Origin of the sequence: Bacillus sp. FSL H8-0516 (genome assembly GCF_038635285.1) — a bacterium.
In the GTDB taxonomy this organism is placed as follows: Bacteria; Bacillota; Bacilli; order Bacillales; family Bacillaceae; genus Bacillus; species Bacillus safensis.
Map to the genome: position 1 here is coordinate 1,608,667 of NZ_CP152051.1, position 57,671 is coordinate 1,666,337.

52 protein-coding genes (2 of these 52 only partly in view) are annotated in these 57,671 nt (G+C 40.2%); 51 read left to right on the top strand and 1 reads right to left on the bottom strand.

What is annotated here, in order from left to right; genetic code table 11:
* The 10 genes from MHB67_RS07975 to MHB67_RS08020 form a co-directional block, all read left to right on the top strand.
* A protein-coding gene (locus MHB67_RS07975) for a PolC-type DNA polymerase III (RefSeq protein WP_239500383.1) crosses the window boundary here: on the top strand, positions 1-1,760 show its final stretch. Its footprint begins 2,494 nt before the window's first position; the window shows 1,760 of its 4,254 coding nt (coding positions 2,495-4,254); its start codon lies beyond the left edge, outside the window; its stop codon occupies positions 1,758-1,760.
* Between the two features lie 425 nt (positions 1,761-2,185).
* Complete coding sequence (locus tag MHB67_RS07980; RefSeq protein WP_342492878.1) at positions 2,186-4,036, top strand: glycoside hydrolase family 9 protein; 1,851 nt, start codon at positions 2,186-2,188, stop codon at positions 4,034-4,036.
* Between the two features lie 32 nt (positions 4,037-4,068).
* Entirely contained in the window at positions 4,069-6,174 is a 2,106-nt protein-coding gene (locus tag MHB67_RS07985) for a glycoside hydrolase family 48 protein (protein WP_044330586.1), read from the top strand.
* 80 nt (positions 6,175-6,254) lie between these two features.
* Positions 6,255-7,484 (top strand): endo-1,4-beta-xylanase, encoded by a 1,230-nt coding sequence (locus tag MHB67_RS07990; RefSeq protein ID WP_149126655.1) that lies wholly within the window; start codon positions 6,255-6,257, stop codon positions 7,482-7,484.
* Between the two features lie 24 nt (positions 7,485-7,508).
* Positions 7,509-8,642 (top strand): cellulase family glycosylhydrolase, encoded by a 1,134-nt coding sequence (locus tag MHB67_RS07995; protein WP_342492879.1) that lies wholly within the window; start codon positions 7,509-7,511, stop codon positions 8,640-8,642.
* Positions 8,643-8,967: 325 nt separating this feature from the next.
* Positions 8,968-9,561: a hypothetical protein gene (locus MHB67_RS08000; protein WP_234107804.1), complete on the top strand. Its 594-nt coding sequence runs from the start codon at positions 8,968-8,970 to the stop codon at positions 9,559-9,561.
* Positions 9,554-9,847: a transcriptional regulator gene (locus MHB67_RS08005; protein ID WP_234107805.1), complete on the top strand. Its 294-nt coding sequence runs from the start codon at positions 9,554-9,556 to the stop codon at positions 9,845-9,847. The genes MHB67_RS08000 and MHB67_RS08005 overlap by 8 nt, the downstream gene beginning before the upstream one ends.
* A gap of 21 nt (positions 9,848-9,868) precedes the next feature.
* The gene (locus MHB67_RS08010; protein WP_133743808.1) at positions 9,869-10,762 is read left to right on the top strand and encodes an ABC transporter ATP-binding protein; all 894 of its coding nucleotides are present in this window, start codon (positions 9,869-9,871) and stop codon (positions 10,760-10,762) included.
* A 251-nt stretch (positions 10,763-11,013) separates the two neighbouring features.
* The gene (locus MHB67_RS08015) at positions 11,014-11,760 is read left to right on the top strand and encodes an ABC transporter permease (RefSeq protein WP_024427002.1); all 747 of its coding nucleotides are present in this window, start codon (positions 11,014-11,016) and stop codon (positions 11,758-11,760) included.
* 77 nt (positions 11,761-11,837) lie between these two features.
* Positions 11,838-12,557, top strand: coding sequence for a pentapeptide repeat-containing protein (locus tag MHB67_RS08020; RefSeq protein WP_234107807.1), 720 nt, complete (start codon positions 11,838-11,840; stop codon positions 12,555-12,557).
* A gap of 221 nt (positions 12,558-12,778) precedes the next feature.
* Here MHB67_RS08020 and MHB67_RS08025 read toward each other — a convergent pair whose 3' ends face one another.
* Positions 12,779-12,904, bottom strand: a complete 126-nt coding sequence (locus MHB67_RS08025; protein ID WP_080701195.1) for a plantazolicin family TOMM peptide — start codon at positions 12,902-12,904, stop codon at positions 12,779-12,781.
* Between the two features lie 427 nt (positions 12,905-13,331).
* On the opposite strand from MHB67_RS08025, the gene MHB67_RS08030 reads away from it, so the two are divergent.
* From MHB67_RS08030 to MHB67_RS08230, 41 genes are all read left to right on the top strand, one after another.
* Entirely contained in the window at positions 13,332-14,039 is a 708-nt protein-coding gene (locus tag MHB67_RS08030) for a hypothetical protein (protein WP_234107809.1), read from the top strand.
* Between the two features lie 14 nt (positions 14,040-14,053).
* Positions 14,054-15,034 (top strand): TOMM precursor leader peptide-binding protein, encoded by a 981-nt coding sequence (locus tag MHB67_RS08035; protein WP_234107810.1) that lies wholly within the window; start codon positions 14,054-14,056, stop codon positions 15,032-15,034.
* 2 nt (positions 15,035-15,036) lie between these two features.
* The gene (locus MHB67_RS08040) at positions 15,037-16,383 is read left to right on the top strand and encodes a YcaO-like family protein (protein ID WP_206533855.1); all 1,347 of its coding nucleotides are present in this window, start codon (positions 15,037-15,039) and stop codon (positions 16,381-16,383) included.
* A gap of 24 nt (positions 16,384-16,407) precedes the next feature.
* On the top strand, positions 16,408-17,217 hold the full coding sequence (locus MHB67_RS08045; RefSeq protein ID WP_206533854.1) for a SagB/ThcOx family dehydrogenase: 810 nt from the start codon (positions 16,408-16,410) through the stop codon (positions 17,215-17,217).
* Positions 17,218-17,230: 13 nt separating this feature from the next.
* Positions 17,231-17,896 carry a CPBP family intramembrane glutamic endopeptidase gene (locus tag MHB67_RS08050; protein ID WP_248351306.1) on the top strand — a complete coding sequence of 222 codons (666 nt, stop codon included), beginning with the start codon at positions 17,231-17,233 and terminating at the stop codon, positions 17,894-17,896.
* 26 nt (positions 17,897-17,922) lie between these two features.
* Positions 17,923-18,729, top strand: coding sequence for a class I SAM-dependent methyltransferase (locus tag MHB67_RS08055; protein WP_248351307.1), 807 nt, complete (start codon positions 17,923-17,925; stop codon positions 18,727-18,729).
* Between the two features lie 704 nt (positions 18,730-19,433).
* A complete protein-coding gene (gene rimP, locus MHB67_RS08060) occupies positions 19,434-19,907 on the top strand; it encodes a ribosome maturation factor RimP (protein WP_003211398.1) in 474 nt (157 codons plus the stop codon).
* A 32-nt stretch (positions 19,908-19,939) separates the two neighbouring features.
* Positions 19,940-21,055 (top strand): transcription termination factor NusA, encoded by a 1,116-nt coding sequence (gene nusA / locus MHB67_RS08065; RefSeq protein WP_024424140.1) that lies wholly within the window; start codon positions 19,940-19,942, stop codon positions 21,053-21,055.
* A gap of 15 nt (positions 21,056-21,070) precedes the next feature.
* On the top strand, positions 21,071-21,355 hold the full coding sequence (locus tag MHB67_RS08070) for a YlxR family protein (RefSeq protein WP_024424139.1): 285 nt from the start codon (positions 21,071-21,073) through the stop codon (positions 21,353-21,355).
* Positions 21,348-21,650 (top strand): YlxQ family RNA-binding protein, encoded by a 303-nt coding sequence (locus MHB67_RS08075; RefSeq protein WP_024424138.1) that lies wholly within the window; start codon positions 21,348-21,350, stop codon positions 21,648-21,650. Before MHB67_RS08070 ends, MHB67_RS08075 begins: the two co-directional genes overlap by 8 nt.
* Before the next feature lie 19 nt (positions 21,651-21,669).
* Positions 21,670-23,790, top strand: a complete 2,121-nt coding sequence (gene infB / locus MHB67_RS08080; RefSeq protein ID WP_024427003.1) for a translation initiation factor IF-2 — start codon at positions 21,670-21,672, stop codon at positions 23,788-23,790.
* Positions 23,787-24,065: a DUF503 domain-containing protein gene (locus MHB67_RS08085; protein ID WP_024424137.1), complete on the top strand. Its 279-nt coding sequence runs from the start codon at positions 23,787-23,789 to the stop codon at positions 24,063-24,065. Before infB ends, MHB67_RS08085 begins: the two co-directional genes overlap by 4 nt.
* A 17-nt stretch (positions 24,066-24,082) precedes the next feature.
* Positions 24,083-24,433 carry a 30S ribosome-binding factor RbfA gene (gene rbfA / locus MHB67_RS08090; RefSeq protein WP_007499525.1) on the top strand — a complete coding sequence of 117 codons (351 nt, stop codon included), beginning with the start codon at positions 24,083-24,085 and terminating at the stop codon, positions 24,431-24,433.
* A gap of 68 nt (positions 24,434-24,501) precedes the next feature.
* Entirely contained in the window at positions 24,502-25,431 is a 930-nt protein-coding gene (gene truB, locus MHB67_RS08095; protein ID WP_342492880.1) for a tRNA pseudouridine(55) synthase TruB, read from the top strand.
* A gap of 17 nt (positions 25,432-25,448) precedes the next feature.
* Positions 25,449-26,414 carry a bifunctional riboflavin kinase/FAD synthetase gene (ribF, locus tag MHB67_RS08100; protein WP_133743805.1) on the top strand — a complete coding sequence of 322 codons (966 nt, stop codon included), beginning with the start codon at positions 25,449-25,451 and terminating at the stop codon, positions 26,412-26,414.
* A 140-nt stretch (positions 26,415-26,554) separates the two neighbouring features.
* Positions 26,555-26,824 (top strand): 30S ribosomal protein S15, encoded by a 270-nt coding sequence (gene rpsO, locus MHB67_RS08105; protein ID WP_008354438.1) that lies wholly within the window; start codon positions 26,555-26,557, stop codon positions 26,822-26,824.
* Between the two features lie 181 nt (positions 26,825-27,005).
* Positions 27,006-29,123: a polyribonucleotide nucleotidyltransferase gene (gene pnp / locus MHB67_RS08110; protein WP_024424134.1), complete on the top strand. Its 2,118-nt coding sequence runs from the start codon at positions 27,006-27,008 to the stop codon at positions 29,121-29,123.
* 125 nt (positions 29,124-29,248) lie between these two features.
* Positions 29,249-30,202 (top strand): polysaccharide deacetylase family protein, encoded by a 954-nt coding sequence (locus MHB67_RS08115; protein ID WP_024424133.1) that lies wholly within the window; start codon positions 29,249-29,251, stop codon positions 30,200-30,202.
* A 33-nt stretch (positions 30,203-30,235) separates the two neighbouring features.
* The gene (locus MHB67_RS08120; RefSeq protein WP_024424132.1) at positions 30,236-31,465 is read left to right on the top strand and encodes a pitrilysin family protein; all 1,230 of its coding nucleotides are present in this window, start codon (positions 30,236-30,238) and stop codon (positions 31,463-31,465) included.
* Positions 31,466-31,537: 72 nt separating this feature from the next.
* Positions 31,538-32,461 (top strand): aminoglycoside phosphotransferase family protein, encoded by a 924-nt coding sequence (locus MHB67_RS08125; RefSeq protein WP_024424131.1) that lies wholly within the window; start codon positions 31,538-31,540, stop codon positions 32,459-32,461.
* Positions 32,462-32,532: 71 nt separating this feature from the next.
* Positions 32,533-32,805 (top strand): YlmC/YmxH family sporulation protein, encoded by a 273-nt coding sequence (locus MHB67_RS08130; protein ID WP_024424130.1) that lies wholly within the window; start codon positions 32,533-32,535, stop codon positions 32,803-32,805.
* 122 nt (positions 32,806-32,927) lie between these two features.
* On the top strand, positions 32,928-33,830 hold the full coding sequence (gene dpaA / locus MHB67_RS08135; protein WP_024424129.1) for a dipicolinic acid synthetase subunit A: 903 nt from the start codon (positions 32,928-32,930) through the stop codon (positions 33,828-33,830).
* On the top strand, positions 33,827-34,420 hold the full coding sequence (gene dpaB / locus MHB67_RS08140) for a dipicolinate synthase subunit B (RefSeq protein WP_025092602.1): 594 nt from the start codon (positions 33,827-33,829) through the stop codon (positions 34,418-34,420). The genes dpaA and dpaB overlap by 4 nt, the downstream gene beginning before the upstream one ends.
* Before the next feature lie 139 nt (positions 34,421-34,559).
* Complete coding sequence (asd, locus tag MHB67_RS08145) at positions 34,560-35,579, top strand: aspartate-semialdehyde dehydrogenase (RefSeq protein ID WP_024427010.1); 1,020 nt, start codon at positions 34,560-34,562, stop codon at positions 35,577-35,579.
* A gap of 92 nt (positions 35,580-35,671) precedes the next feature.
* A complete protein-coding gene (gene dapG, locus MHB67_RS08150) occupies positions 35,672-36,886 on the top strand; it encodes an aspartate kinase (RefSeq protein WP_034281880.1) in 1,215 nt (404 codons plus the stop codon).
* Positions 36,887-36,916: 30 nt separating this feature from the next.
* Positions 36,917-37,783 carry a 4-hydroxy-tetrahydrodipicolinate synthase gene (dapA, locus tag MHB67_RS08155; RefSeq protein WP_024427012.1) on the top strand — a complete coding sequence of 289 codons (867 nt, stop codon included), beginning with the start codon at positions 36,917-36,919 and terminating at the stop codon, positions 37,781-37,783.
* 171 nt (positions 37,784-37,954) lie between these two features.
* The gene (gene rnjB, locus MHB67_RS08160) at positions 37,955-39,622 is read left to right on the top strand and encodes a ribonuclease J2 (protein WP_012010007.1); all 1,668 of its coding nucleotides are present in this window, start codon (positions 37,955-37,957) and stop codon (positions 39,620-39,622) included.
* A gap of 120 nt (positions 39,623-39,742) precedes the next feature.
* The gene (locus MHB67_RS08165; RefSeq protein ID WP_024424124.1) at positions 39,743-40,471 is read left to right on the top strand and encodes a ClpP family protease; all 729 of its coding nucleotides are present in this window, start codon (positions 39,743-39,745) and stop codon (positions 40,469-40,471) included.
* On the top strand, positions 40,468-40,704 hold the full coding sequence (locus MHB67_RS08170) for a YlzJ-like family protein (RefSeq protein ID WP_008344712.1): 237 nt from the start codon (positions 40,468-40,470) through the stop codon (positions 40,702-40,704). The genes MHB67_RS08165 and MHB67_RS08170 overlap by 4 nt, the downstream gene beginning before the upstream one ends.
* Before the next feature lie 110 nt (positions 40,705-40,814).
* On the top strand, positions 40,815-43,187 hold the full coding sequence (locus MHB67_RS08175; RefSeq protein ID WP_342492881.1) for a DNA translocase FtsK: 2,373 nt from the start codon (positions 40,815-40,817) through the stop codon (positions 43,185-43,187).
* Between the two features lie 164 nt (positions 43,188-43,351).
* Complete coding sequence (locus MHB67_RS08180; protein ID WP_024424122.1) at positions 43,352-44,077, top strand: GntR family transcriptional regulator; 726 nt, start codon at positions 43,352-43,354, stop codon at positions 44,075-44,077.
* A gap of 99 nt (positions 44,078-44,176) precedes the next feature.
* Positions 44,177-45,409 (top strand): MFS transporter, encoded by a 1,233-nt coding sequence (locus tag MHB67_RS08185; protein ID WP_206533846.1) that lies wholly within the window; start codon positions 44,177-44,179, stop codon positions 45,407-45,409.
* Positions 45,410-45,720: 311 nt separating this feature from the next.
* Entirely contained in the window at positions 45,721-48,837 is a 3,117-nt protein-coding gene (locus tag MHB67_RS08190; protein WP_044330517.1) for an MMPL family transporter, read from the top strand.
* Positions 48,838-48,982: 145 nt separating this feature from the next.
* Positions 48,983-50,263: a pitrilysin family protein gene (locus tag MHB67_RS08195; RefSeq protein WP_342492882.1), complete on the top strand. Its 1,281-nt coding sequence runs from the start codon at positions 48,983-48,985 to the stop codon at positions 50,261-50,263.
* Positions 50,260-51,552: a pitrilysin family protein gene (locus MHB67_RS08200; RefSeq protein WP_342492883.1), complete on the top strand. Its 1,293-nt coding sequence runs from the start codon at positions 50,260-50,262 to the stop codon at positions 51,550-51,552. Before MHB67_RS08195 ends, MHB67_RS08200 begins: the two co-directional genes overlap by 4 nt.
* A 151-nt stretch (positions 51,553-51,703) precedes the next feature.
* On the top strand, positions 51,704-52,180 hold the full coding sequence (locus MHB67_RS08205) for a MarR family transcriptional regulator (protein ID WP_342492884.1): 477 nt from the start codon (positions 51,704-51,706) through the stop codon (positions 52,178-52,180).
* Positions 52,158-55,277, top strand: coding sequence for an MMPL family transporter (locus MHB67_RS08210; RefSeq protein ID WP_342492885.1), 3,120 nt, complete (start codon positions 52,158-52,160; stop codon positions 55,275-55,277). The genes MHB67_RS08205 and MHB67_RS08210 overlap by 23 nt, the downstream gene beginning before the upstream one ends.
* A 31-nt stretch (positions 55,278-55,308) precedes the next feature.
* The gene (locus tag MHB67_RS08215; protein WP_163115337.1) at positions 55,309-56,037 is read left to right on the top strand and encodes an SDR family oxidoreductase; all 729 of its coding nucleotides are present in this window, start codon (positions 55,309-55,311) and stop codon (positions 56,035-56,037) included.
* 73 nt (positions 56,038-56,110) lie between these two features.
* Positions 56,111-56,368, top strand: a complete 258-nt coding sequence (locus tag MHB67_RS08220; RefSeq protein WP_024424114.1) for a DUF3243 domain-containing protein — start codon at positions 56,111-56,113, stop codon at positions 56,366-56,368.
* A gap of 131 nt (positions 56,369-56,499) precedes the next feature.
* Positions 56,500-57,291, top strand: coding sequence for a DUF3388 domain-containing protein (locus MHB67_RS08225; RefSeq protein WP_003211480.1), 792 nt, complete (start codon positions 56,500-56,502; stop codon positions 57,289-57,291).
* Positions 57,292-57,314: 23 nt separating this feature from the next.
* Positions 57,315-57,671 carry the beginning of a helix-turn-helix domain-containing protein gene (locus MHB67_RS08230; protein ID WP_024424113.1) on the top strand. The gene runs 543 nt beyond the window's last position, so only the first 357 of its 900 coding nucleotides appear in the window; its start codon is at positions 57,315-57,317; its stop codon lies off the right edge, out of view.

Here is a 57,671-nt window from a genome sequence, read left to right on the forward strand (position 1 = left end):
AAGAATTAAAAAGTATTATCGGTCATGGCTTTGCCGTTATTTACTTAATCTCTCATAAGCTCGTAAAAAAATCACTTGATGATGGATATCTCGTTGGTTCAAGGGGATCTGTCGGCTCATCTCTTGTTGCGACATTAACAGAGATTACTGAAGTGAATCCACTTGCACCTCATTATGTATGCCCAAGCTGTAAGCACTCTGAGTTCTTTAATGACGGATCTGTTGGTTCAGGCTTTGACCTTCCCGATAAGGACTGTCCAGAATGTGGAGCGCCGTATAAAAAAGATGGACATGATATTCCGTTTGAAACGTTCTTAGGTTTTAAAGGAGACAAAGTCCCTGATATTGATTTGAACTTCTCAGGTGAATATCAGCCGATCGCACATAACTATACGAAAGAGTTGTTCGGTGAAGATTATGTATACCGAGCAGGTACGATTGGTACCGTTGCAGAAAAAACAGCATATGGTTACGTAAAAGGCTATGCAGGAGATCATAACCTTCATATGAGAGGCGCTGAAATCGACCGGCTTGTACAAGGCTGTACAGGAGTAAAACGGACAACAGGCCAGCATCCAGGCGGGATTATCGTTGTGCCTGATTATATGGACATTTACGATTTCTCACCTATTCAATACCCAGCAGATGCGACAGGTTCCGATTGGAAGACGACACATTTTGATTTCCATTCGATCCACGATAACTTGTTGAAGCTGGATATTCTTGGGCACGATGATCCAACGGTCATTCGTATGCTTCAAGATTTAAGCGGAATCGATCCAAAAACGATTCCAACAGATGACCCTGAAGTCATGAAGATTTTCCAAGGGACAGAGCCACTAGGTGTCACAGAAGAGCAAATTGGCTGTAAAACAGGCACACTCGGTATCCCAGAATTTGGGACAAGGTTTGTTCGGCAAATGCTAGAGGATACAAAACCAACGACCTTCTCAGAGCTTGTTCAGATTTCTGGACTATCACACGGTACGGATGTTTGGCTTGGAAATGCGCAAGAGCTCATTCACAATAAAACGTGTGAACTAAGTGAAGTAATTGGGTGCCGTGATGATATTATGGTCTATCTCATCTATCAAGGCTTAGAGCCGTCACTTGCCTTTAAAATCATGGAATCTGTTCGTAAAGGAAAAGGACTTCCTCCTGAATGGGAAGAAGAAATGAAGAATAATAATGTACCAAACTGGTATATTGATTCTTGTAAAAAAATCAAATACATGTTCCCTAAAGCCCACGCGGCTGCTTATGTGTTAATGGCTGTTCGTATTGCTTATTTCAAGGTGCATCATGCACTCCTGTACTATGCGGCTTACTTTACCGTTCGTGCGGATGACTTTGATATTGAAACGATGACAAAAGGATCGAATGCGATTCGAGCTGTTATGGACGATATTAATTCAAAAGGTTTAGATGCATCACCGAAAGAAAAGAACCTATTAACTGTACTAGAGCTTGCCCTTGAAATGTGTGAAAGAGGCTACCACTTCAAAAAAGTGGACCTTTACCGCTCAAGTGCAACAGAGTTTATCATTGATGGAGACGGATTAATACCGCCATTCAACTCCATCCCCGGCCTCGGTACAAACGTTGCGTTAAATATTGTCCGCGCGCGGCAAGATGGGGAATTCCTCTCAAAAGAAGATTTACAAAAACGCGGAAAAGTGTCGAAGACCATCCTTGAATATTTAGATCGTCAAGGCTGTTTAGAAGCACTTCCTGATCAAAACCAGCTTTCTTTATTTTAATGTGATAAATAAGAGCGCCCTAAAAGGGCGTTCTTTTCTCTATATACAATAATTTTATTATGTTAACTAATAAAGATTTCTTATCAATTGGAATTATTTTCTTATCCGTTCATATATCTTGATTTAGCGTGATGTTTTAAGAGAAGAGATTGTATGTCATTCTTTCTACCCAAATAGAGCTCAAAAGAGAATTTCGCCGTCTGAAATGTTCTCAAGCGACATATGATCATTCTGGGTACAGTCAGAAGGAGAATCAAGAGAAAACCTTCGATGAGCGTAAAGCTGATTGCTGTTTACTATGCTTATTTTTGAAACATATTTGATTCTTTTCAAAACTGTACAGATCACGAAACGAAGGATAGAAAGGAGGCGGTTGCGTCTATTGATCAATGTTTCACTAAAAAGAAGGGGTGAGCAATAGAGAAATGGCATCTTACAACTATGTAGAGGTTTTACAAAAATCCATGCTGTTTTATGAAGCGCAGCGGTCAGGCCGGCTTCCAGAAAGCAATCGTCTTAACTGGCGGGGAGATTCTGGACTAGAGGACGGGAAGGATGTTGGGCATGACTTAACTGGCGGCTGGTATGATGCAGGAGATCATGTGAAATTTGGACTTCCGATGGCTTACTCAGCAGCCGTGCTTGCATGGACAGTATATGAATACCGGGAAGCTTATGAAGAAGCAGAATTGCTTGATGAGATCTTAGATCAAATCAAGTGGGCAACAGATTATTTTTTGAAAGCACATACAGGACCGAATGAATTTTGGGCGCAAGTAGGTGATGGAAACGCCGATCATGCTTGGTGGGGGCCAGCAGAAGTGATGCCGATGAACCGGCCAGCTTTTAAAATTGATGAACATTGTCCTGGAACAGAAGTAGCTGCACAAACTGCGGCGGCTTTAGCAGCAGGTTCTATCATTTTTAAAGAAACAGATGCGTCCTATGCAGCAAAGCTTTTAACACACGCCAAACAGCTATATGCATTTGCTGACAGGTATCGCGGCAAATATACAGATTGTGTCACCAATGCTCAGCCATTTTACAACTCCTGGAGCGGCTATGTTGACGAACTTATTTGGGGTGGAATCTGGCTGTACTTGGCGACAAATGAAGAAACCTATTTAAACAAAGCATTAAAAGCGGTAGAGGAATGGCCGAAGGATTGGGATTATACGTTTACCATGTCATGGGACAATACTTTTTTTGCTTCACAAATCTTACTAGCAAGAATCACGAAAGAAAACAGATTTATAGAATCGACAGAGCGCAATCTTGATTACTGGACCACAGGTCTTGTTCAAAATGGAAAAGTAGAAAGAATCACCTATACGCCTGGCGGATTGGCATGGCTGGATCAATGGGGTTCACTTCGTTATGCCGCCAATGCAGCATTTTTAGCCTTTGTCTATGCTGATTGGGTATCTGATCAAGAAAAGAAAAATCGATACCAATCGTTTGCGATTAAGCAAACTCACTATATGTTAGGTGATAATCCGCGGAATAGAAGCTACGTCGTTGGGTTTGGCCAGAATCCGCCGAAGCACCCGCACCACCGTACTGCACATGGCTCATGGTCTAACCAGCTGACAAATCCTCCATCTCACCGGCACATTCTTTATGGAGCGCTTGTAGGGGGTCCTAATGCACAGGATCAATATGATGATGACATCTCTGATTATATATCTAACGAGGTGGCGACCGATTATAATGCCGCCTTTACTGGAAATATCGCCAAAATGGTGCAGCTGTTTGGTCAAGGGCAATCAAAGCTGCCAAATTTCCCGCCTAAAGAACAAGTGGAGGATGAGTTTTTTGTAGAGGCAGCTGTCATGCATAACGATACAACATCTACTCAAGTGAAAGCAGTGTTGTACAACAGGTCCGGCTGGCCGGCAAGAAGCAGTCAAACACTATCTTTTAGATATTACGTCAATCTGAGCGAGGTCTTTGCAAAGGGATTCACTGAAAAGGATATTCAAGTGACAGCAGCCTACAATGAAGGCGCTTCCTTATCGCCTTTAAAAGTATATGACGCATCAAGCCGCGTCTATTTTGCAGAAATCGATTTTACGGGCGTTGCTATTTCTCCTAGAGGAGAATCTGAGCATAAGAAGGAAATACAATTTCGATTATCTGCTCCAAATGGATCGAATATATGGGATGCCTCAAATGATTATTCCTATCAAGGATTAACATCCAATATGCAAAAAACAACAAAGATTCCTGTCTTTGACGATGGTGTTTTAGTATTTGGCACACTTCCAGACAAATAAAAATCAACGATTTTATTGAAAGGGTGAAGGACTTGTCAAACAAAGAACGGTTTTTAACGCTTTATCATCAAATCAAAAGCGATGCGAATGGATATTTTTCACCAGAAGGAATTCCGTATCATTCAATCGAGACACTCATTTGCGAAGCACCTGATTACGGGCATATGACAACTTCAGAAGCATATAGCTATTGGCTGTGGCTTGAGGTGCTGTACGGACATTACACAGGGGACTGGAGCAAATTAGAGGCAGCTTGGGACAATATGGAGAAGTACATCATCCCAGTCAATGAAGATGGAAATGATGAGCAGCCGCATATGAACGCTTATAATCCGTCCAGCCCAGCCACATACGCAGCAGAGAAACCATTTCCGGATCAATACCCAAGCCAGCTGACCGGTGCTCGTCCTGCTGGTCAAGATCCAATTGATAGTGAATTAAAATCAACCTATGGGACGAATGAAACGTATTTAATGCACTGGCTCCTTGACGTAGATAACTGGTATGGCTATGGCAACTTGCTCAACCCATCACATACAGCCGCCTATGTGAACACATTCCAGCGTGGTCCGCAAGAATCTGTATGGGAGTCCATCCCTCATCCATCACAGGACGATAAATCTTTTGGTAAGCCGAATGAAGGCTTTATGAGCTTGTTCACAAAAGAAAATCAAGCTCCAGCTGCCCAGTGGCGCTATACGAATGCGACGGATGCTGATGCGCGCGCGATACAAGCGATGTATTGGGCAAAGGAGCTCGGCTATAATCGGTCAGCTTATCTTGATAAAGCGAAAAAAATGGGGGATTTCCTCCGTTACGGTATGTACGATAAATATTTTCAAACGATTGGAAGCGGGAAGCAGGGGAATCCGTATCCTGGAAACGGAAAGGGTGCCTGTCATTACTTAATGGCATGGTATACCTCTTGGGGCGGAGGACTTGGGGAGTATGCAAACTGGTCATGGCGTATCGGAGCGAGCCATTGTCATCAAGGATATCAAAATCCTGTCGCTGCTTATGCTTTATCCTCAGATAAAGGAGGCTTAAAGCCATCTTCAGCAACAGGGGCAAGCGATTGGGAAAAAACACTAAAGAGACAGCTTGAATTTTACGTATGGCTTCAATCGAAAGAAGGAGCCATAGCAGGAGGCGCAACCAATAGCTGGAATGGAGACTATAGCGCTTATCCAGCAGGAAGAAGTACTTTTTATGATATGGCATATGAAGATGCACCTGTTTACCTTGACCCGCCTTCAAATAACTGGTTTGGAATGCAGGCGTGGCCAATGGAGCGCGTAGCAGAGCTTTATTATATTTTTGTAAAAGATGGCGACAAAACATCTGAAAATGTCCAAATGGCCAAATCTGTCATAACAAAATGGGTCAGCTATGCTTTAGATTACATTTTTATCGGCAGCCGTCCTGTGTCAGATGAAGAGGGTTATTTCTTAGATGAACAAGGACAGAGAATTCTAGGAGGAACGAATGTTTCGGTTGCTACAACAAGTGCGCCTGGAGAGTTTTGGCTTCCTGGAAATATTGCTTGGAGCGGACAGCCTGATACTTGGAACGGGTTCCAGTCTGCAACAGGAAATCCAAATTTAACAGCTGTAACTAAAGATCCGACTCAGGATACGGGCGTATTAGGAAGTCTAGCCAAAGCTTTGATATTCTTTGCTGCAGCCACAAAGCAGGAAGCAGGTGATTATACAGCGCTTGGTGCAAGAGCGAAAGATGCAGCCGCGCAGCTCCTAGAGGTTGCATGGAATTACAATGATGGCGTCGGCATAGTGACAGAGGAAGATAGAGAAGACTATGACCGTTTCTTTAGAAAAGAAGTGTATTTCCCAAATGGATGGAACGGGACATTTGGTCAAGGAAATCAGATTCCTGGAGCCAGCACCATTCCTTCTGACCCGCAACGAGGAGGGAATGGGGTCTATACGAGTTTTGCTGATCTTCGTCCGAAGATTAAACAAGATCCAGCATGGTCTTCACTCGAAAGTAAATATCAGTCTTCATTTAATGAAGCTACAGGCAAATGGGAGAATGGTGCACCAGTTTTCACTTATCACCGCTTCTGGTCTCAAGTGGATATGGCCACTGCCTATGCTGAATACCATCGTCTGATCAACTAAGAGGTTAAAAGCAAGCTGCCGGCTTCTAGCCGGCAGTTTGAATAGGTAATATGAATCCAATGAAGATAAGGGTGATTTACATGGTCAAAGAAAGAAGCTTTCTTCATCATTCATTCAATAGAGGCGAAAATGGGCAGGAAAATCTGATGTGGAAAAAAGAGGCGGATGATCGAATCTCAGAGCATAGACAAAGAGATCTTGTGATCAACGTGACAAACGGCGAAAAAAAGCCAATAGCAGGAATAGAGGTTGAAATAAAGCAAATCAGACATGAATTCGCCTTTGGTTCAGCGATGAATGATCAAGTGTTATTTAATCAACAATATGCTGATTTTTTCGTGAAGCATTTTAATTGGGCTGTTTTTGAAAATGAAGCAAAATGGTATGCGAATGAGCCAGAAAGAGGGAAAATCACCTACGAAAAAGCAGATGCGATGTTGAATTTTGCAGATCGACATCAGCTTCCAGTGAGGGGGCACGCTTTATTTTGGGAGGTAGAGGATGCGAATCCAAGCTGGCTAAGGTCACTGCCGAATCACGAAGTATATGAAGCCATGAAAAACCGGCTTGAGCATGCGGGCAATCACTTTAAGGGAAGGTTCCGGCATTGGGATGTAAACAATGAAATGATGCATGGTTCATTTTTTAAAGATCGCTTTGGGAAAAATATTTGGAAGTGGATGTATGAAGAAACGAAAAAAATTGACCCTCAAGCACTATTGTTTGTGAATGATTATAATGTGATCTCTTATGGTGAACACCATGCCTATAAAGCGCATATCAATGAACTGCGTCAGTTAGGCGCACCTATTGAGGCGATTGGGGTTCAAGGCCATTTTGAAGAACGGGTCGATCCAGTCATTGTCAAAGAGAGGCTCGATGTGCTGGCTGAGCTTGGTCTTCCAATATGGGTCACAGAGTACGACTCTGTTCACCCTGACCCTAATAGAAGAGCGGATAACCTGGAAGCTTTATATCGCGTCGCATTTAGTCATCCAGCCGTAAAAGGAGTGCTGATGTGGGGATTTTGGGCAGGTGCCCATTGGAGAGGTGAACATGCAGCCATCGTGAATTATGATTGGTCTTTAAATGAAGCAGGACGACGTTATGAAAAGCTTCTAAATGAGTGGACGACCCAAAGAGTTGAAAAAACAGATGCTAATGGCCATGTGAAATGTCCAGCATTTCACGGAACATATGAGATTCGAATCGGTAAAGAAAATAAAATGCTCAAACAAGAGACGATTGAACTTGATTCAAATGAACAAACACCGTTTCAACTAGACGTAATCCTGCCTCAAGAAGGATAGAGATAGATTGTGAGGAGAATGTAAATGAAAAAGTGGGCTCAAAGAGTGTCTTGCTTCATACTTATAGCCGCTATATGGTCTGGCTGGTTTTCGCTTACGATGAAGGCAGCCGCTTATGTGCAGACGTCTGGTACACAATTTACGCTGAACAATCAACCATTTTACTTCGCCGGCACAAATAATTACTATTTCCATTACAAATCTAAAAAAATGGTAGATGCTGTGTTCGATGATATGAAAGCAATGAATTTAAAGGTCATACGGATTTGGGGCTTTCACGACGGGGCTCCTCAAGAAAACTCAGTCTTACAATCTAGTCCAGGCGTCTATGAAGAATCTGGTTTTCAAAAACTAGATTATGCGATTTATAAAGCAGGACAGGAAGGAATAAAGCTTGTGATCCCACTAGTGAACAATTGGGATGACTTTGGCGGTATGAATCAATATGTGAAGTGGTTCGGGGCAGGATCGCATGATGCCTTCTATACAGATCCTCGTATTCAAAAAGCTTACAAAAATTATGTGCGCTATGTATTAGAAAGAACCAATACGTATACAGGTGTTCAATATAAAGACGATCCAGCTATTATGACTTGGGAATTAGCCAACGAGCCGCGGATGCAGTCAGATCCAACGGGAAATGTACTAGTCAAATGGGCAGATGAAATGAGTACATGGATCAAATCGCTGGATCGTCACCATCTTGTTGCAGTAGGAGATGAAGGATTCTTTCGCATACCAGGACATGAAGATTGGTTTTACGGAGGAGGAGAAGGCGTCGATTGGGACCGTTTAACATCTCTTCCTAATATCGATTATGGAACCTATCATCTGTACCCAGATCACTGGAGCAAGTCTGCTACCTGGGGAGTGAAATGGATTGAAGACCATATCACCCGCGGGAAGTCAATCGGAAAGCCAGTTGTGCTAGAAGAGTTTGGCTATCAAAATCAATCAGCTCGTCCTGACGTATATCAGAGCTGGCTGTCAGCGGTAGAGCAGCTCGGAGGGGCTGGTAGTCAATTTTGGATTTTAACAAGCATTCAGGACGATGACTCGCTCTATCCGAATTATGACGGTTTCCGCATTATAAAAGGAAGCAGGGAGGCAGCACTAATTAGTGAACATGCGAAAAGAGTGAATGAAAAGAATCGATGACGAATGCCTGCTGAATAAGGAACTGTTTATTTAGCTCACTCCAATTAGTAGTTCTTACTTTCCAAATAGAAAATTAAAATGCCTGTTTATCACTTTTTCTATATTTAAATTTCTTGAAATATGAATCGGTTATGCGACAACCCTTGAATAAGGTTTTCAGAAACGATCAAGAAGCAGAAGGTATTTGGAGATTCGTTAGGAAGGAGGTGGTTATATCTATTTTTTATTTTAATTCATAAAAAAGGTATTTCCAATAACTTGACTAAATGGAAATTTCATTCTATACTCTGTAGTACAGAGTTCTTTGTGGAAGAGGAGTTTATTTATGTCTAATGAAAAATTCAATAATTCAGAAATATTAGAGAATTTATCTCATATCAAGACGATTACAAACTATAAAACAGAGTATTGTAAACAAACCAGTATTTATTTTATCATTTGGGGCCTCATTTGGATAATGGGATATTCAATACCTTTACTTTTTGCTCATTCAATAACTGCAGGTGTCTTTTGGTTTATTTTAGGCATTGCGGGCTGGGTTATCACTTTAACTACATATTTTAAACAAAAGAAAATGATCCCAATGCCCTTGTTTTTAAGAACTCAATTACAATACACATGGCTTGGTCTTGGAATTATTTTAGGTATCTTTATTTTTTTAATATGTGTTGGTTTATTACCATATACATTAAATAATTTACCCTTTTATGTTGTTTTATTGGTTTCTATCATGTATTTACTCTTAGGTATTGTTCTAGCTAAAGAAATCTTTATTATGGGGTTCTGGCTAAGTGTTTTAGGTGTAACTACATTTTTATTATTTCCTAGTTTAATGAACATTATCTTCGCTTTTATTGGTGGAGGAAGTTTGTTATTAACTGGTGTGATTTTAAAAAGAAAAGGACAAGGAAATGAGTAATGTCAATAGTTTAAATGATTTAATCCATCCAAAAGTTCGGTTAGGGATTATGAGTTTATTAATGATTTATGAAAAATGTGATTTTAGCTTCTTAAAAGCCTCTTTATCTGTAACAGACGGTAATTTGGGCTCGCATTTAAAAAAATTAGAGGATGCAGGCTATGTGCTAATTACAAAGACATTTGTGGATAAAAAACCAAAAACAATCGTTAGTGTAACAGATTTAGGAGAGCACGCCTACAAAGAATATTTGAGTGTTATTGAAGCCATTTTAAAAAATAAATGACATGGAAGGAAAGGGTGCCGGATGTTGAAAATAGAAAACGTCAGTAAAAAATACGGGACTACCCAAGCGTTAAAAAGTATTACATTAACGATTCCAGAAGGAGTTTGTTATGGATTAATAGGTCCAAATGGTTCTGGTAAATCAACCTTGATGAAAATTATATCTCACATCATTAAATCTTATGAAGGCAGAGTTGAGCATGTTGGTGAGTCTAAGAGTGCGCTCGGCTACATCCCGCAAGACATCAGCTTAGAGGAAAAATTAACAGCTAAAGTAAATATGGAGTTTTTTGGACAAATTTATGGTTTGAAAGGGAAAACATTAGAAGAAAGAGTAGAAAAAACACTAAAAGATGTAGGATTGTGGGAAAGAGCAAATGATATAGTTGAAAGCTTTTCAGGAGGAATGAAACGTCGTTTGAATATTGGCTGCGCTCTAATGCATGCTCCTAAGTTAATTCTTTTAGATGAACCGACAGTGGGGGTAGATCCTCAATCAAGACGTTATATTTTCGACATCATTAACAAATTGAAGGAAGAGGGAAGAACTATTATCTATGTTAGTCATTATATGGAGGAAATAGAGAGTTTATGTGATTATGTGGCTTTCATTGATAAAGGGAACATTGTTGAAGAAGGCAAAATAGATGAGCTTTTGAATCGTTACGCAGAAACATCTGTCTTTTTTGAATCTATGATTCCTAATAAAACATTAACTAGTCTCGGGTATGATTTTGTTACTCATCAAGGTGGAGTGTTAGTTAAAACTACAAAACCATTAGATACTTTAGAAGATTTGGCTAAACTGAGTAAAAAGGAATCATTGGTTCCCCAACAATTATCTTTGTACAGACCGAGACTTGAAGATGTCTTTTTTCAATTAACAGGAACAGATTTACGTGATCAATTACAATAAAATGTCTTTATGAATGAAAAGCACTCTCGTAAATCAAAATAACTTAAAAGAGTAACTGATGTAGAAAGAGCATAAATCTAACGAACAGAATTAATTTGTGTGTACCGTAGATTTAAAATCATACGTAATTAGTCAACATTATGTGACTAATTCTAATTCGTCACATCCGAAAATGGTAAAATAAATAAAAAATGTGATTATTTAAGAGTTATATAGAAGGGAATCAAATGAATATAACGGGAGTGATGTTTATGTGGCCATTAGTCCGCATCGAATCTATAAAACAGGTGAAAGATCGATCATTGTTGTTCTGGACCATTTTATTACCAGTTGCTTCAATTATTCTTTTAATAGAATTATTTACATCAGGTAGTTCTCAAGCACAAAAAACATTAGTTGCTTCTCAATCAGTGACAGGGATGAGCGTGTTTTTCTCCACATTTGTCATTATTTCAATTGTCATTAGTTTTGTAAAAGATCGTGAGAAAGGAATTGTGGCAAGGCTAGCAAGTACTCCTTTACAGCCGCATCATTTTTTTCTTGGAAAGTGCGTTCCATTTTTTATCATTATCTTATTTCAAGTTTTGTTGTTAACCATTTTAGGGGTTTATTTATATGGTATTGAAATAACACAATACAGCTCGTATTTCTTAGTAGTTGTCCTATTATCAATGCAAGTGACTTCATGGGGAGTTGCCATCGCCGCATTTGCTAAAACTGAGAATACAGGCTTAGTAATGACGAACATGATTGCTTTAGGGACAGCAGTTGCTTGTGGTTTATGGACTCCATTTGATCAATTACCTAGTTATCTCAAAATAATTGGTATGCTCTTCCCGCAATATTGGGCACATCAAGGTTTAGTGCAATCAGTATCAACACTACCAGGGGGAGAGAATTTGATCTTAGTTACAGCAGTCCTTATAGGCTATACACTGTTAGGGTTTATTCTTTCGTTGGTTGGCTATAAAAAATATATAAAGCGAGCAAGAGGCTAGTCTCTAAAAATTTCAGCTAAATGTTATGCACCGCAAAATCAATGCTTGTATGCTGTCTGAAAAAAAGGAGTGAGTCAATGTTAAGTGAAGAGTTAGAACTGTATGTTGAAAGTTGTTTTCGGCCATATAAAAAAGACAAAACATATGAAGAAAAGAAAAAAGAATTATTAGAGCTGCTTGGAAATGTTAAATTAAAACTCGAAAATGATGGATTAAAAGATGCAGAGGTTCAGGATATGCTTATTGAAAAGCTGAAATCAGGCGAAATAAGCATTGATAATCATACATTAGTAATTGATGAACATAACCGCGTAGAGCATGTGAAAAAAATATTTGTTAATGCTGATTTAGATTGGTTAACGTTTATAAATGTTAAATATAAGTTATGCGATTTTAAGGGGCTATCGATTGTACAAAAAGTAATGAGCCATTCAGATTTTAATGGGTGCTATCTGAGAAAAGTTAATATTAGCCATTCTAAAATTTCCTCATCTACCTTTGAAAAGAGTGATTTGACTCAATCTCATTTTGAACATTGTGAGATAACGAATTCATCCTTATATGGCTGTCATTTACCCAACATTAGTATTGATGAATCATCTTTAATAAATGTTTTATTTGAAAATTGTTATTTTAAAAACATTTCTTTTGAGAATTCTAAATTAATAAATGTTAATTTTAAATCATGTACGATTAAAAAATTAAACTTTATTGGAGTGACAATGGATAAAATGACTTATCATATTTTAGAAGGAGAAGGGGCAGATTTAAGCGGTGTGGAAGTAATCGATATTTAATACAGTGGGGGCTATTGAGAAAAATCTCAATAGCCTTTTTTTTGTTTTATTCACTATCTCTTGCTGTCCCATTAACATGATATGGATGCAAGGTTTTCGTTAAGCAAAATAAATGTGGAAACTTTATTTTCAAATAAAAAATGCCCACCCACCTAGCTAAGTCTGCTTCGCTAGGTGGGCGAGCGATCTTTTCAATGATATGTCGAAAAAACTAAAGTTGATTAGAAAGTTGAAGAACTTGAGATGATTGTTGTGCAAGTGCAGCGCGCAGCCATTGGTTCGAATAAATGTTGACCTTCCCCATGTACCTTAGCAGCCAAAGCAGTTGGGATTGTAATTTTAGTCATCTTTAGACCTCCTTAGTTAAAATTTATCAACATAGATATGTAGTTGATATATTACATATGATGGTTCATAAGTCTTTATTTGTCAATATCCAAGTGTGAAAGTTTTATATTTTCTGAAAAGTCCGTTGATACCACCGAAAAAATGTGGTTTAATATGACTATGGAAAATAATACTATATTTAAAATTTAATGTATTTTAAGGTTGTATATGGTCTTTATGTTATTTTTGGATTAAAGGTTGGTGTTAATTTCGATCAAATATTTTGGGTATTTAGATATTAAGTTAATTAAATGTATGAAAAAAGTTGAGGTTACTATGTTATGAAGAACTCAAATAGAAGATTACTATTTCTATTATAAGTTTGATTAATTTAGATTTTCACCATTCACTGATAATCAGGAAAGAGAAAAGAGGGAGGGAATCTTTATGAGTATTCATTATGTCGGGATTAGAGAACCAATAAAAGCCTATTTAGAGAAGATGAAAGTTGAGTATGAAGACTATCCTGTTCAAATAATCGATTTGGGCGGGGCTGTTAGTTATGACAAAGAATACTTTATAAATAATACTGATTTTCAAACGGAAACGATTATTTTATCTAATAGAAGGCATACTGTCGAGGATGAACTAGGTTCTCTTGAAAGTGAATTATTGAAAATCTATCAGAATAGCATACTTTATAGGACTTCACCGCTTGATATTAATATAGAACTTTATAGAGGATGGGCAGGTGCTACTGGTAAATTAATAACTGCATTTTCTCCCGAGGGAGTTAATTGGATCAATACAAAAGATGTTGTAAAGGCATGTTTGATCCCTAAACAGGATGTTAGGAATCGCGCTGGAAAGGCATATGATTTAACAGGACCAGAGTTAGTAAGTATGAGTAGGCTGAAGGATATATTTGAAGAGGATTTAAACATGAAAATTGAATTGTATTGTAAAAGTAAAGAAGAGGTCATATCAATTTTGTCCCAGAACAATATGCCTTTAGACGTATTAGAATGGTTAGCCGAATTTCAAGAAGCTTCTTCTTCAAAACATTTACAGCCATTTACGAACACGCTGGAACAAATAATTGGTCACCCCCCAAATCAGGCACAATTATCTAAAATACAAATTAATTATTCTTAAAGGAGGAATAATATATGTTTGTCAAAGATCAAGAAATGACGAGGTATAAATTAGCACCACACATTACGCTAGGTAAACTAGAAGACAGTTTGATTGGTTTAAAAGCGCAAACTGTCACCAAAATTGAAGGTGACGGAATTATTGAATTTATTCAAGAAATTTCTAATTATCTTACGGAAGATAATGGGGTTTCCATTAAAGAGCTGGAGGAGAATTTCGAAGTAGAGAGTGATCAATTAAAACATGTCCTCGAATTTTTAGTTGCGAACGGAATGTGTGTTAAGACGGATATGACCTTTGATTTAACTGCGCTTTTGTCTTATGAAAGAGCCGGTGGACAAGTATTGGTTGAAGATATACTAGATCGTTTAAAAACAGGGATTGTTGAAGTTATTACGCGAGATCATAACCCAATTGCTACTGAATTCATTCGTCATTTGCAAGCGGCAGGGCTACAAGTAGTGCTTAAAGGAGAATTAAATAAGCAGCCAGATATCAGGGTTGCTATTGGCAACTCTCATTTAGATCCGATTTTTGAAGAAATAAATGATCTGGCATTAGAAGACCATGTCCCTTGGTTAAGCATTGTGCCATATGATGGACAGACATCTTGGGTAGGTCCATTTTTCTTGCCACATCAATCAGCTTGTTTACATTGCTATAACCTTCGAAAATCAGCAAATTTTTCTGACGAAGTATTGCGATCAGACTTAATGAAAATAAAACCTATAAATCCTGAAAAGAAACCGGTTTATCATATGCCGATTAATTTAGTTCAAATCGGAATTGCAAGTAATTTAATTTTAGAATGGCTCACACTAAAAGATTACGCACCAAGTGCAACACCAGGTGGATTTACAACAATTAATTTAGATGATAAAGGTGTCTCATGTAATCATCATCGTGTTTATCGAGTTCCTAGATGCCCAAAGTGTTCCCCAGCTGCAGATACAGGTTTTCCTCAAGTTTGGTTTCATGGTGAGGTGAATAATTAATTATGGCTAATAAATGGACAACGTTAGAAGAGTCATGGGAAATACTCGACCAATTGGCAGATCCTTATGTTGGGATAGTCCGTAGAGAGTATAGAAAACTCAGAGACGTTGATGATATATGGGGTCATTCATATGGAGCGCATGGTACAGACAGCAATATTTTATTTGGAATACCATCTAATTCATATAATGGGGGAGGATCTGCTAATCCAGCTGCAGCCAGATTAGCAGCTATAGGTGAAACGGTGGAAAGATATAGTGCCGCTTATTTACCTTTAAACTCTGATGTTGTATGTTTTGGTACTCAAAAGGACTTAATCAATGAAGGCAAATCAGTAATTGGCTTTGATAAGTGGGAGATGTATGCTGTCACTCAATATGAAGACCCGAATTTTCCTCATGATAGATGGAATGAAGATACAAAATTATGGTGGAGAAAAGGTCATATTGCTGAAAATAATGAAGAAGTTTGGACGCCTGCTCAATTAATTCATATTGCAAACTATACTGAGTGGCCAGGAGACCCCAATATTGGTCATGCAACTAGTAATGGACTAGCTTGTGGTATTACATATCAAGAAGCGGCAATCTCAGGTTTATTTGAAACAATTGAAAGAGATGCATTTATGCTTACTTGGTACAATAAGTTAAGTTTACCGCAGATCGATATTAATACCTCACCTAGATTAAAACACTTCTATGAAAGATATATTAAACCTACTTCTCTTGATTTGCATTTAGTAGACATGAGCATTTTTTCTGGTGTTCCTACTATTTTGGCAGTGATAAGAAATCCTCATACAGATTTAGCTCCATTTGCTATTGGCGCGGCCTCTGCTCATTCAATTGAAAGAGCATGTGAGAAAGCTGCAATAGAGGGAATGTATACAAGAACTTGGGTAAAAACAGAACAACGATTAGGGAACGCCTTAGTGGATGTAGATTATCATCGAGATATTAACAGTTTTGAAGATCATATTAAACTCTATGCGGGAACAGATATTGTGAAAGAAGCTGATTTTTTAACAGCGAGTGAGAAATTAGTGGACGTTAAAGACTATACACCGTTTGATGATCGTTCTCCAGACATTTTATGGACTAACCTTGTCAGTCATTTATCAAAACAAGGATATCATGTGGCAACTTTTGATTTAACCAGCCCTGATATAAAAGATGCTGGTGCCTATGTCGTAAAATCAATTATTCCTGGATATAAACCGATTGACGTTCTTTATAGAGGTAGAATGTTGGGCGGAGAACGAATTTTAAAACATTCTTATCATTTAGGTTTAGTAGATAAACCTTTTAAGTTAGAAGAACTGAATCCAATTCCACATCCATTTCCTTAATATCGTAGAAAGGTGATTAAATATATGAATAGTATTGAAAGACATGCTACTAATTTGGCTGATGTTGTGTATGGAAACGAAGCATTACGGTTTGATGATCCTTCTGAAAATTGGTTTGAGGCAACAAAAATCTATAGGGGTTCAATGGCATGGGACGCACCTGGTGTTGCAGGGCTGCTGCGATCTCAAACTTTGCAAAAGATTGCTACACATGCAAGTAAAAGATTTGATGACCTACCTTTAATTTTACTACCTAAACCATTAAATACAAATATAACTTTAGACGATGTCATTAAGGAACGAAGAAGTGCAGATTATTTTAACGGGGGGAGTGTTTCATTAGAACAACTCTCAACAGTTTTACAGAAGAGTTATGGATTGGTAGAGCGTAAAGAGGGACCTAGACGCCCTATACCATCTGGCGGGGCACTTTATCCGCTAGATCTATTTATTGTAGCCAATAAAGTGGATTCTTTAGACAAAGGTATTTATCATTTCGATCCGTATAGAAAAGGATTGACTAAAATGGGTGATTACTCTGAAAAAGAATTTGAGAAAATAATGTTACAAGAAGAATCCGTTCAAGATTTTGCATTTGCTGTAGTCATTTCAGCTAATTTTTGGCGTTCTCGATTTAAGTATGGACATCGTTCTTATCGCTTCGTTTTTATGGAGGCAGGACATGTCATGCAAAATATGATTTTGCTATCTACTGCACAGAAGATTAATAGCCGACCATTCGGAGGGTTTATCGATGATGAGTTAATGGAACTGATCGGTGGATTTAATGGAGTAGATGATGCCCCAATTTATACATTGATTGCGGGTACTTAAATAGATGATTTCAATGGTAGCAGCTTTAGGGATCCTCATTCACTTTTTGGGTCCCTTAAGCTCTAAAATGGTGATCAAAATCAAGAGAGATAAACCAATATCCGATCGAAAGTTAATAACATATATCACTCCTCAGAGGAGCTATGATGGATTCACGATTATCGGAGCTTCTATATGCTGTGGAGCATTTTCTCAAGAGCTCTTAGTTGAAATTTCTAATAATAAAAATGTGTATGGTGTTTTATTCTTCTTTTTATTAGGTGTCCTATTACCGTCATTTCTATGGAAATTAAAAAACAAAGTTGTTGCATTTAGAGGCAGATATGTTGTCAATGTTGATTCAATCATTTTTCTTCCATTAACGGCTCTATCAGAAGAATTGATTTGGCGGTTCTTTCTTCCGTTATTATTACTAACAAATTCTGTGGAGTCTGTAGCGGTATCGATCTGTATCAGTTCAATAGGATTTATCTTGCTGCATATACCAATAGGCGGTGTTAAGTCTATTGCTTATATGTCGCTTTTTACATTAATCACAGTTATTTCATACTTAACATTTGGTATTCTAGCAGCGATAGCATTTCATATTTCACATAATCTGTTCATTCATTTTTTTCAACCTCGCAAAATAAAGAACTTCAAAACGAAACCTCCCGTATTATCTGAAACTGATTGGTGAGACTTTTTATAAAGGTGGTAAACCCTGTGATAATACAAGAAAAGATAAAAGAGCTTAAAGGAAAAAGAGCTCTGGCGCAGTCATGGTTTTTGGATCCAGAAAAAAGAAAAATAAGTTCAAATTATGATAATCGAGAAACGCCATTTACTCGATGTCTATCAGCTGAAACTTTCATTTCTTATTATCAACTAACATTCAAAAAAAACCCTGCCTCTATTTTAGATATAGGATGTGGACAAGGGCAGATGCTTGAGTATTTATCTAAGCAATTACCTCTAGCTGATTTGACTGGAATTGATTCATCTGAAGAAGCCATACACTGTGCAAATCAATTGAATATAAAAGCTCATTTTATTTGTACAGATATCAAAAATTTTTCATCACATGCGAAAAGTTATGATGCGATTTTAATACATCTGTGTTTTGGGCTATTTGAAGATCCTTTAGCATTATTAGAACAGTTACTTCCTTATTTATCAAATGAATCTATTATTTATATAGTTGATTTAAATCGAGATAGTATAGAAAGTGGATTGAGTTCAGTTGAGAACAAAGAAGAAGAACTGTATTTATATGATCAATATCACGCCTCATTGACATTATCTGAGTTCGAGCAGTTACTCACCTATATGACCAAAACTAGAAAAGATATGATGTATAAGATTGGTACTTCTATAATTGGAGGGTTTAGCCCATTTAGTATGGAATTTTTATCGTTAATAGGAAATGAAAATTTACAACAAACGTTAAGGCAGGTTCCAGATGAATATAGCAATTCAGCACAGAAGACACCTTTACTTTTACATGCATGGCTGATTAAACAGTCTGGATAAATTCATTCCATATAAACATGGTTCTTTCTCTATGTATAATATGAAGGTTATCCGTTCAGTCTCCGCCTGCTCTTCGGGGAGTTCAATATGAATGATCTTTACATTGCTATTCCCTAAAAATTAGAACTCGGTTCTCTGAAGTGAGTGAGCAAAGGCAAAGTGCTTATTTCTTTAACGTTAAAGTACTTATCCATTAGGGGGGGTGAAAAATTTGAAAGTGAAGGCTGTTTACTGATACACTCTTTGCTTCTATATAAATAACCATACTGTGTCATACAAAATGTTTTTTGGAAATAGAGATGGCTTAGTGTAGATGTTACTTTCTTTCATAGGGGAGCTCTGTTCTTCGCTCATTGCATTCAGGTGCATTATTACCAGTCCGCTCTATTCATAGTGGCTTTCCGTTTATATATAAAGGAAGAGAGAGGTATTAATGGTACTGAACATGCTGCAGTAATCGTTGAGCAAGTACCTATTATAAGGAGGAACTTCATTTGCATAAAAAAATTGGATATGGTATAGTTTTTATGGAAATGCTAACGATTACCGAGACAAGAGTGGGGAAACCCGCTCTTTTGTATTGAACAGGCAATTTTTGTCTCGACATTATTCATCCGTTTTCTGCTCCCCCTGCTCACATAAAGCAGGGTTTTTATGCAGAATGATTGATAAGAGCGTTTATCGAAAGCACAAGGAGGAAGAGAATGAGCAAAAAAGTAGTGGATGTCGTAAGCGAAATGGTGCAGCCAATTTTAGATGGCTTACAGCTTGAACTCGTTGATGTTGAATTTGTCAAAGAGGGTCAAAACTGGTTCCTTCGCGTGTTTATTGACTCTGATAAAGGTGTCGATATCGAAGAGTGTGCCAAAGTGAGCGAAGCCTTGAGCGAAAAGCTTGATGAGGCAGATCCGATTAGCCAAAACTACTTTCTTGAAGTGTCCTCTCCTGGAGCGGAGCGCCCATTAAAGAAAAAAGCTGATTTTGAAAAAGCACTTGGAAAAAATGTTTTCATGAAAACATATGAACCAATTGATGGTGAAAAAGCATTTGAAGGTGAGCTTACAAGCTTTGATGGTGAGATTGCAACAGTGACAGTGAAGATCAAGACAAGAAAGAAAGAGATCAATATTCCATACGAAAAAATTGCTAACGCAAGATTAGCAGTTTCGTTCAATTAACCTTTTCATTGATATAAGGGGGAACCATAAAAATGAGTAGTGAGTTGTTAGATGCCCTGACTGTTCTTGAGAAAGAGAAGGGTATTAGTAAAGAAATTATAATTGAAGCGATAGAAGCTGCACTCATTTCTGCATATAAGCGTAATTTTAATCAAGCACAAAATGTTCGTGTTGATTTAAACCGCGAAACGGGAACAATTCGCGTGTTCGCAAGAAAAGATGTTGTAGATGAAGTGTATGATTCTCGCCTTGAAATCTCTGTAGATGATGCAGCCAATATTAACCCGAATTACATGGTTGGTGACGTCGTTGAGATTGAAGTCACACCAAAAGACTTCGGACGCATTGCAGCTCAGACAGCGAAACAAGTTGTGACGCAGCGAGTGAGAGAAGCAGAGCGTGGTGTGATCTACACTGAGTTCATCGACCGCGAGGAAGACATTATGACGGGAATCGTTCAGCGGATTGACAGTAAATTTATTTACGTGTCACTTGGCAAAATCGAAGCCCTTCTTCCTGTCAATGAACAAATGCCAAATGAAGAATACAAACCACATGACCGCATTAAAGTGTTCATTACAAAAGTAGAAAAAACAACAAAAGGACCACAAATTTATGTGTCTAGAACACATCCAGGTCTTTTAAAGCGTTTATTTGAAATTGAAGTACCAGAAATTTATGATGGTACTGTAGAGCTTAAATCGGTTGCTAGAGAAGCTGGGGACCGTTCTAAAATATCTGTTCGTACAGATGATCCTGATGTTGATCCAGTTGGCTCCTGTGTTGGACCAAAAGGCCAGCGTGTACAAGCAATTGTCAATGAGCTAAAAGGCGAAAAAATTGACATTGTCCATTGGTCTAATGACCCGGTTGAATTTGTTGCCAATGCGCTCAGTCCATCAAAAGTACTTGATGTCATTGTGAATGAAGAAGACAAGGCGACAACAGTCATTGTCCCTGATTATCAGCTGTCATTAGCGATTGGTAAAAGAGGTCAAAATGCCCGCCTTGCAGCGAAGCTGACTAGCTGGAAAATCGACATTAAAAGCGAAACAGATGCAAGGGAACTCGGTATTTTCCCAAGAACTGAAGACTCTGAATCTCTTTTCTTAGAGGCTGAACCAGTAGCTGAGGAATCTGACGAATAAGAGGTGATATTAAAGGTGAAAAGCCGAAAAAAAATCCCGCTTAGAAAATGCGTCGTGACGGGAGAAATGAAACCAAAGAAAGAACTGATCCGTGTTGTTCGTTCTAAAGAAGGAGAAGTGTCTGTTGACGCTACCGGAAAAATGAACGGACGCGGAGCTTACCTTTCTCTCGATAAAGAAACCATTCTTGCGGCAAAGAACAAACGCAGTTTACAGCAGCAATTTCAGACACAGATTGACGAACACATATTTGAAGAATTACTAGAACTAGCTGAAAAGGTGAAAAAACCTAATGAATGAATCTGAATGGTATCCTTTGCTTGGTCTAGCAAATCGAGCTCGTAAAGTCGTGTCAGGAGAAGATCTGGTGATCAAAGAAATTAGACATGCGCGTGCTAAGCTGGTTCTTCTTGCAGCAGATGCCTCATCTAACACAGAGAAAAAGGTATCTGACAAATGCAAATTTTATAATGTTCCGGTTAGAAAAGTTGAAGACCGTTCCGTTCTCGGACGTTCTATTGGGAAAGAAGCTCGCGTAGTTGTCGCTGTCACTGACCAAGGCTTCGCTAAGAAGCTCATAAGCTTGCTCGATTAATTTATTTGGGGGTGAACGAATGGCTAAAGTGAGAGTATATGAATACGCAAAAGCCATAGATGTTTCAAGTAAAGATATTATAGCAGCGCTTAAGGATATGAACGTGGAAGTGAACAACCACATGGCGACGCTTGAAGACGACACTGTGAAAAAGCTAGACGCTATCTATAAAAAAGCCAAAGCAAAAGAGACAGCTAACGAGAAACCCGCAGAACAAAAAAAACAATCATCTAACAAAAACAATGATAGAAAGAAGAATGACGTGCAGAATAATCAATTTAATAAAAACAAAAAAAACAACAACCAAAATAAAAACAAAAATAAACGCGGTGGAAATAACAAACCGCAGCATCAGCAAGCTAGACCTGTGAAGCCTAAAAAAGAGCTTCCTGAAAAAATTGAATTTACAAATTCAATGACCGTCGGCCAGCTGGCTGATGAGCTTGGAAAAGAAACAGCTGAAATCATCAAAAAGCTGATGATGCTTGGTGTCATGGCAACGATCAACCAAGAACTTGATAAAGATACAGTTGAATTAATCGCTTCTGAATATGGTGTTTCAGTAGAGGAAGTCATTATTTTAGAAGAAACTGAACTTGAAAAGTATGAAGTTGAAGATAAAGAAGAAGATATGCAAGTACGCCCTCCAGTTGTAACGATCATGGGACACGTTGACCACGGGAAAACAACTCTTCTTGACAGCATTCGTAAGACAAAAGTCGTCGAAGGCGAAGCAGGTGGAATCACGCAGCATATCGGTGCATACCAAATTGAAGAAAACGGCAAAAAAATTACGTTCCTTGATACACCTGGACACGCAGCATTTACAACGATGCGTGCACGTGGTGCCGAAGTAACGGATACGACAATTCTAGTCGTTGCAGCAGATGATGGTGTCATGCCTCAAACAATTGAAGCGATTAACCATGCGAAAGCGGCAGAAGTGCCAATCATTGTCGCTGTTAACAAAATTGACAAACCAACAGCGAACCCTGACCGCGTGATGCAGGAATTAACTGAGCATGGTCTTGTACCAGAAGCTTGGGGCGGCGAAACCATTTTCGTTCCACTATCTGCGAAAACAGGTGAAGGCATTGACGAATTGATCGAAATGATCCTTCTTGTCAGCGAAGTAGCAGAACTGAAAGCCAACCCTAATCGTGCGGCAAAAGGGACTGTCATCGAGGCTGAGCTTGATAAAGGAAGAGGTTCTGTTGCAACCCTTCTTGTTCAAACAGGTACACTTCATGTAGGTGACCCAATCGTTGTCGGAAATACATTTGGCCGTGTACGTGCAATGGTCAATGACATCGGCCGCCGCGTGAAAACAGCAGGACCATCTACACCTGTTGAAATCACTGGTTTAAACGATGTACCGAATGCAGGGGATCAGTTCCTTGTATTCAAAGATGAAAAGACAGCTCGTCAAGTCGGTGAGGCGCGTGCTTCTAAACAGCTGGACGAACAGCGTTCAGATAAAGCAAAATTATCTCTAGACGACCTATTTGAGCAAATCAAACAAGGTGACGTAAAAGATATCAACTTGATCGTGAAAGCAGACGTACAAGGCTCTGCTGAAGCATTAACAGCAGCTCTTCAAAAAATTGAAGTCGAAGGCGTAAAAGTGAAAATCATCCATACGGGTGTTGGAGCGATTACAGAATCAGACATCATTTTAGCAAGTGCTTCTAATGCTATCGTGATTGGCTTTAACGTACGTCCTGATGGAAATGCGAAGAGCACAGCTGAGACTGAGAACGTTGATATCCGCTTGCACCGCATTATCTATAAAGTCATCGATGAAATTGAAGCTGCGATGAAAGGAATGCTTGACCCTGAATATGAAGAAAAAGTCATCGGTCAAGTTGAAGTCCGTCAAACGTTCAAAGTATCTAAAATCGGTACAATTGCTGGCGGTTATGTAACTGAAGGAACGATTACAAGAGATAGCGGAATCCGCTTAATCCGTGACGGCGTCGTTATTTTTGAAGGCGAAGTTGACGTGTTAAAACGATTTAAAGATGATGTGAAAGAAGTTTCACAAGGCTATGAATGTGGTATTACCATTAAGAAATACAATGATATCCGTGAAGGTGATGTCATGGAATCATTCGTTATGCAAGAAATCGAAAGAAAATGATCGGTTATACCGAATGTGAGTGCATGATCTATGATGCATCCTCACTGAAGGAAAAACGTGCGGTTCTTCAGCGAATATTGACAAGAACGCGTCATAAATTCAATGTAACCATTGCTGAAATGGATTACCAGGATACATGGCAGCGTACATCAATCGGAATCGCCGTGATTTCCTCATCTCGGGTTCAAGTGGAAAAGGAGCTTCAGCGTGTATTAAGCTTTATCGATTCTTTTCCTGAAATTGAACGAACGATCACGAAAACTGAGTGGTTTTAATTAGAGGTGATAAGATCATGAGTATGAGAGCAACCCGTGTGGGTGAGCAAATGAAAAAAGAATTGGGCGACATCTTAGGCAGAAAGCTAAAAGATCCAAGAATCGGCTTTTTGACTGTAACTGATGTCGAAGTATCCGGTGATTTGCAAATTGCCAAAGTCTACATTTCAGTTCTTGGCGACGAGAAGAAAAGAGAGGAAACCTTAAAAGGTCTTGCAAAGGCTAAAGGGTACATCCGCTCTGAAATTGGCAATCGAATCAGACTTCGCAAAACACCAGAACTGCATTTTGAATTCGACGAATCTGTAGATTACGGAAATCGAATTGAAAGCCTGATTGCTGAATTAAACACAAAAGATCACGAATAAGATGTTGAAATAAGGATAGGCGATGATCGTCTGTCCTTTTTCATCGTTTATGAAAGGAGAGAACGCAGATGATAAATGGTGTTCTTTTATTACATAAAGAAAGAGGCATGACCTCACACGACTGTGTGTTTAAAGTAAGAAAAATTTTGCACACAAAAAAAGTCGGCCATACAGGCACCCTCGACCCAGAGGTTTCAGGTGTTCTGCCTATATGTATCGGAAGAGCAACGAAGATTGTAGAATACTTAACAGATAAATCGAAAACGTATGATGCAGAGATCACGATTGGCTTTTCTACAACAACAGAAGACCAAACAGGTGAGATCGTAGAAGAAAAAAAGGTGGAAAAACCGATCTCAGAAAAAGAAATTGATGAGGCGCTGAAGCAGTTTGAAGGAACCATTGAACAAATTCCTCCCATGTTTTCTGCTGTGAAAATTGGCGGAAAAAAGCTCTATGAATATGCAAGAGAAGGCATTGAAATTGAGCGGCCGAGCCGAGAAATTACTATTCACCGTATCGAGCGGACTACACCTATCACATATGAGGATGGTAGCGTGTCATTTAGGTTTACCGTTCTATGCTCAAAGGGAACGTATGTAAGGACCTTAGCGGTTGATATCGGGAAGAAACTAGGGTTTCCAGCCCACATGTCACATCTCATTCGTACAGGGTCTGGTGATTTTACACTTGATGAATGTATCACGCTGGATGAGCTGCGAGATATAAGCGAGGAAGGCACTGTAGATGAGCACCTTGTCCCGATCGAGCGTGCGCTCAATCATTTGCCGAAATGGGAGATAAATGATACATTAGCAAGTAAAGTGGAAAACGGTGCAGTCCTGCCAATGCCTGATGAATTTGCTCATTTCGCAGAGGCGGATCGTGTCGCTGTTTTTGCTCCTTCAGGCCGTTGTCTGGCGATATATATGAAGCACCCGACCAAACAAAACCTGATGAAGCCGGCGAAGATCTTATCTCAGGACAAGCAATCTTAAAGAAAAGGTGACATCTCGTGAAGACTATACATATTTCACACCCACATACATTGAATCAAAAGGATCAAGTTCCGTCTGTTATGGCTTTAGGGTACTTTGACGGTGTTCACCTCGGGCATCAAAAAGTCATTGACAAAGCGAAAAGCATTGCGGAAAAAGAAGGATTGGCCTTAGCAGTCATGACCTTTCATCCGCATCCATCACATGTTTTGCAAAAGGCACGGGAACCAAAAGACTTAATTACACCGCTTGAGGATAAAATTGATTTTATCGAACAGCTGGGCGCTGACTATTTATACATCGTACAATTCAGCGAGAGTTTTGCAGCTCTATCTCCTCAAGAGTTTGTGGATCAATATTTGGATGAATTGAATGTGAAGCACGCAGTAGCGGGGTTTGATTTTACGTTTGGCCGTTTTGGTGCAGGCACAATGGAAACGTTCGATGAATACGGAAAAGGCCGTATTAATGCAACCATCGTACCTAAGCTGTCCAATCAAGACCGAAAAGTCAGTTCCACTCTCATCCGTTCCGCATTAAAAAATGGGGATGTTGAATATGTGAGCGAGCTTTTAGGAAAACCTTATCAGCTTCGCGGCATTGTCATCCATGGAGACAAACGCGGACGGACGATTGGGTTTCCGACAGCTAATGTCGGCTTATCTGCTGAATACATTATTCCGCCAACAGGGGTATATGCAGTAAGAGCAGAAGTAAAAGGTAAAGTATATGACGGTGTTTGTAATGTCGGCTATAAACCAACATTTTATGAAAAACGTCCTGATCAGCCTGCCATTGAAGTAAACCTCTTTGATTTTAACGAAGAAATATATGGCCAGCCGATTAAATTACAATGGTTCAAGCGCATTCGCAGTGAACGAAAATTTAACGGAATTCAGGAGCTGACGGCTCAAATCAGTCAAGATAAAGAAGAAGCGATTCAGTTTTTTCAAGATCAGCAAAAGCAAACAAAAAAATCATAGAAAAACTGCTCTACCATTTGCAAATTCAGCATATTTTTAGTATGATTATTCCTGTAGCTTTAAAACCACTTACTTGGCAGGCCGACTTCACCGACGGCTGCGAGGTAGATGGGGCTAACATGATTTGGAGGTGAAACAGGATGGCAATTACTCAAGAGCGTAAAACGCAATTAATTAATGAGTTCAAAACACACGAATCTGATACTGGATCTCCAGAAGTTCAGATCGCTGTCCTAACAGAATCAATTAACAACTTGAACGAGCATTTACGTACTCATAAGAAAGATCACCACTCACGTCGCGGTCTTTTGAAAATGGTAGGTAGACGTCGTAATCTTCTTACGTATCTACGTAATAAAGACGTAACTCGTTACCGTGAGTTAATTAACAAACTAGGCTTACGTCGATAATCGTAAAAAGCGGGAGGATTCCCGCTTTTTTATCGTATAATCACTAATATTTTATGGTTAAAATGTTGAAAGAATGGCAAATACCCTTCTACATACAGCTTTCACATTGATATGTGAAAATCATTTTGTTCATAATAAGAACTAACTAAAATTTTACGATAAGAGAGGAGTTTATCTCAGAATGGGACAAGAGAAACATGTCTTCACCATAGACTGGGCTGGACGTCAACTGACAGTTGAAACTGGCCAGCTTGCAAAGCAAGCAAACGGAGCGGTCCTCGTACGCTACGGAGATACGGCTGTGCTTAGCTCAGCAACAGCTTCTAAAGAACCAAAACCACTTGATTTCTTCCCGCTCACTGTGAACTACGAAGAAAGACTATACGCAGTAGGTAAAATTCCTGGCGGCTTCATTAAAAGAGAAGGCCGTCCAAGTGAAAAGGCGATCCTTGCGAGCCGCTTAATTGACAGACCAATTCGTCCGCTGTTTGCAGATGGATTTAGAAACGAAGTACAAGTCATTAGTATCGTCATGAGTGTGGATCAAGATTGTTCATCTGAAATGGCTGCAATGTTTGGCTCATCTTTAGCTTTATGTGTGTCTGACATTCCATTTGAGGGACCAATCGCCGGCGTTACAGTAGGACGAGTGGATGGAAAGCTGATCATTAACCCAAATGTGGAGCAGCTTGAACAAAGTGACATCAATCTTGTGGTTGCCGGAACAAAAGATGCGATCAACATGGTAGAAGCTGGTGCTGATGAAGTACCGGAAGAGACAATGCTTGAAGCGATCATGTACGGTCACCAAGAGATCAAACGCTTAATTGAATTCCAAGAAGAAATTGTGAAGGCAGTCGGTAAAGAAAAAATCGATATTCCTTTATATGAAGTAGATCAAACGTTAGCAGACGAAGTAAAAGCACTTGCTGAAGCTGACCTGCTGAAAGCGATTCAAGTACATGAGAAGCATGCGCGTGAGGATGCGATCAGTGCTGTGAAAAAAGCTGTAGTTGAGAAGTTTGAAGCAGAAGAACGTGACGAAGCAACGATTAAACAAGCGAAAGATGTATTAAACAAGCTTGTCAAAAACGAAGTTCGCCGTCTGATCACTGAAGAGAAAGTACGTCCAGATGGACGCGGCGTAGATCAAATCCGTCCACTTTCTTCAGAAGTAGGACTTCTGCCAAGAACGCACGGTTCAGGCCTATTTACAAGAGGACAAACACAGGCGCTCAGTATTTGTACATTAGGTGCACTTGGCGATGTGCAAATTCTTGATGGTCTAGGTGTTGAAGAATCAAAACGCTTCATGCACCATTACAACTTCCCGCAATTCAGTGTTGGTGAGACAGGTCCAATGCGCGGTCCAGGCCGTCGTGAGATCGGACATGGTGCACTAGGTGAACGTGCACTAGAACCAGTCATTCCATCCGAAAAAGATTTCCCTTATACGGTTCGCCTCGTTTCAGAGGTATTAGAATCTAACGGATCTACTTCACAAGCAAGTATTTGCGCAAGCACACTTGCGATGATGGATGCGGGTGTTCCAATTAAAGCACCAGTTGCAGGGATTGCAATGGGACTTGTGAAATCTGGGGAATACTACACAGTGCTGACAGACATTCAAGGAATGGAAGATGCACTTGGAGATATGGACTTTAAAGTGGCAGGAACATCAAAAGGTGTCACAGCCCTTCAAATGGACATCAAAATCGATGGCTTGTCAAAAGACATCTTAGAAGAGGCTCTTCAACAAGCGAAAAAAGGAAGAATGGAAATCTTAGACAGCATGCTGTCAACGATTCCTGCTTCTAGAGGAGAATTGTCTCGTTATGCACCTAAAATCTTAACGATGACAATCAATCCGGATAAAATTCGCGATGTCATTGGACCAAGCGGTAAACAAATCAATAAAATCATTGAAGATACCGGTGTGAAAATCGATATTGAACAAGATGGTACAATCTTTATTTCTTCTACAGAAGAAGATATGAACCAAAAAGCGAAGAAAATCATTGAAGATCTTGTGAGAGAAGTTGAAGTAGGACAGCTTTACTTAGGTAAAGTCAAACGCATTGAAAAATTCGGTGCCTTCCTTGAAATCTTCAGCGGAAAAGATGGACTTGTTCATATTTCTGAGCTTGCGCTTGAGCGTGTGGGCAAAGTAGAAGATGTCGTGAAACTTGGCGATGAATTACTTGTCAAAGTCACTGAAATCGATAAACAAGGCCGTGTGAACCTTTCTCGGAAAGCTGTTTTACGTGAAGAAAAGGAAAAAGAAGAAAAGCAGTCTTAATGAGATCAAATAAAATGTGTTAGAAGCCAGGTATCCGTGCCAGGCTTCTTTCTTTTCTTGCGCTAACAATAGTTCTAGCTTGTTTCTCCCCGTCATAATTTGTGGTAAAGGGGGAGGGACAACCATTGAAAAAAACGTTACCATTCATTGTGTTTGTATTTTTACTGCTCGTGTCATATCAAACGATGAAGCAGCCGGCTGCTGTTACATATATTGAATCAATGAAAGAGCATGCCGAGGTTGCATCTGTTTCAAAAGATATTTTATTTCAGGAAATTGAATCGAAGTCTTCTGACTATGAAGTAAAGGCGCAAAATGCTAAGATTGATAAAGTGTGGAAAAAGATGCCTGGCTTAAATGGACAGACAGTTGATATCGATGCCTCTTATGAAAAAATGAAGAAACAGGGGTCATTCGATGAAAAGCTGCTTGTTTTTAATGAAACAAAACCATCTATTCATTTACATGAGCTTGGTCCAGAGCCCATTTATAAGGGACATCCAGATAAAAAAATGAATGCATTCCTCATCAACGTAGCTTGGGGTGACGAGCATTTAATCAACATGTTAAAAACGCTGGAAAAGCATCAAGTCAAGGCGACCTTTTTCTTAGAAGGCAAATGGGTGAAAAAAAGCACAGAGCTTGCTAAAAAAATCGTGGCAGATGGTCATGAAATTGGAAATCATTCATACAATCACCCAGATATGCGCACACTGACAAGAGAACGAGCATTAGAGCAGATAACGAAAACAAATCGCCAAATTGAAGAATCCCTTGGGAAGAAACCAAAATGGTTTGCGCCTCCAAGCGGAAGCTTTAAAGAAGAAACAGTCAAGCTTGCCAAACAAGAAGGCATGGAAACCATTATGTGGACAGTAGACACCATCGACTGGCAAAAACCATCCCCGGCTATTTTACAAAAGCGGGTGCTTGGGAAAATTCACAATGGGGCGATGATATTAATGCATCCAACAGATGCAACAGCGAAAAGTCTTGACGCACTTATCACTCAAATCAAGGAAAGAGGATATGAATTAGGGACGGTTTCTGACCTCCTAAGTGAAAAAAGACATCCGTGATGCGATCTGTTTGTTGAATAGGAGGAGCAAAACTTGGTCAAAACGTATACATGCCAAAACGGAGTAAGAATTGTACTCGAAAACAATCCCACTGTAAGGTCTGTCGCAATTGGCGTCTGGATTGGAACAGGCTCTAGACATGAGACACCTGAAATTAATGGGATCTCACACTTTTTAGAGCATATGTTTTTTAAAGGGACAAAGACAAGATCTGCACGTGATATCGCAGAATCCTTTGACCGCATTGGTGGTCAGGTGAATGCCTTTACATCAAAAGAATACACTTGCTACTATGCGAAGGTGCTTGATTCACATGCTGGCTACGCCCTCGATGTATTAAGCGACATGTTCTTTCACTCAGCTTTTGATGAAGAAGAGCTGAAAAAAGAAAAAAATGTGGTGTACGAAGAAATTAAAATGTATGAGGATACTCCTGATGACATCGTTCATGATTTATTAAGCAAAGCCATTTATGGTGATCATTCATTAGGATATCCGATTTTAGGAACAGAGGAAACACTCTCTACCTTTAACGGAGACTCACTTAGAAAATATATGGATGAATTCTATACGCCGGACCGCGTCGTGATCTCTGTTGCAGGGAACGTAGATGAGACCTTTATTCGTGAGGTTGAAAAGCTGTTCGGTTCTTATGAAGGAAAAGGGAAGAAGCAGCCTGTAGAAGCTCCAACATTTCATTATGACAAGCTCACACGCAAAAAGGAAACGGAACAAGCGCACCTATGCCTGGGCTTTAATGGCCTTCCAGCTGGAGATAAGGGCATCTATGACTTAATCGTCTTAAATAATGTTCTTGGCGGAAGCATGAGCAGCCGATTATTCCAAGATGTAAGAGAGGACAAAGGACTTGCTTATTCCGTCTTCAGCTATCACAGTTCATTTGCAGATAATGGAATGCTGACGATTTACGGCGGGACTGGAGCGAAGCAGCTAAACCTGCTCTCTGAGACCATCTTACAAACATTAGACGTCTTAAAGCGTGAGGGAATCACGCAGAAAGAACTAGAGAACTCTAAGGAGCAAATGAAAGGCAACCTTATGCTCAGCCTTGAAAGCACAAACAGCAAAATGAGCCGAAACGGTAAAAATGAACTGCTCCTTGGCAAACATCGGACACTCGATGAAATTATTGATGAAATCAACAGCGTCACATTAGATGGCGTAAATAACTTATCTAAACGCATCTTTACAGAAGATTATGCGCTCTCGCTTATTAGTCCGACGGGTGATCAGCCATCATAATGTAAACAACACGGCAGACTCAAAAAAGTCTGCCGTTTTATTGTAGGTAAAGAAGAAAGGGGTTCTGCTTTCATGGAACATGAAAAGCTGAAACAGCTCTCTCCACTTCTGACACAAGCTATTTCTTTCCAAGCCATGACATCTGGTTTTTCGGGAGATCGCACCTTTTTGGTTACAATATCATCTAGTGAAAAGCTGGTGCTTAAGTTATCAGACATTCAAACGTATTCGCGCTATAAAAGAAAAGCATCATTTCAGCGGAAGTTAAAAGATCGAGGGATTCTTTGTTCTGAAGTGATTGAGATTGGAATGAGTGCTGAACTAAACTGTACCTATCGTATTTTCTCCTTTATCGAAGGCGAGAATGCTAGAGACTCCATCCATCTACTTACAAATGAAGAGCAGTATGAAATCGGGAGGCGGGCAGCGAGAGAGCTAAGTTTGATGCATACATGCCGTGCACCTTCTCATGTTCGTCCGTGGGATGAGAAAGTCATGGCAAAACATGAACGGTATGTACATGCCTATCAATCAAGTGGCGTGACGTTTTCCAATGATCAGTTTGTATTAGATTTTATCAAGTCGAATGTTGATGCGGTAAAAGAGAGGCCTAACCAGTTCCAGCATGATGATTTTCATTTAGGGAATATCATCATACAAGGTAATCAATATGCCGGTGTGATTGATTTCGATCAATCCGACTGGGGCGACCCGGTTCATGACTTTTATAAATTGTCCTTATTTAGTCGAGAAAGCAGCATTCCGTTCTCAGCTGGACAACTGGATCAATACGTGAGTACGCAGTCTACAAACGATTTTTGGCTTCTTTTTTCCATCTATACAGCAATGAGCTGCTTTTCATCTATCATCTGGACGCTTTCCTATGATCCGGGACATGTAAAAGACATGGTGAAACGAGTGGAGAGAATGCTAAAAGATCATAATTGCTTTCATCAACTTAAGCCTGTTTGGTATACCAACTCACATCATACATAACTTGAAAAGAGCAGGACGGTCTATTTCTTCCTTTTGCTGCATATATGATACGGAAGGGAAGTGATGCGATTTTGAGGCTGAGTGAACTGTCAGGAAAAGAGATCGTCGATATTAAAAGAGCGGAGCGGCTTGGCGTGCTTGGACAAACCGACCTTGAAATCAATGAACAGGACGGTCAAATTACAGCACTCATTATACCTTCCGTGAAGTGGTTTGGCTTTCGAAAACAAGGAAATGACATCCGCGTACCGTGGAATCACATTCAAAAAATAGGATCAGATATGATCATTCTCGATGTGCCTGAAGAACTTCAGCCGCACGGAGAAAAAGAGCACCCGCAATAATGGGTGCTCTTTTTCTTTTCTCTCTCTGATTCGTTCACAGGCTGAATCCTCTCCTCATATGCTGAAAGGGAGATTCAGAAAATATTACAGACTTTTTTAAATAAAGAAGGTGAACGGTCAGTATGTTGAGCGGTTTAACGGTTGCGGTGATCGGGGGAGATGCAAGGCAGCTTGAAATTATTCGCAAGTTGTCACAGCAGCATGCCAAAGTATTTTTGGTTGGATTTGACCAGCTGGATCATGGATTTATCGGTGCTGAAAAGCTGAAAATGTCTGAACTTCCATTCGAACAAGTAGACAGTATGATCCTTCCAGTATCTGGGACAACGGATGAAGGCGCTGTTGCTACCGTTTTTTCAAACGAGCAGGTCTTGCTGGAAGCTAAATATTTAGAAAGAACCCCTGCCCATTGTATCTTGTACTCAGGTATTTCAAATACGTACTTAGACAATCTGGCAAAGCAGGTGAACCGGAAGCTTGTGAAGCTGTTTGAGCGAGATGATATTGCCATATATAACTCTATTCCAACAGTTGAAGGAATTATCATGATGGCCATTCAGCAAACGGACTATACGATTCACGGGTCTCATGTCGCTGTTCTCGGACTTGGAAGAACAGGACTCACCATTGCCCGCACATTTCGGGCACTAGGGGCAGACGTAAAAGTAGGGGCGGCAGACACAGCGCATTTAGCGCGGGCATTTGAGATGGGGCTTAATCCATTTTCAATGGACCAGTTAAAAGAGGAAGTAACGGATGTTGATATTATCATCAATACCATTCCAAGTCTTGTACTAGATTCATCTGTCATCGTCAGCATGACACCAAAGACACTCATTTTGGATATCGCCTCACGCCCAGGCGGAACAGACTTTGACTTTGCACAAAAGCACGGAGTGAAGGCACTTCTTGCACCAGGACTCCCGGGGATTGTTGCACCAAAAACAGCAGGACAAATCATTGCAAAAGTGCTTTCCGGGCTTTTATGTGAACTTGCGGAGGAAAAAAGGGGGATGGAATCATGACAACATTAAAAGGGAAAAGAATCGGCTTTGGTTTAACAGGTTCCCACTGTACGTATGAAGCTGTTTTTCCGCAAATCGAAGCGCTTGTAAAAGAAGGGGCAGAGGTGCGTCCAGTGGTGTCGTACACGGTGCAGAGCACGAATACGAGATTTGGAGATGGAGCCGAGTGGATCGACCGGATTGAGAAGCTGACTGGATTTCAAGCGATTGACTCAATCGTGAAAGCAGAGCCGCTCGGACCTAAGCTGCCGCTTGATTGTATGGTTATTGCTCCTCTAACTGGTAACTCGATGGCGAAATTTGCAAATGCCATGACAGACAGTCCTGTTTTAATGGCTGCTAAAGCAACCATACGGAATCATCGACCAGTCGTTTTAGGTATCTCAACAAATGATGCGTTAGGTTTAAATGGTACAAATCTGATGAGGCTGATGTCGACAAAGAATATTTTCTTTATTCCGTTTGGTCAGGATGATCCATTCAAAAAACCGACTTCTATGGTCGCGAACATGGATCTGCTATCTCAAACAGTAGAAGAGGCACTCCAGCATAGACAAATTCAGCCAATTTTAATTGGACCAAACGAATAATAGATTCACTAGAAAATCATGAAAGATTCAAAAAAGATGCTTCAAGCCTTGCTTTTCTATGGTAAAATAAAATGTAAAAAGTCATAGGATGGCCATCCGAAAGAAAAGAATCATGGATGGGTCGGAAGGAGTTTTACTGATGGGAAGAGGATTGCATGTAGCTGTAGTTGGAGCGACTGGAGCTGTCGGTCAACAAATGTTAAAAACACTAGCTGACAGAGATTTTGAAATGGATACACTTACTCTACTATCCTCAAAACGTTCTGCTGGAACAAAAGTGACATTCAGAGGTCAAGAGTACACTGTTCAGGAAGCAACACCTGAAAGCTTTGAAGGAGTGAACATCGCATTATTCAGTGCTGGAGGAAATGTTTCTAAAGCGCTGGCTCCTGAAGCAGTCAAACGAGGTGCGATTGTTGTTGACAACACAAGTGCTTTTCGTATGGACGAAAACATCCCTCTTGTCGTACCAGAGGTAAACGAAAAAGATTTGCATGATCATCAAGGGATCATTGCAAACCCTAACTGTTCAACGATTCAAATGGTAGCGGCATTAGAACCGCTTCGTCAGGCATATGGAATGAAAAAAGTCATTGTCTCTACGTATCAAGCAGTATCAGGTGCGGGACATGAAGCCATTGACGAACTATACAGCCAATCACAAGCCATTTTAAATAAAGAGGATGTAACGCCAGAAGTCATGCCTTATCAAATTGCATTTAATGCGATCCCGCAAATTGATAAATTCCAAGACAACGGTTATACATTCGAAGAAATGAAAATGATCAACGAAACGAAAAAAATCATGCATATGCCTGAGCTGGAAGTAGCGGCAACATGCGTAAGGCTTCCAATTGAAACAGGTCATTCAGAATCTGTCTACGTCGAACTAGAATCAAATGATGCAACAGTGGAAGACCTCAAATCAATTCTAAAAGATGCACCAGGAATTACGCTGCAAGATGATCCGTCTCAGCAAATTTATCCAATGCCTGCAGATGCTGTTGGGAAAAACGACGTATTTGTCGGCCGCATTCGGAAAGATTTGGACCGTCCAAACGGGTTCCATATGTGGATTGTATCTGATAACCTGCTTAAAGGCGCTGCATGGAACTCAGTTCAAATTGCAGAAAGCTTAAAAGCATTAAAATTAGTTTAACATTCAATGGATGATGAGGACGAACAGAAGAGAGTTAGGCATCTTTCGCCTGCTCTCTTCTGTTACGTCAGAATGAACTTGGAGTGAAAACAGTGAAAATAATTGTCCAAAAATTTGGCGGTACATCTGTCAAAGATGATCAAGGTAGAAAAAGGGCACTTGCACATATCTTATCTGCAAAAGAGAAAGGCTATAAGTCGGTTGTTGTCGTTTCTGCAATGGGACGAAAAGGCGATCCCTATGCGACAGATACGCTGCTTGGTCTGCTTTACGGCAGCGCGCAGCATATGACAAATCGAGAAAAAGACTTGCTTGTTTCCTGCGGAGAGAATATCTCAGCTGTTGTGTTTTCAAGTATGCTGAATGAAAACGGGCTAAAGGCTGTAGCGATGACTGGAGCTCAGGCGGGCTTTGTGACAGATAAGGAGCATACAAGTGCGAAAATTATTGACATGAAGTGCGAACGTCTGGAGGCAGCACTCTCTGAACATGATGTGGTCGTTGTCGCTGGGTTCCAGGGAGCCGCGAAAAATGGAGACGTGACAACAATCGGACGAGGTGGCAGTGATACGTCCGCTGCTGCTTTAGGCGCTGCATTGCAGGCAGACTTTATTGATATTTTTACAGATGTAGAAGGCGTTATGACAGCAGATCCCCGCATTGTTGAAAATGCAAAACCGCTGAGAGTCGTGACATATACGGAAATTTGCAACCTCGCATATCAAGGGGCAAAAGTCATTCACCCGCGAGCTGTCGAAATTGCGATGCAGGCAAAAGTACCAATGAGGGTCCGTTCAACATACTCTGATGATGAGGGCACACTCGTTACATCACACTACTCCGATAAAATGAGCCATGATGTGTATGACCGCCTCATTACGGGTATTGCACATGTCAATGATGTGACACAAATCAAAGTCCCTGCAAAAGAAGGTCAGTACAGCGTACAAACAGAGGTCTTCAAAGCAATGGCAAACGCACAAATCAGTGTCGACTTCTTCAACATCACACCGAGTGAAATTGTGTATACAGTGACAGGTGCAATGACTGAAAAGGCAACGTCGATCCTAAAAGATCTTGGCTATACACCAATTGTGACAACAAATTGTGCGAAAGTATCAGCTGTTGGCGCAGGCATTATGGGTGTACCAGGTGTCACATCGAAAATTGTAACGGCTCTATCCGAGCAAAACATTCCGATTTTACAATCGGCTGACAGTCATACGACCATTTGGGTGTTAGTGAACGAAGAAAACATGAGAGCGGCTGTCAATGCCCTGCATGAAGTGTTTGAACTTTCAAGATAAATGTGATTGAATCATGATGAGGTGAAAAAAATGAATTTCGGAAATATCGCAACAGCTATGATTACACCTTTTGATAAAAAGGGCAACATCGATTTCCAAAAGCTATCAATTCTCATTGATTACTTGTTAAAAAACGGCAGTGACTCCTTAGTCGTTGCAGGGACAACAGGCGAATCGCCAACTTTATCGAATGAAGAAAAAGTCGCTCTTTTTCAGCAATCGGTCAAATTAGCAAATGGTCGTTGTAAAATCATTGCAGGAACAGGCAGTAATAATACAAATGCGTCTATCAAACTAACGAAAAAAGCAGAAGAAGCGGGCGTTGATGCAGTGATGCTTGTCGTACCTTATTACAACAAGCCATCACAGGAAGGCATGTATGCACACTTTAAAGCCATTGCCGAGTCTACATCTCTTCCTGTCATGCTTTACAATGTACCAGGAAGAACGGCAGCTTCATTAGCACCAGAAACAACGATTAAGCTTGCGCAAATACCTAACATTGTTGCCATTAAAGAAGCAAGCGGCGATCTTGATGCTATGACAAAAATCATTGCAGAGACGCCAGAAGATTTCGACGTATATTCAGGGGACGACAGCTTAACACTTCCAGCTGTATCTGTTGGTGCAAAAGGAGTTGTCTCTGTTGCGTCTCATATCGTAGGACTGGATATGCAGCAAATGCTGAAAAGCTATGCTTCAGGCCAAACAGCGAATGCAGCATTGATCCATCAAAAGCTGCTTCCAATCATGAAACAGCTTTTCTCAGCACCAAATCCAACGCCTGTCAAAACAGCCCTTCAGCTGAAAGGACTAGACGTCGGATCTGTTCGTCTTCCGCTTTTGCCTTTGTCAGAAGAAGAGAGACTGGATTTAAGCAGCGTTTTAAACAGCTGATCAAAACAAAAGATTTCGTAAGCGGTCATTCTCAGATGTCCCTGAGTATGACCGTTTTTTATACATAAACACTTTCTTAAAATGTGACTTCATCTTGTTTTCTAAAATTAGATTCAGTTATAATAGCATTAAGCGATGATGGACGGGCTTGAGACTAGGAGGATAAGAATTTTGAAAAAGAAAAATACAGAGAACGTAAGAATTATTGCACTCGGAGGCGTTGGAGAAATCGGAAAAAACCTATATGTCATTGAGATTGATTCGGACATATATGTAGTAGATGCAGGTTTAATGCATCCAGAAAATGAAATGCTGGGCATTGACGTCGTCATTCCTGATATCTCTTATTTAACAGAGCGTGCTGATCGGGTGAAAGCAATTTTTCTTACCCACGGACATGATGAAGCAATCGGAGGCGTATTCCATTGCTTGAGCAAATTGTCTGTACCAGTCTACGGAACGAAGCTGACCCTTGCGTTACTTCGAGAAAAATTAAAGCAGTATGGCTTCAATCAAAAAGCTGATTTGCGTGAGGTACATGCAAAATCAGTTATTACTTTTGAAACAACAAAAGTATCGTTCTTTAGAACGAATCACAGCATTCCTGATTCAGTTGGGATCAGCTTCAAAACCTCTCTTGGTTCAATCGTATGCACAGGTGATTTTAAATTTGATCAAACCCCAGCGCTTAACCAAGCCTGTGACATCGGAGAGATTGCGAAAATTGGAAACAACGGCGTTTTAGCACTACTTTCAGACAGTGCAAATGCTGAAAAACCAGGCTATACACCTTCTGAGGCGCTCGTCCAAGACGAAATCTCAAATGCGATGTACAATGCTGAAAATCGTGTGATCGTTGCTGTGTCTTCATCTAATATTAACCGCGTGCAGCAAATCATTAATGCAACAAATCAAAATGGCCGTAAGCTTGCCGTTGCAGGGAAAAATATGATGACAACCCTTCAGCTGGCGATCAAGCTTGGTTATGTTACAGCAGACGAAGAATTATTTGTACCCGTTCAAGAAGTGAAGAAAATGGCGAAAAACGACGTGGTTATCCTGACCGCTGGAAGCCACGGAGAGCCGCTTGCTGCTTTAACAAAAATGGCGAAGCAAAATCACAAACAGCTTCATATTGAAAAAGATGATACAGTTGTGATTGCATCTACACCTCTTCCTGGACAAGAACTCACATACTCTAAAACAGTGGATTTCCTTACAAGAAGCGGAGCACAAGTCATTTTTGCGCAAAAACGTGTACATGTATCTGGACATGGCTGCCAAGAAGAGTTAAAGCTAATGCTGAACTTACTAAAACCGAAGTATTTAATTCCGGTGAATGGCGAATATCGTATGCAAAAAGCACATTCTCGTATTGCTGAAGAAGTAGGCATGAAACGCAGTGACATTTTCTTGATTGATAAAGGAGATGTTGTTGAGTTTAGAGGACAGAATGTCAAAATCGGTGAAAAAGTTCACCAAGGAAACATTTTGATCGATGGTCTTGGCGTTGGTGATATCGGAAACATCGTGTTACGCGATAGACGTCTATTGTCTCAAGACGGCATCTTGATTGTTGTCATTACGCTCGATAAACAAAAGAAACAGTTAATTTCTGGACCTGAAATCATCACAAGAGGATTTGTTTATGTAAGAGAATCCGAAGAGCTGATTGTGAAAGCAACAGAAATGGTCAAAGGGATTGTCAAAGAGCAAACGGAAAACTCAATTGTTGAATGGTCAACATTGAAACAATCCATGCGCGATGTGCTAAATCAATTCCTATATGAAAAAACAAAACGTAAGCCGATGATCATTCCAATTATTATGGAAGTGTGATGAATAAAGCCCAAAGAGTATAAGCTCTTTGGGCTTTTTTGATGTGGCATGAGGAATGCGGATGGAATATGCCCTATTTGTTCATAATAGGAGAAGAGTTTGAGGAAAGGATGGAGACAAATGGACGAAAAGAATGAACAGCAGCCTGAGCGAAAGCCAGAAGAAAAAGACAGCATTATGAGCAAAATACAGCAGCTTGGTGAAACAGCCGTTCCGCAGCTGCCGCAAGATACAAATATCCATTGCCTCACCATTATTGGACAAATTGAAGGCCATATGCAGCTTCCACCGCAAAATAAAACAACCAAATACGAACATGTCATTCCACAAATCGTAGCCGTTGAACAAAACCCTAAAATAGAAGGTCTTCTGATCATCTTAAATACAGTAGGGGGAGATGTTGAAGCGGGACTTGCGATTGCAGAAATGCTTGCTTCTTTATCAAAGCCAACTGTCTCGATTGTGCTTGGCGGCGGCCACTCGATAGGTGTCCCGATTGCTGTATCGTGTGACTATTCGTATATTGCAGAAACAGCTACGATGACCATTCATCCTGTGCGTTTAACAGGTCTTGTGATTGGTGTTCCGCAAACCTTTGAATACTTAGATAAAATGCAGGAAAGAGTCATTAACTTTGTCACAAGCCACTCCAACATTACAGAAGAGAAGTTTAAAGAGCTCATGTTCTCAAAAGGCAATTTGACGAGAGACATCGGAACAAATGTCGTTGGTCATGAGGCAGCAGAATACGGACTCATGAATGAAGTGGGCGGTGTAGGACAAGCGATTAAAAAGTTGAACGAACTTATCGGAGACAGGGCATCTCAAAACGAGGGGCTGATCCAATGATTTTATATACGCCTATGCCATATGAAGCCATTTATGCTGAGGAACAGGGAGAACGCAAACTCCAGCAGGTAAACATTCAAGGTGTGCCAGTGATGGTTGAAATGAAAGAAGATGAAGCAGAAATCGTTCAAGTCATGAGCACCAATCCAATGGATTTTCTCAATCAAGAGCTTGCACCAGGCAAGCGATTGAAGTTACATTTAGGCACCAATCAAACCGACTCATATGAATGATTCTATGCTATAATAAAGGGAAAACTTACAACAAGATGCAGCCAAAACCAGGCTGCTTTCTTTCTGATCTTTCGGTAGGTTATATTTTCTTTCGTAGTAAGGTGATGAGTATGGCTAAAAAGAGAAAACGGAAAACGAGAAAAAAACAAAATAAACAGCTAAAACTGAAATATGAATTAAATGGGTTAGTCTGTATTGCCATAGCGATCATTGCCATTTTACAGCTGGGCGTTGTTGGACAAACCTTTGTACATCTATTCCGATTCTTTGCAGGTGAATGGTTCATTCTCTGCCTTATCGGATTATTTCTTTTTGGTGTGACGATTTTCTGGAAAAAACAAATCCCAGATATTTTAACAAGAAGAAAAGCAGGTCTCTACTGCATCATTGCGAGCATCTTGCTTTTGTCACATGTGAAGCTCTTTCAGCATCTTTCATCTGCTGGCGTCATTGGCTCTCAAAGTGTGATTAGAAATACATTTGAGCTTTTCTTGATGGATATGAAAGGTGAAACAGGATCGCCTGATTTAGGGGGCGGCATGATCGGCGCCGTATTGTTTGCTGCTTCTTATTTCTTATTTGCGCAAGCAGGCTCGCAAATCATGGCGATTGTTCTGATGCTGATTGGAATTGTCCTGATTACAAACCGATCCCTTCAGGAAATGGTGAAAAAAGTGACGATTCCTGTATCACAATTTATGGTGAAGCAGTGGAAAGCGTTTGTTGAAGATATGAAAGGAATCAGGCAGGCCAAAAAGAGCGCGTCCTCTCAGAAAACAGGTGAAAAGAAAAAACGTTCACGCATTCAAGAAGAAGACGAGGATGATCTGATCTTGATCGAAGAGGAAACGTCGTCTTCTGATAATAGCCAGCCGATTATTTCAAGCTTTGCAGACAGAGATGACATTCTCACCCCGACGGTTCAAAAAAAGCAGGCGGCAAAAGAGACAGCGCCTCTTCAGGACTCTGTGCAAAGTGCACCAGTTCAATCAGATACAGCCGATGAACCAAAAGAGGCGCCTCCGATGACATTTACAGAACTTGAAAACAAAGATTATGAATTGCCGTCACTTGATATTTTGGCAGAGCCTCAGCATTCAGGTCAGCAAACAGATAAGAAAAATATTTATGAAAATGCCAGAAAACTTGAAAAAACATTCCAAAGCTTTGGTGTGAAAGCAAAAGTCACACAGGTTCATTTAGGTCCAGCTGTGACCAAATATGAAGTATATCCAGATGTCGGCGTGAAGGTCAGTAAGATCGTCAATCTAAGTGATGATTTAGCCCTTGCCCTTGCAGCAAAGGACATTCGTATTGAGGCGCCGATTCCTGGTAAATCAGCCATCGGCATCGAAGTTCCGAATGCAGAAATTGCTATGGTTTCATTAAAAGAGGTATTAGAATCGAAGCAAAATGACCGTCCAAATGCTAAGCTCCTCATTGGACTCGGCCGTAATATCTCGGGTGAAGCTGTGCTTGCTGAAATGAACAAAATGCCGCATTTGCTTGTAGCAGGTTCGACTGGAAGCGGAAAAAGTGTGTGTATCAATGGTATTATTACAAGCATTCTCATGAGAGCGAAGCCTCATGAAGTGAAAATGATGATGATTGATCCGAAAATGGTTGAATTAAATGTGTATAACGGCATTCCGCATCTTTTGGCTCCTGTCGTAACAGACCCTAAGAAAGCCTCGCAGGCCCTTAAAAAAGTAGTCAGCGAAATGGAACGCCGCTATGAATTGTTTTCGCATACGGGGACAAGAAATATTGAAGGATACAATGATTACATTAAACGGATGAATCAAACAGAAGATGCTAAACAGCCAGAGCTTCCTTATATTGTTGTCATTGTAGACGAGCTTGCAGATTTAATGATGGTCGCTTCCTCTGATGTGGAAGATTCCATTACACGACTTTCTCAAATGGCTCGTGCTGCGGGAATTCATTTGATTATCGCCACACAAAGACCTTCTGTCGATGTCATTACAGGTGTCATTAAAGCCAACATCCCGTCCCGTATTGCCTTTAGCGTATCCTCTCAAACCGATTCAAGGACGATCCTTGATATGGGAGGCGCAGAAAAGCTGCTGGGCAGAGGGGACATGCTGTTTTTACCTGTTGGTGCAAACAAGCCGGTTCGTGTGCAAGGCGCCTTTTTATCAGATGAAGAAGTGGAACATGTTGTGGATCACGTGATCACACAGCAAAAAGCACAATACCAAGAGGAAATGATTCCGAGCGAAGAAACGCAGGATCAGCTTGCGGCTGTGGAAGATGATCTATATGATGAAGCAGTAGAATTGATCATCGGTATGCAGACGGCTTCTGTTTCTATGCTGCAAAGAAGATTTCGCATCGGTTATACCCGGGCGGCACGTCTCATTGACGCAATGGAAGAGCGAGGCGTTGTAGGCCCGTATGAAGGAAGTAAACCGAGAGAAGTTCTGCTCTCAAAAGAACAATATGACGAGCTCTCTTCATAAATTGAAGAGAGCTTTCCTGAAAAACAGTAAACAATAGTATGATTATGTTAACTGGATGTCAGACTATTTATTTATTTGCAAAAACATGATATAGTTATGTTCAACTTATCTCGGAATAGAGATTTCTCATCTTATCATTTGCATTGATTAGACGGAGGGAAAACATGTCGACCAAAACAGACAATCGCCATTTATATTTGAAAGTGATTGACCGTATTAAAGAAGATATTCAAACAGGTGTATATGCTGAAAAAGAAAAACTGCCTTCTGAGTTTGAGCTCTCAAAACTTTTAGGTGTGAGCAGAGCGACACTGCGTGAGGCCCTTCGTATATTAGAAGAAGAGAAGTATTTAATTAGAAGGCATGGGGTAGGGACTTTCGTCAATTCAAGACCGCTTTTTTCGACAGGCATAGAACAGCTGACAAGTGTTACGAAAATGATTGAGCAGGTCAATATGACGCCTGGCACCATCTTTTTATCCTCGCAAGAAGGGGAGCCAACAGAGAATGATGTCATTCGTTTTCAGTGTGATAAATCTGATGGGATTTTTTCAATGGAACGCGTTCGAACGGCAGATGGGCAGCCAGTTGTTTATTGTTTAGATAAAATTCCGGTCAAACATCTTCCCGCTTCTTTTACACATGAAGAAGAGTCTCTTTTTGAGCTGTTTGGAAGAGAACCGCACAGCGGGATTAAATATGCAGTTGCTGATATTGAACCAATTGGCTACCACGATCAGGTCTCACCGATTCTAGATTGTGACCCTGAAACGGCTTTATTATTACTGAAACAAATGCACTATGATCAGGATGATCAGCCGGTCTTATACTCCCTCAATTATTTTCGAGCGGATAAATTCAGCTTTCATGTCATACGCAAACGATTTTAATAAGCAGTCGCTTCCATAGGCGGCTGCTTTTTGTTCGCCCATACATAATACTCGTCAAACTTGCCACACTAATACGTAACAGTATATAGAATTGGGTGAATGATGTTGGGCGAGAAAACAGTCAGTAAAAAGAATATCATTGCATTATCATCAGTGCCTCTAATCATGACACTAGGGAACTCGATGTTAATACCAGTATTGCCAGAGATAGAAAAGAAACTCTCGATTACTTCCTTTCAAGTCTCTCTCATTATTACGGTATATTCGGTTGTAGCCATCTTATGTATTCCAATCGCCGGTTACTTATCAGACCGGATTGGGCGGAAAAAGGTACTGCTGCCGTGTCTTTTAATCGCTGGACTTGGAGGAGCTGTGGCAGCAGTCGCCTCAACGATCATGAAAGAACCTTATATGTGGATTCTATTTGGCAGGGTCCTTCAAGGGATTGGTTCAGCTGGAGCCGCACCTGTCGTTATGCCGTTTATTGGAGATTTGTTTCATGATGATGAAGAGGTCAGTGCCGGACTTGGCGCCATTGAAACCTCTAATACAGCAGGTAAGGTACTAAGCCCTATTATTGGGGCACTTCTTGCTTCATGGTTTTGGTTTGTGCCGTTTTGGTTCATTCCGTTCTTTTCGATCATCAGCTTTCTCATGGTACTGTTCATGGTAGAGTCGGCGAAAAAAGAGGAGGACCCGCCTACATTTAAAGAATTTTTAAAATCAACAAAGACCATTTTTAAGCATGAGGGACGCTGGCTTTATGCCATTTTTGCTATTGGCGGTTTTATTATGTTTCTTCTTTTTGGTGTGCTTTTTTACTTATCCGATAACCTCGAGGCAGCTTATCAAATAAAAGGCGTTAAAAAAGGACTCCTGCTGAGTATTCCGCTCCTTTTTCTATCAATCAGTTCCTACATTGCTGGAAAAACGATTGGAAAAGAAAAAGGAAAAATGAGAATCTTTTTAATCGTAGGGATGGCTTTGTTATCACTTTCTTATATTTTTTTATGGTGGAATCACAGCTTTTTCGTATTGTTTATCTGTTTAAGCATTGGCGGAGTGGGCATCGGTATTGTGCTGCCTGCACTTGATGCGCTGATTACAGAAGGAATTGAAAAAGAGCAGTGCGGTACCATTACGTCATTTTATAGCAGTATGCGTTTTATCGGTGTTGCTTTAGGACCTCCGATTTTTGCCTATCTAATGGATAAAGGGGACTCCATTGTTTTTATTCTCTCGACCATTTGCAGTCTCATTTCACTATTTTTGGTCCTCTTTTTCATCCAGCCAGATGAAGAGGATGAGAGTGAACGATTGAAAACGGTTTAAATATAGAAAAAAGATGGTATTTTGCCATCTTTTTTCTTTTTTATAAATTGACATGTAAAATTTTGATAGTTAAACTAATGTATAGTAATATCTTTTAAATTATCCCAAATTGGAGGTGTTCAAAAACATTCATTTTCTGTCTTTCTTTAGGCAGAAATTGAGCTCGCGTGCTGATGATGGAGATATGCTTCTTCAACACGAAAGGACAATTGAATAGGTCATCCTGCCATTTGAAGGAGACGCAGTCAGCACTTCAGACACGCTCAAATACAGCAAATTGATTGAAGAAGTAGAAGGAGCTTGAAGCAGCTATGTTGCAAATAATTAAAGCAAGATGGATTGTATTAGTGGTGTGGATGATAACAGCTGTGATTCTGTTTATTACTGCGCCCGATTTAGAGGAATTAACAAGAGAAAAAGGGCAATTAAAGGTTCCGGAGGGGACACCAACAGCTGAGGCACTTCACCTATTGGATAAGCTGTCAGATAAGAACGGGAAAAAAGATACAGGTGTGCTTGTATTCTCCGAACAACATCTGTTCCCTGCGAAAGAGCAGGAATTAAAAAAGGCTTTAGCTGCACTCATGTCAAATGCCCCAGAACTCCACATTGACGGAATTACTTCGTATTTTCATGTAGATCCGGACATTCAAAAACAACTTTTATCAAAGGATAAAAGTACACTTCTTGTTCCATTCAAATTCGACCACTACGAAACAAAAGCTGTGAAGATTAAAGAACAAATTGAGGAAGTTTTAAAGCCCTATCATGTCTCATATGAAATAACGGGTCAAAAGTTTGTGGATTCAGATGTCATTCAAAGCTCTCAACAAGGTCTGAAGAAAACTGAACTTATCACGATGATTTTTATTTTCTTTATTTTAATCATTGTTTTCAGATCGATATTGGCACCTGTTGTTCCGCTCATTACGATAGGCATTTCTTACGCTGTCAGCCGGTGTATTGTGGCTTTTCTCGTAGAATATACACAATTTCCTCTATCTAATTTTACTCAGATTTTTATGGTAGCCATTATGTTCGGTATCGGAACGGATTATTGCATCCTGCTGTTAAGCCGTTTTAAAGAGGAGATCGGGCAAGGCCGTGATGTCAAAGAGTCGATTATCGTCACATATCAATGTGCAGGGAAAACGGTATTTTTCAGCGGCTTAGCCGTGTTAGTCGGCTTCTCAAGTATTGGATTTGCTAAATTCCAATTGTATCAATCAGCCGTTAGTGTTGCCGTTGGAGTAGGCATTCTGCTGATTGCCCTTGTCACCATCGTTCCCTTTTTTATGTCTGTTTTCGGAAAATCTCTATTCTGGCCATCTAAAAGAGAAAACATTCGGCATCCGCAAAGTAAAATGTGGGAATGGGCTGGGCGTTTTTCATTTAAAAGGCCGCTGATCAGCTTAGGGTTAGTCGCTCTTATTACGGTGCCTCCTATTCTGATGTACGACGGCACCCTATCTTATAACAGTTTAAATGAAATTGGGAATAAGTATGAGTCGGTGTCAGCATTTAATACGATATCAGAGCAATTTGGCTTTGGTGAAGCGCTGCCGCTGAATGTGCTTGTCGAAAATGATCATAAGCTGGATAATCAGGAAAACATTGTCATGATTGAAAAACTGACTCGTAAATTAAATGACATTGACGAAGTCAAAACAGTCCGCAGTGTCACGCGGCCTGTTGGGGACGGGCTGAGCCAGCTTTATGTCACATCTCAAGCGAAAGAGCTTGGAGGAGAACTCGGCAAAGGCCATGAAGGAATCGGGAAAATTTCAGATGGCTTGACCGAAACAAATCTCGCTCTTCTCAAACAAAAACCAAAAATTGAAGAATCCGCTCAAGGCATTGACCAGCTGATTGATGGAACAAAAGCAATCAAAAGCGGTATCGGAGAAGTTAGGGAATCCTTAATCTCTTTAGAAGATGGAGTGAGACGCAGTAAGGAAGGCGTCGGCACCATTCGAAGTAAAATCAAAAAAGCGAAAAAAGAATTAGAGCAAGAATATCGCAGCAGCGAAACGATGCTTCAAGAGCTAGAGCGAGTGGTGAATACACTTGAACGCCATGCGAAATCGAATCAGCAGCTGATGACAACCATTAAGAAAGTAAGGGCATCCTATGAAAATCTTTCATTTGAAGCACTAGAAAATCGTCTTCCAGAAGTAAAAGACATGGATGAATATAAAGAAATCAAGAAGGTATTCAAAGAAACAAAAGGAATGCTTGATCAAGCAGGGGATCAAATGAGTGTATATGAAGAGGAAGCCGCTCACTTTAAGCAAAAGATCAAGCAGGCAGATCAAGTGATTCAAACCTTATCAAGCAAGCAAAAAGAAGTAAGACGCCAAGTGCAAGCGCTCATGGATGGGCTTGATCAAATTTATGACGGCCTTGACCAAACAAATGAGGGCCAAAAACAATTGATTAAAGAAATGCCTAAAATCGAAGATGGTGCAGATCAGCTGACAGACGGCCAAAAAGCCATCAAAAAAGGATTTAGCCAGCTTTCATCAAAACTTACATTGTTAACAGATGGATTAGGTGAAAGTATTGAAGGGCTTGAGCAGGTCAAAAGCGGCTTCACCGAGGCTGACGGCTACTTAAAGCAGCTTCAGCAAGCGCCAGATGAAGAAATAACGGGCTGGTTTATTCCAGAAGAAGTGCTGAAACGCCAAGAATTTAAGCAAATCTTTCATACGTATATGTCTCCAGATCGTAAATTAACGACTTTTGAAGTCATCTTAAATGTGAATCCATACAGCAATGAAGCGATGAAAGGTGTCGCGAAAATTGAGGAAACCCTTGATCAATATTTACCTGTAAGTGGACTCAAAAATGCCAAATACGGTGTATCTGGTATCTCAAGCTTAAATGTGGACTTAAAAGAAACGTCTGACGGTGACTTTATTCGAACTGTTATCTTCATGTTAATTGGTATTTTTATTATTTTAATTATTTTATTACGGTCAATCGTCATGCCGATATACTTAACACTTTCACTGATTTTAACGTACTTTACATCAATCGGGTTAACAGAATGGATCTTTAAAACATTTTTTGGCTACGATGGTGTCAGCTGGGCTGTCCCATTTTTCAGCTTTGTCATTCTTGTGACGCTCGGGATCGATTATTCCATCTTCCTCATGGATCGTTTTAATGAATGGAAGGGAGAGCATGTACAAGCATCGATGATATCAGCGATGAGAAATATGGGTTCTGTTATTATTTCTGCAGTGGCCATTTTAGCAGGTACGTTCGCTGCTATGCTGCCATCAGGAGTATTATCGCTTGTTGAAATTGCAACAGTCGTACTCATTGGACTTTTATTATATGCTTTTGTTGTATTGCCCCTCTTTATTCCGGTCATGGTTCGTATTTTTGGTAAATGGAATTGGTGGCCGTTTAGAATGAAATAACGACTGGCGTCTCTGCTATGAGCAGAGGCGTTTTTATTTCCTATCCTTTCCTCTGATTGATATAATGTCTATTAAATGGCTGTTTCACGTATATATCAGCTATGTTCTAATACATAATAAATAGGATGAACAAAGGAGGTTTCTCATGACGTACTTACAAGAGAAGACACTGGACACACCGGGTCTTCATACTCATATTGTCAAAACAGAAAAATTTAAAACCGTGACAATCCTTTTTAAAATGCTTGCACCGCTATCCAAAGATGACGTCACCATGCGTTCTCTTTTCCCGCATGTGCTGTTAAGAGGAACAGAAAAGATGCCGAAAACAGGCGCACTGCGTGCCTATTTTGATGAGCTCTATGGAGCAACCGTTTCCGCCGACATGGCGAAAAAAGGTGAGAATCACATCATTACCTTTCGCCTAGAAATGGCGAATGAAAAATATTTAAAGGATCAAACCCCTTTACTAGAAAAAGGGATTGCCTTACTATCTGACCTATTATTCCACCCGTATGTTGAAGAAGGAGTGTTTAGTCAATTATATGTAGACCAAGAAAAACGCACATTAAAACAGCGAATTCAGGCAGTTTATGATGACAAAATGCGTTATTCGAACTTAAGACTCGTGCAGGAAATGTGTAAAGGTGAACCATATGCGCTGCACGTCAATGGCGAAATGGAAGACATCGACGCAATCACACCTCACTCGCTCTTTGAAGCTTATGAGCATGCGCTTCAATCAAACCAGCTTGATCTTTATGTTGTCGGAGATGTTGACGAACAAGACATCAGCCGCATGGTCTCCCAATACTTTAAAACAAGTGAAAGAGAACCAGTCAAACAGCAGGCTGAATCAGCAAGACCTCAAAATGAACCAAAAGAAGTCATTGATGAAGAGGACGTGAAACAAGGCAAGCTGAATATTGGCTTTCGTACACATACAACGATTGCAGATAAAGATTATCCGGCGCTGCATTTGTTTAATGGCATATTCGGCGGTTTCTCGCATTCTAAGCTATTCATTAATGTTCGTGAAAAGGCAAGTCTAGCTTACTACGCTGTGTCTAGACTTGAAAGCTTTAAAGGCTTGATGATGGTCATGTCAGGGATTGAAGTCGGCAACTACCAGCAGGCAGTGGACATCATCAAAGAACAATTTGAAGCGATGCAAAAAGGTGATTTTTCAGATGAAGCGATTGATCAAACAAAAGCAGTCGTCAAAAATCAGCTGCTCGAAACGATCGATACGTCTTATGGGACAGCAGAATATTTGTATCAGCATGCCGTTGTGCCAACTGGGGAAACCCTTGATTCCTTTTTAGAAGCATTAGACCGAGTGACAAAAGAGGACATCATCAATGTGGGTCAGAAAATTGAATGGGATACGACCTATTTTCTTAAAGGAACGGAGGGTGCTTCATGACAGTGAAAACAATTCATTTCGATCAGCTGCAAGAAACGGTCTATCACGAAAAAATGGAAAGCGGACTTGACGTCTATGTGCTGCCAAAGCAAGGGTTTAACAAAACCTATGCGACCTTTACAACAAAATATGGCTCTGTCGATAACGAATTTGTGCCGCTTGGCAAAGAAGACATGATTCGAGTGCCTGACGGAATTGCCCATTTCTTAGAGCATAAGCTGTTTGAAAAAGAAGATGGAGACGTGTTTCATACTTTTAGTAAACAGGGAGCATCCGCAAACGCCTTTACAACGTTTACTAGAACGGCTTATTTATTCTCAAGCACCTCAAATGTCGAACAAAACCTTGAGACACTCATTGATTTTGTTCAAGAGCCTTATTTTACTGAAAAAACAGTCGAAAAAGAAAAGGGCATCATTGGTCAAGAAATTAACATGTATGATGACAATCCGGACTGGCGTTTATTCTTTGGTCTGATTGAAAATTTATATCAAGAGCATCCTGTGAGAATAGATATTGCTGGAACAGTAGAGAGCATTGCCCCTATTACAAAAGATCATTTGTATGAATGTTATGAAACGTTCTATCACCCGAGCAATATGCTTCTATTCGTCGTCGGGCCTGTTGATCCGAAGCAAATTTTAGATCAAGTCAGAGCGAATCAGGCGAAAAAGCCATTTACAGATAAGCCGGAGATCAAACGAAAAGACATCAATGAGCCAGAAGGTGTGTACCGGAAAGAATACGAACTTCCAATGAACGTACAAGGCTCTAAATGTATGTTCGGTTTGAAAACAAAGAATCCGCATAAAAAAGGAAATCAGCTGCTAAAGCATGAGCTTGGGATGAACCTCATTTTAGAGACGCTGTTTGGCAAAAGTTCCTTACAATATGAACAGATGTATGAAAAAGGCTTAATTGATGAAACATTCAGCTACGATTATACAGAAGAGGGCGGCTTTGGCTTTACTTCAGTTGGCGGGGATACAAATGATCCTGATCAACTCGCAAAGGTATTAAAAGAAACCCTTCTTCAAGCAAAAAGCCTCATGACAGAAGAGAAAATTGAACTTGCACGCAAGAAAAAAATCGGCAGCTTTTTAAAAGCCATGAATTCTCCAGAATATATTGCGAACCAATTTACTCGATATGCATTCTTAGACATGAGCTTATTTGATGTCGTCACAATGCTGGAACAAATTCAATTGACTGATATTCAGCAAATTTTAGATGAAGAAATTGATGAAGAACGGATGTCTGTTTTCAAAGTCGTCCCAAAAACAAAATAAATGTAAAAAGACAAACTCATATCGGCAGAGTTTGTCTTTTTTATGTTCATTGAAAAAGCCGTTTTATTTGGGAGGATATTCATTGACAATTGTTTTGGTCATTAGTTAAACTCTTTAATAGTTAAACACTTAAACTAAAAAGGAGCAGCGTATGGAACAAAATAAAATTGCCCAGCTCATCCAGAGATACGCAGATGTCTATCTCATGATGGAGAAAAAAGTATCGAGTATGATCACGGAAAAGCTTGATAAAGAGCTGACACTTGATCAATATTACTCGCTTCGATACATCAATTTACATCCAGGGTGTACATCTACGGGCCTTGCTAATGTATGTAATGTAAACAAAAGTGCTGTAACATCGATGACCAACCGTCTTTTTACGAAAAACTATATTTTTCGTGAACATGATCAAGCTGACAGAAGAAATGTTCACCTGTACGTCACGCCAAAAGGCAAAGAAGTGGTCAGCCGAATGGAAAAGCAGATTCAAGACCTGGTTCGGTCTTATTTTGAAAAGCTTGAAGAAAAGGAAATGGAATCATTTATTCAAACATATGAAAAGATCTATCAAGTGATCATCGAAGAGGAGGCACAAAGTACTAATGAGAGCAATTATAAAAGGTAGATGGCTGATCACGATTCTGTGGATCGTATTAGCGGCAGTGTTACTCATCACCGCTCCTAATATGGCGCAATTAACAAAAGAAAAAGGGCAAATCTCTGTACCAGACGGCTATCCGTCTTCATATGCCAATCATTTATTAAAGAAAATGTCTGAAAACGGCGATACAGAAAAATCAATCGTCATTGTCTTTCAAGAAAAGAACATTGTGAAAGAAAGAGAAACATCTTTAAAAAAGGCAATGGATATTTTAGAAAAAGATCAAGATCTCCACATAGAGGACATCACTTCTTACTTTGAAGCCAATAAAGATATCAAAAAACAAATGCTCTCTAAAGATCAAACGACACTCCTTGTGCCAGTTACATATGACTCAAACAAAATCAAAGCGTCCGACTTTAAAGAAAGAGTCAATGAAAAGCTAAAAAGCTTAAACCTGAAATTTGAAATGACAGGGCAGCCGTTAATTGATGATGATGTCATCACAAGTTCGCAGGAAGGCCTGAAGAAAACAGAGTTCATTACGATTGGGTTTATTCTCGTCGTTCTTGTTCTTGTCTTTAGGTCAGCTGTGGCGCCTTTCGTTCCGTTAGTCGCAGTGGCACTGTCTTACTTGGTGAGTCAATCAATCGTGGCTTATTTAGTAAAATATGTAGACTTTCCGCTCTCGACCTTTACTCAGATCTTTATGGTCGCGATCATGTTTGGAATTGGAACGGACTACTGCATACTGCTTCTCAGCCGCTTTAAGGAAGAGATCGCACACGGTAAAGATAAAATTGAAGCGATTCTGATTACGTATAAAACAGCAGGAAAGACCGTCTTATTCAGCGGAATTGCGGTTCTGATCGGTTTTACATGTATTGGTCTCGCACAATTCCAGCTTTATAAATCAGCTGTTGCAGTAGCAGTTGGGGTTGGTGTGCTCATTGTGGCTCTTCTCACGATTGTGCCGTTCTTTATGGCGGTTTTAGGAAAAGTGTTATTTTGGCCGATTAAAGGCGATATTGCCCATCCGCAGTCAAAAATGTGGGAAACAGCAGGCCGTTTTTCATTTAAGAAACCGCTTTTCAGCTTATTAATTGTAGGAATCATTACGCTTCCGCCAATTCTCATGTATAAAGGAACTCTTTCTTATAACAGCTTAGATGAAATTGGTAATAAATACGAATCGGTTAACGCATTCAATACCATTTCTGATAAGTTTGGACCGGGTGAAGCACTTCCGGCAACAGTGGTCGTGAAATCATCTGACCTTTTAGACAACAATGAAGGGCTGATTGCCATCGAAAAACTCAGCCGTGCAATTGAACAAACAGATGGGGTCAGTAAAGTGAGAAGTGCCACCCGTCCTGTCGGTAAAGGGCTGAGTGATCTGTACGTGAAATCACAAGCCAAAGAACTGAACACAGGACTTGATAAAAGCAATGAAGGCTTGAAAAATATCCAAGATGCACTGACGACAATGAGTCAATCCATTGAGGATCAAACACCGCAAATCAAATCATCAGGAAAAGGCATTAACAAATTGATTTCTGGTACAGAATCTGTGCAAACAGGGATTCAAAATGTTGAAAAATCCTTAAGAAAATTGCAAAACGGCATCGACCAGAATAAAAAAGGTGTAGCAGCCATTAAAGATGAAATCAAAGGTGCAAAAAAGGAATTAATGGCTCAAGTCGCACAAGTGAATCAGCAAGTTTCACTGTATAAAAGCATTTCCAAAGAATTAAAGGCAGCATTAGCGCAAGTGGATACGTCATCCTCTGCCGCAGCAGATGTAAAAGCGTTAATCAAACAAGTAAATACACAATTTAGTACCCTTGAAAAGCAAATCCCGCAGGTAAAAGAAAATCAATCGTATCAAGCGATTAAAGCTTCGTACAATGAACTTTCTGCGACCTTGCAAGAAGGGGCGAAACAGGCAGACAGCTATGCCAAACAAGCGAAAGAAGCTAGAAAGCAGCTTGAAGCAGCTGATGCCTTTATCGCAAAAGCTTCTGAGCAGCAAAAAGTCTTGACGAATCAAATCGATGAACTCATTGCTGGCTTAGATGCAGTTGAAAATGGACTGGATCAAACGTCTAAAGGTCAAGGACAATTAGCCGATAATATTCCAAAGCTTGCAAATGGAGCGGGGGACATCATTAATGGCCAAAAGCAAATGAAAGAAAAGATTGGCGGCTTTGGAGATGATCTAACCAAGCTGACAGACGGCCTGAACAAAAGTGTAAATGGACTGGAGAAAATTTCGAGCGGCTTACTGGGTGCAGGTGACTACTTAGACGAACTGAAAAATGCACCAGATCAAGACATGGCCGGCTGGTTTATTCCAAAAGACGTCTTGAAAAATAAAGCATTTAAGCAAGTATTTGATTCATACATGTCAGATGATCGCAAGATGACAAAGATTGATGTCATTTTAGAGAAAAATCCATATGGAAATGACGCCTTGTCGACGATTAAACAAGTGGAAGCTTCTGTCGAGCGGGCACTTCCTGAAACAAACCTAAAAGATGCGTCATTTGGCGTCTCAGGTGTATCAAGTATGAACGCTGATCTAAAACAGCTGTCAGACCAAGATTTCAATAAGACAGTGCTTTATATGATGATTGGTATTTTCCTTATTTTGGTGATTTTATTCCGTTCGCTTGTCATGCCGCTTTACTTGGTAGGTTCACTCATATTGACTTACTTTACAGCAATCGGTGTAACAGAATTTATTTTCACCCATTTCTTCGGATATCCAGGCATTAACTGGGCAGTACCATTCTTTGGATTTGTCATATTAATGGCGCTCGGAGTCGATTATTCGATTTTCTTAATGGAGCGGTTCAATGAATACAAAACAAAAGACATCCAGTTTGCCATGACTGAATCAATGAAAAATATGGGGTCTGTCATTATGTCTGCTGCTGTTATTTTGGCAGGAACATTTGCCGCCATGCTTCCATCAGGTGTGCTGTCTCTCCTGCAGATTGCAACACTTGTCCTTACAGGACTTTTACTGTACGCACTCGTTGTGCTACCATTGTTCGTACCTGTAATGGTGAAATTGTTCGGATCAGCCAACTGGTTCCCATTTAAACGAAAAGAATAGGTATTCTATATAGAAAGAAGGAATCAATGTGATGAGTCGTTGGGCGCTGATAACAGGTGCCAGTGGCGGGATTGGGCAGGCAGCAGCGAAAAAGCTTGCCCAAGAAGGCTGCCATGTGATGCTCCATTATCATAAAAATGAACAGGCAGCTGTGCGCCTCGCCGCTCATTTGGATGGGGCATATTCCATTCAAACGCACGTCGTTCAAGCCGATTTATCTAAAACGGGCGGAGCAGATGAGCTTGTCAGCCGTCTGCCGCTCTGTCCAGATATTCTTGTTTTAAATAGCGGCAGAAGCCATGTCGGATTGGTGACAGACACAGAAAAAGACGTATTAGCCAGTATGGTGCAGCTTCATGTCACAAGTCCATATGAGCTTACCCAATCCCTTTTACCCGCTATGATTCGAAAGAAAGCAGGCCATATCATTGCGGTCAGCTCGATATGGGGAGAAACGGGAGCATCGTGTGAAGTGCTGTACAGCATGGTCAAAGGTGCGCAAAATGCGTTTATTAAAGGGTTAGCAAAAGAGCTTGCTCCAAGTGGAATTAGAGCAAATGCTGTCTCGCCAGGTGCTGTCAAAACAGACATGATGAATCGTTTTACGCAGGAAGACATCGCAATGCTGGAAGAAGAAATTCCACTTGGCCGCCTTGCATCGCCTGAGGAGGTTGCAGATGTCATTTGGTTTCTCGCGTCAAAACAGTCAAGTTATATCACAGGTCAAATTTTATCTGTTAATGGCGGCTGGTACTGTTAAAAAACGTGTATAATTCGTCTCTCCATGACAAAAGCTATGGCTGTAATTCATCTTTTCGAATGGAGGAATCGACATGTCTGTACTTGAGAACTGGGACCATTGGAAAAACTTTTTAGGTGATCGCTTAAATCATGCGCAGGATAAAGGTTTAGAGGATGAGACCATCAATAACCTTGCGTATGAAATTGGCGGATATCTAGCTAACGAAGTTGAGGCAAAGAACGAGCAGGAAAGAGTACTTGCTGACCTTTGGAGCGTTGCATCAGAAGATGAGCAGCGTGCCATTGCAAATATGATGGTCAAGCTAGTTGAAAATAATAGCTCGCACTAAACAAAAAGAGAGGTCGTTTGTGCCTCTCTTTTTATTTTAACCGTTTCACAACATTGTGCTTTCTAAAAATGTGAAAATGCTTTATGATAAAGGAAGGTAAAAATTTGCCACAATGAAGGGGGTAATATCATTTGGCAAAGCTCGAATGGTATTTTGAATATGAGATACAGGTAAACCGTCCCGGACTTTTAGGAGACATTTCTTCTCTAATGGGGATGCTTTCAATTAATATTGTGACAATTAATGGTGTTGATGTATCAAGACGCGGAATGCTTTTACGCTGTGACCACACAGATCAAATTAAGCGGCTTGAATCAATTTTAAATACAATGGAAACGATAAAAGTAACGAAATTAAGACAGCCGAAGCTTCGTGACCGCTTAGCTGTTCGTCATGGAAGATACATACAGCGTGATGCCGATGACAAAAAGACGTTCCGTTTTGAAAGAGACGAGCTCGGTCTTCTTGTTGATTTTATGGCTGAACTCTTTAAAAAAGAAGGACATAAATTGATTGGGATTCGCGGAATGCCGCGTGTCGGAAAAACAGAATCAATTGTGGCTTCGAGTGTTTGTGCAAGCAAGAGATGGCTGTTTGTATCATCAACTCTTTTGAAACAGACGATCCGAAGTCAGCTGATCGCAGATGAATACAGCCCAGATAACGTCTTTATTATTGATGGGATTGTATCGACAAGAAGAGGTTCTGAGAAGCATTTGCAGCTTTTAAGGGAAATTATGAGACTGCCGGCAACGAAGGTGGTCGAGCATCCAGACATCTTTATTCAAAATTCAGAATATACAATGGATGATTTCGACTATATCATTGAATTGCGTAATAGCGCAGACGAAGAGATTACATATGAACACGCTGAAGAACCACAAGTGTTTGATCATTCTGGTTTTTCCGGCTTCGATTTTTAATATGGTAATGGTAGGTGTTTGTTTTGACTGAATTGGGAAAACGGCTCGTTGAGGCCAGAGAGGAAAAAGGGATGTCGCTGGAGGATCTTCAGACGGTGACCAAGATCCAAAAGCGCTATTTGCTAGCAATCGAACAAGGAAACTATGATATTATTCCAGGTAAATTTTACGTCAGAGCGTTTATTAAACAATATGCCGAAGCCGTTGGACTGAATCCTGAACAATTGTTCGAAGAATTTCGTAAAGATGTTCCAAGCACGTATAACGATGAAGTATCTGATAAATTATCGAATATTAAGCCACAAAGAGAGCTGCCAAAGCCAGCTTCGAAAGTGCTTGAACTATTGCCGACAATTTTAATTATTGGAGGCATCATTGTG

Bases quoted from the DNA above. Each gene is read 5' to 3' on its own strand.
- MHB67_RS07980 (WP_342492878.1), top strand. From the start codon at position 2,186: ATGGCATCTTACAACTATGTAGAGGTTTTACAAAAATCCATGCTGTTT.
- MHB67_RS07990 (WP_149126655.1), top strand. From the start codon at position 6,255: ATGGTCAAAGAAAGAAGCTTTCTTCATCATTCATTCAATAGAGGCGAA.
- MHB67_RS07995 (WP_342492879.1), top strand. From the start codon at position 7,509: ATGAAAAAGTGGGCTCAAAGAGTGTCTTGCTTCATACTTATAGCCGCT.
- MHB67_RS08000 (WP_234107804.1), top strand. From the start codon at position 8,968: ATGTCTAATGAAAAATTCAATAATTCAGAAATATTAGAGAATTTATCT.
- MHB67_RS08005 (WP_234107805.1), top strand. From the start codon at position 9,554: ATGAGTAATGTCAATAGTTTAAATGATTTAATCCATCCAAAAGTTCGG.
- MHB67_RS08010 (WP_133743808.1), top strand. From the start codon at position 9,869: ATGTTGAAAATAGAAAACGTCAGTAAAAAATACGGGACTACCCAAGCG.
- MHB67_RS08015 (WP_024427002.1), top strand. From the start codon at position 11,014: ATGTGGCCATTAGTCCGCATCGAATCTATAAAACAGGTGAAAGATCGA.
- MHB67_RS08020 (WP_234107807.1), top strand. From the start codon at position 11,838: ATGTTAAGTGAAGAGTTAGAACTGTATGTTGAAAGTTGTTTTCGGCCA.
- MHB67_RS08025 (WP_080701195.1), bottom strand. From the start codon at position 12,904: ATGACTAAAATTACAATCCCAACTGCTTTGGCTGCTAAGGTACATGGG.
- MHB67_RS08030 (WP_234107809.1), top strand. From the start codon at position 13,332: ATGAGTATTCATTATGTCGGGATTAGAGAACCAATAAAAGCCTATTTA.
- MHB67_RS08035 (WP_234107810.1), top strand. From the start codon at position 14,054: ATGTTTGTCAAAGATCAAGAAATGACGAGGTATAAATTAGCACCACAC.
- MHB67_RS08040 (WP_206533855.1), top strand. From the start codon at position 15,037: ATGGCTAATAAATGGACAACGTTAGAAGAGTCATGGGAAATACTCGAC.
- MHB67_RS08045 (WP_206533854.1), top strand. From the start codon at position 16,408: ATGAATAGTATTGAAAGACATGCTACTAATTTGGCTGATGTTGTGTAT.
- MHB67_RS08050 (WP_248351306.1), top strand. From the start codon at position 17,231: ATGGTAGCAGCTTTAGGGATCCTCATTCACTTTTTGGGTCCCTTAAGC.
- rimP (WP_003211398.1), top strand. From the start codon at position 19,434: ATGAGCAAAAAAGTAGTGGATGTCGTAAGCGAAATGGTGCAGCCAATT.
- nusA (WP_024424140.1), top strand. From the start codon at position 19,940: ATGAGTAGTGAGTTGTTAGATGCCCTGACTGTTCTTGAGAAAGAGAAG.
- MHB67_RS08075 (WP_024424138.1), top strand. From the start codon at position 21,348: ATGAATGAATCTGAATGGTATCCTTTGCTTGGTCTAGCAAATCGAGCT.
- infB (WP_024427003.1), top strand. From the start codon at position 21,670: ATGGCTAAAGTGAGAGTATATGAATACGCAAAAGCCATAGATGTTTCA.
- MHB67_RS08085 (WP_024424137.1), top strand. From the start codon at position 23,787: ATGATCGGTTATACCGAATGTGAGTGCATGATCTATGATGCATCCTCA.
- rbfA (WP_007499525.1), top strand. From the start codon at position 24,083: ATGAGTATGAGAGCAACCCGTGTGGGTGAGCAAATGAAAAAAGAATTG.
- truB (WP_342492880.1), top strand. From the start codon at position 24,502: ATGATAAATGGTGTTCTTTTATTACATAAAGAAAGAGGCATGACCTCA.
- rpsO (WP_008354438.1), top strand. From the start codon at position 26,555: ATGGCAATTACTCAAGAGCGTAAAACGCAATTAATTAATGAGTTCAAA.
- pnp (WP_024424134.1), top strand. From the start codon at position 27,006: ATGGGACAAGAGAAACATGTCTTCACCATAGACTGGGCTGGACGTCAA.
- MHB67_RS08125 (WP_024424131.1), top strand. From the start codon at position 31,538: ATGGAACATGAAAAGCTGAAACAGCTCTCTCCACTTCTGACACAAGCT.
- dpaA (WP_024424129.1), top strand. From the start codon at position 32,928: ATGTTGAGCGGTTTAACGGTTGCGGTGATCGGGGGAGATGCAAGGCAG.
- dpaB (WP_025092602.1), top strand. From the start codon at position 33,827: ATGACAACATTAAAAGGGAAAAGAATCGGCTTTGGTTTAACAGGTTCC.
- asd (WP_024427010.1), top strand. From the start codon at position 34,560: ATGGGAAGAGGATTGCATGTAGCTGTAGTTGGAGCGACTGGAGCTGTC.
- dapA (WP_024427012.1), top strand. From the start codon at position 36,917: ATGAATTTCGGAAATATCGCAACAGCTATGATTACACCTTTTGATAAA.
- MHB67_RS08165 (WP_024424124.1), top strand. From the start codon at position 39,743: ATGGACGAAAAGAATGAACAGCAGCCTGAGCGAAAGCCAGAAGAAAAA.
- MHB67_RS08170 (WP_008344712.1), top strand. From the start codon at position 40,468: ATGATTTTATATACGCCTATGCCATATGAAGCCATTTATGCTGAGGAA.
- MHB67_RS08175 (WP_342492881.1), top strand. From the start codon at position 40,815: ATGGCTAAAAAGAGAAAACGGAAAACGAGAAAAAAACAAAATAAACAG.
- MHB67_RS08180 (WP_024424122.1), top strand. From the start codon at position 43,352: ATGTCGACCAAAACAGACAATCGCCATTTATATTTGAAAGTGATTGAC.
- MHB67_RS08185 (WP_206533846.1), top strand. From the start codon at position 44,177: ATGATGTTGGGCGAGAAAACAGTCAGTAAAAAGAATATCATTGCATTA.
- MHB67_RS08190 (WP_044330517.1), top strand. From the start codon at position 45,721: ATGTTGCAAATAATTAAAGCAAGATGGATTGTATTAGTGGTGTGGATG.
- MHB67_RS08195 (WP_342492882.1), top strand. From the start codon at position 48,983: ATGACGTACTTACAAGAGAAGACACTGGACACACCGGGTCTTCATACT.
- MHB67_RS08200 (WP_342492883.1), top strand. From the start codon at position 50,260: ATGACAGTGAAAACAATTCATTTCGATCAGCTGCAAGAAACGGTCTAT.
- MHB67_RS08205 (WP_342492884.1), top strand. From the start codon at position 51,704: ATGGAACAAAATAAAATTGCCCAGCTCATCCAGAGATACGCAGATGTC.
- MHB67_RS08210 (WP_342492885.1), top strand. From the start codon at position 52,158: ATGAGAGCAATTATAAAAGGTAGATGGCTGATCACGATTCTGTGGATC.
- MHB67_RS08215 (WP_163115337.1), top strand. From the start codon at position 55,309: ATGAGTCGTTGGGCGCTGATAACAGGTGCCAGTGGCGGGATTGGGCAG.
- MHB67_RS08220 (WP_024424114.1), top strand. From the start codon at position 56,111: ATGTCTGTACTTGAGAACTGGGACCATTGGAAAAACTTTTTAGGTGAT.